Here is a 51,729-nt window from a genome sequence, read left to right as displayed (position 1 = left end):
CTTGCAACGCTTCTGCATATGCATGGTGTTTTGATCATCTTCATTGCGTTGCAGCGATTACAGTAGCTGCAGAAAAAATGGTCCCTATGATCGCGCTGGATATGGCGATTTTTTTCTTTTTGGATAATGATTTTTTCATATTTTCTCCCCCAATTACTTTATATAATTATATTATATTGTTATAAATTCCATGTATTTATTCCGGTTTGGGAATAATAAAAAGCCCTTCCTGGGCTTTTTAAATTCTTTTTTTGATTAAAATTATTTTTTCGTTTTACCAAAATAAAATTAACGTTTTGTAAATTGAGGTGCTCTACGTGCTCCGTATAAACCGAATTTCTTACGTTCTTTTACACGCGCATCACGAGTTACTAAACCCGCTTGTCTTAAATCAGATTTGTAATCCGCTTTGACCTCGATTAAAGCTCTTGCTAAACCTAAACGAATAGCTCCAGCTTGGCCATTAAAACCCCCGCCAATAACATTAACTTCAACATCAAATTGATCTTCAAGTTTTAATAAAGTTAATGGTTGCATCATATCTTGAATAACTAATTTATTTGGAAAGAATTTTTCGGGCGTAGTTTTATTTACTAAAAATTTTCCTGTCCCTGGCGTTAAACGCACACGAGCAACAGATGATTTACGTCTTCCTAAACCTTTATATTGAGTCATAATTATTTACCTTGCGCTTTCTTCAAATCTAAAACTACTGGCGTCTGCGCTTCGTGAGGATGATTAGCAGTTTTGTAAATGTGTAATTTATTAATGATTTGACGAGATAAACGGTTTTTAGGTAACATACCTTTAACACTACGACGTAATAATTCATCTGCGTATTTTGTTAACATTTCTTTACCAGAACGAGTTCTTAATCCACCAATATAATGAGAGTGGTTGTATCAATTTTCGTTTTTTTCTTTGTTCCCTGTTAATACCATATTATTGACATTAACAACGATTACGTGATCTCCGCCATCCACATTGGGTGTGAAGTCTGGTTTGTTTTTTCCACGTAAAATATCAGCAATAGCAACTGATAGACGACCTAAAACTAGATCAGTAGCATCGATTACATATCAAATACGACGATCATTAGCTGCTTCTTTTTTTAGCATTGTTGATTTTTGCATCAAAATCTCCTTGTGTTTATATTTAAAATATACAATTAAAAATTGCGGGTTGGATGTAACTTGTAATATTATACTAAATTCCAGTTATTTTTCAATACTTTTCAAAAATTGCTTAACTCTTTGTAAGACTTTAAAACCGTCTGCTTGACCAGTAATAATTGAGTATATATTTTGGTTATTAATCCCTGTATCATAAAAACAACAGTCACCAATTGCGTAAACTCTTTTTAAACTTGTTTCGTTTACACTATTGACTAGAATGCGGTTCCGTGTATTTAGTTCTAATGATTTTCAATTTGCAAAAGCAATTTCTTGGTTTATACATGAACCATATTGAACCAAGATATAATCAAAATTAGCAACGACTTCACTTTTTGTATTTTCATCTATAACTTGTTCTAAAAAAATTTTGTTAGGCTCAATTTTATCAATTTTGGTTTTCTTAAAAATTTGAATATTTTGACTAATTAGTTCTTCTTCACCAAAAGAATTACCTTTAATGTCATTACGTACCACAATCGTGATTTCCGTATTTTCGTAGTTTTTTTTCAAATACACACTATTGTCTAATGCGCTGTCTCCACCACCCAACACAACGATTTTTTTATTATTGAAATCAATTTCGTTTTTATGAGCTGAATATAAAATATTTTTTGTTTTTATTTTTTGTTCATTAATAATATTTTCAAGTTTAATGGGAATATAATCGCCTTTTCCAAAAGCTAAAATCATGAATTTAGCTTCGCATATTAATTGCTCTTTTTCATCAAACAATAAAAAGGTTTCATTCGCAGTTTCTTTATAACTAAACACACTTGTTCCTGTTTTAACTTCAACAATTGGTTCATATGCTTTAATTTGTCTAATTAATGCTTGCACGTAATCCTTCCCAATGATTTTGGGGTACCCGGGCACATCGTATATTTCCTTGTTTTCATATAAATAACTGATTTGACCACCTAAAGTATCACTAGCTTCTAATACTAATGTTTTTAATTGGAAATACCCGCTCATAGCTCCAGTAAATAAGCCAATGGGTCCTGCACCAATAATTACTACATCATATATCATATTTATTCATTCGCTTCAATCATAATCGCAAAATTGTTAATACCCACATGCGCATAAATGCATCCAGGTAAATAAGATTTAATTACCTCAACATTTTGTTCTAATTTTTCAGTAACTATTTTTCTAAGAGTTTCAATTTGTTCATTATTCTCTAAATCAGTTAATAAAGCAATACGTTTTATTCCCCTTGATTTTCACGCGTTTTCTTTATCGATAATAGTTAAAGCTTTATCTATGGCGTTAGCAAAACTTAGTGATTTGTCTGCGTATTCTAGTTTGTAATTTCATTTAATAATCAGTTTTAATTTTAATGTCGAAGCAATCAATCCTTTAATTTTTGATAATCGACCCCCACTAATTAATTGTGTTAGGTCTGACACAATCACCGAACCGACTATTCTTTGTGTTTGTGATTCGATAAAATTCGTAATTGTTTCATTGTTTAAATTTTCATTAGCTTCTAATAATTTTAATAATTCTTCGACCAATCAAAGAATTCCAACACTCACAGCCTTTGAATCAACAACTAATAAATTCTTGTTTTCAAAATGTTTTTTTGTTGCATGAAATGATGCGAAAAAACCTGACAGACCAGATGATAAAGTCAATACAATTACTCGCTCATACTCCAAAAACAAGGTTTCTAGTTTGTTAATTACTTTACCAGTAGATGGATAGTTCGTCTTAATATCATGTTTAGCGATTAGGGCACTGCGCATTTGATCCTGACTAACATCTAAGACATCATCATAAGCATTTTCTTCGCCAGTGTTTCGATTGCGAATCGTTAGTCCAATAGGAATAAAATAAACATCGGGGTGCTCTAAATCTAAAACGTTAGCACCTGAGTCAATTAATATTGCGGTTCTCATAACACACAACCTTTCTTGAAAATATTAATTATATTGTATATGAAACAAACTCAACACGAAAAATAAAAATTCAGCTAATTTATTAAAACAGATTAAAAAGGGCAATTTCTCACTTTTTTTAATTCCTTATTTTTTCAAACTATATGTTATTTATAATATATATAAAGGAAGAAAGAATTAATATGTACATTATTTATAATAATCAAACCTTAAACGATAGCTTAATAATAAGTTTTAATAATCAAATAGTAACAGAACAACAAAACATTAATGACGATGTTGTCGTCTTAAAAGCAAATGATCAACTTGTAGGAATCAACATTTTCCGTGCTAGTCAATATTTTAGCGGATTGGTTGAAGGTTTTTTAAAACCAACCGAAGAATTCATTAGTCAATTGCAAAAAATTACCAATTTAATTTTAGAGAATGAAAATGTTAAGTATTTTAAAGTGGGCAAAATAATTAGCTTTGAACCTATTCCCAATACTCATCTAAACATTTGTCAGGTGTTAATTGATGATCAAACCTTACAAATTGTTTGTGGTGCTAAGAATGTTCGAGTAGACATGTTAACTGTTGTAGCACAAATTAACCAAATGATGCCTAATGGAACATATATTGTAGCATCAAAATTAATGGGTGTAGCTTCTAGTGGTATGTTGTGTTCACAAAAAGAATTAAATGTTCATGGTTTCAATGAAGAGGGAATCATTGATTTAGATCCTCAAGCATACCACTTAAATGAAGTGTGTGATTTTGTTTATGCTAATGCAAAGGAGAATGCTCATGCCTAAAACAACTAATACGAAAAAATGTTCAAGTATAGAGCAGGATGTTTTAATTTTTGCTCTTTCAAATTCAAAAGAGTTGGGTGAAAAAATTGCCACTATTTTAAATACTGAATTATCACCGATTGATATAGCCTGTTTCGCTGATGGTGAAGTCTTGATTAAGCCAAAGATTTCTGTTCGTCACCGTCGTGTGGTTTTAATTCAATCAACATCAAAACCAGTCAACGATGCGTTAATGGAGCTTTTAATAGCTATTGACGCCATGCGCCGGGCTTCAGCTAAAAGTGTAAACGTCATCATCCCTTACTTTGGTTATGCACGTCAAGACCGTAAGGCTAGTCCCCGAGAACCAATTTCAGCACGTTTAGTAGCTAAGTTAATCGAAGCCGCAGGGGCAAATAGCGTTTTAACTTACGATATCCATTCTAACCAACAGCAAGGTTTTTATGACATCCCCTTTGATACATTACAAGGCGCTTGATCATTATTCAAACAATATTCAAGAGATAACCATGACGACTTATCAAACGTTGTTGTTGTAGCTCCTGATTATGGTTCAGTTAAACGTAGTCGTGAAATTTCCATGGCAACTAACACAGGATTGGCTATTGTTGACAAACGTCGATGTGGAATGAATCAAATACAAATCAATAATATTTTAGGTGAAGTAAAAGGGAAGGATTGTGTTTTAATAGACGACATGATTGATACTGGAGGAACCATTTTAGGTGCAGCTCAATTAGTTCATGATAAAGGCGCAGCATCAGTTACTATTATGGCTACACACGGGTTATTCAACAATAACGCTTTACAGCGTATTCAAAAGGCTATTGAAAACAAGGTTATTAATGCTGTATACATTACTGATACTATTAAAAACCCAACTTACCCGTGATTAAAAGTTGTGAGTGTTGCTAATTCGTTAAGTGAGTGTATTCGAATTTACTCACAAAACGATGGTTCTATGTCAATGATTCACGATTTAAATTCGAAACTACTATTCGAAGACATTGTAGAAACTGTATGTTTGAACGCCCAAAAATACGACCAGTAATAGTTGTTGAGGGGAAAACTGATCAACAAAAACTCTCTTCGTTAGTTAATGCTGAATTTATTTTAACTAACGGTTCACAAATTAGTCAGCAAACCCTTGATTTAATAAAAGAGGTTCAGCAAACTAAAGGTGTTATTTTGTTTTTAGACCCCGATTACCAAGGTGAGCGAATTCGCAAAATTATAACTAATTATGTCCAAGCTCCCGTTTATCATTGTTTTATTAAAAAAACTGATATGCAATCGGAAAATTCTAAAAAAATTGGTATTGCTGAAGCAGATAATAAAATTTTATTAGAATGTTTGCAAAAATATTGTTTGCCATTTAATACACCTGATGATCAGCGAATGCAATGAGTAGAGTATTTAAAACTAGAATTAAACAATAAAGCTAAACGTTCATGATTATGTGATCAGTTGCACATCAGTTATGCCAATCATAAACAATTATATAAACGCTTGGTAATGATGAACTTGCATTTTCAAGAAATCAAAGAATTATTATCAAAAAGAAAGGGGTAGTTATGCTTTTAAAAGATATTCAATGTCAATTAAGTGTTATTGCCACACCCATCGGTAATTTAAACGAAATGAGTCCCCGAGCCATCCAAGCTTTAGATGAAGCTTATGTTATTTTGTGTGAAGACACCCGTATTACCAAAAAACTTTTACACGCTTTTAACATTATAGATTACAAAAAAATAATTCGTTTTGATAATTTCAAGGAGCAAGTCAAAATTGACGAAGCATTAGGTTATATTAAAAATTATAAAACTGTCCTGGTCAGTGATGCTGGATATCCAACCGTGGCCGATCCAGGATATAACCTCATTAATGCTTGTCATGCGAACAACATTGGCGTGCAAGTAATTAATGGTCCTTCAGCATGTATGCACGCCTTAGTTGCTAGCGGGCTTTTATCGTCTACATTTATGTTTCTTGGTTTTCTTGGTAAAACTCAAAAACAACGTCTCCAAGTTTTAAATAAATATGCTAACGTACAAACAACGTTTGTTATATATGAAGCTGTGCATCGAATCAAAAAAACCTTAGCGGATTTGCAATCAGTTTTTGGTGATGTACATGTTTTTGTTGGTCGTGAACTAACTAAACTAAATGAATCATTTTACTATGGGAAAATCTCAACAATAGCCGAACAAATTACAGAATTAGGTGAGTTTGTCATTGTTGTTGATAACAATGAACAACAAGCCCAGCACGAACAAGAAACTAATTCTGAAATAATTGTTAAAAGCATCCTGGATTTAACACGTACTGGAATGCGTTTAAAAGATGCATGTAAACAAGTTGCCAAAACTTATGAACTAAATGCTAGTGAGCTTTACAAAATTATGTTAAATTATGCTTAAAAAAGTTATAGAACAATTAAAATCTCCTCAGAGTTTAACTGATTTAGTCGGGCAGGAGCACCTTTTGGGACCAAACGGTTTGTTAACTCGCATGGCTGATAAAAAACACGCATCCAACTTAATCATGCACGGGCCACCTGGTGTTGGTAAATCTAGTTTTGCTCGCGTTTTAGCGAATGCACTAAATATTCCTTTTCAATTTTTTAATCCTGTCTTGGATACTAAAAAAGATTTATTAAACATAATAGAAGTTGCTAAATTATCCCAACAATACATTATCGTGGTTGATGAAATTCATCGTTTAAACAAGGATAAACAAGATATTCTTTTGCCATTAATTGAAACGAATAAAATTATCATTTTTGCCACTACTACCGAGAATCCTTTTTTTGCTATTAATCCGGCTTTACGCTCACGTTGTCAATTATTATCTTTCGAGCCTATTAAACACGCAAGCATTGAACAACGATTAACTAATTTATTTAACCCCGATTCTTTTTTTGAACCAAATGCCTTTGCTTTTTTAATTCAACACACTAATGGTGATTTACGCGCAATCATTAACATCTTAGAAATTATTAGTGTTTTATATAATGAGCCAACCCCTATTAAACTTGATTTGTTAACACAAATTATGGGTGGATCTTATAGTTTGAGCCATAAGGATGGTAATGAAATTCATGATTTAAAATCAGCTTTTCACAAATCCCTACGCGGATCTGATGTTGATGCTGGTTTATACTATCTAGCACGTTTGGTTCGTATTGGTGATTTCGATGCTATTTATCGTCGTATGCTAGTTTGCGTTTATGAAGATGTGGGTTTAGCTAATATTAATTTATGTGCGCGCGTGGATCAGGGAATTAGTTCATGTCGTTATCTAGGATATCCCGAAAACGAAAAAATCCTTGCTAATTTGGTGATTCAAATTTGCCTTTCCCCTAAATCTAACGCTTCGTATTTAGCTTATAATAATGTTCAGACTGAATTAGACAAATCGGGTGAACATAATGTGCCTAACCACCTGCGAGACGCCCATTATGCTAGTGCAGCTAAGTTAGGTGTGCAAGGTTATTTATACCCACATGATTTTCCTAATCATCACGTGCAGCAAGACTATTTACCTAAACCCATTAAAAATCAACAATATTATTTCAGTCAAAACAATGATTTAGAGCACAAGCTAAATATTATTCATCAAAACTTTACAAAAAGAAAAAAATAGGAGGATGACAATGTCTCAAAAATTCTTTATATCCACACCCATTTATTACCCTTCTGGTAAGCCACATATTGGGCACGCTTATTCAACCATTATTGCTGATGTCTTAGCAAAATATAAAAAGTTGTTTGGTTATGAAACCTTTTTTGTAACGGGGGTCGATGAACACGGCCAAAAAATCCAAACCAAGGCTCGAGAAGCTAATATGAGTGAGCAAGGTTATGTTGATTTCATGCAACAACATTTTGTTGATTTATGAACGCGTTTACAAATCAATTACGACTGTTTCATTCGTACGACGAATCGTGACCACATCCAAAGTGTACAAAAGATTTTTTCCCAATTATATAAGCAAAATAAAATTTATCTAGGTGAATGAGTTGGAAATTATTGTGTTTCATGCGAAGAAAACATCAATGATGCTGACGTTTTAATCAATCATAAACAACAAAAAACATGCCGGTTCGGTCATGTTTTAGAAGAAAAAAAAGAAGCTTCTTATTTTTATAAAATGAAGGAGGGTGCTCCATTCCTAGTAAATTATTATGCGCAACACCCTGATTTTATTATTCCTAAAGAACGTGTAAATGAATTAGTCAACAACTTCTTACAAGATTTAAATGACCTTTCTATTTCGCGAACGAGTTTTAATTGAGGAATACCTATTCTTGAAAATCCACAACATGTGATTTATGTTTGGTTAGACGCTTTAATGAACTATGTTACAGCTACGGGTTTTCTAAGTTCTAACGATCAACTTTTTCAAAAATTCTGAAATGACGAAAAAACAGAAATCGTGCATTTGTTATCCAAAGAAATTACACGTTTCCACTGCATTTATTGACCTATATTCTTACATGATTTAGGGATTCGCTTACCATCTAGAATTCTTTCTCATGGTTGAATAATTACCAAAGAAGGCAAAATGTCTAAATCATTGGGAAACGTTGTAGATCCTCATGACTTAATTGATCGTTTTGGCCCAGATGTAACCCGTTATTATTTATTAGCAGATTTATCTATGTACAAAGATAGTGTTTTTAGTTATGATAATTTAATTGAAACCTACAACACTCATTTAGCTAATAATTTTGGGAATATGGTTTCTCGCACACTTGGTATGTTAAAAAAATACAGTAATAATGTTGTTCGCCCTGCTGTTCTATCACCAATTTTAACAAACCAGTTAAACCAATTTATTGATCAGTTTGTTAAACAAATTAATTTTTACCAAATTGATAAGGCATTGATAGTTTTACAAAACTTACTGGATTTTGCTAACAAATATATTGAAGAAAAAAAACCGTGGGAGTTATTTAAAAATAATGATTCAGCTACCTTAGATGAACTTTTATATTTATTAGTAAAAGTTGTTCACATCTGTACAATCCTATATCAACCTATTCTGCAAACATCAACCCAAACCGTTGCTCAACAAATGTTATTTACCACAGAGATCTTGTCCTTTGATAAACTTAAGGATTATCAATTATTTGATAATCATGAAGTGGGATCTGCATCTCCTATCTTCCAGCGGATTAATATAGAAAAATAAAAAAGGATCCTGGTCCTTTTTTATTTTTGTTTGTTTGCGTTATATTCGTTAGCAAAAGTATCAAAGAGCTCATAAACAAAATCAATCGCAAATATTTCCTTGCGCACCTTTTGGGCTTCTGGGGTCAACATCACTGTTAATTCTTGTTCATTATCGACTAATAAAGCTAAAAAATTATTTATCTTATCTGCTTGTCATCCTTCACCTGGGTTTTCAACATTAATAATCAACTGGTTACCTTTTTTGTTTTCGCGAATCTTATCTGAAGACACACTAATTGTTTGATCTTCTGGAATATAATTAATTATAATCATTGTTTTAACCTTCTTTCTTCTGAATTTTTTTGTTTAAAATAGCCCGGCGTTGTTCAAGTGCTTGCATTGTTCCTTCTAAATAAATAGACTGGGCATTGTCATATCCCACAAGCATTTCAACGTTTTTAAATTTAAAGGCCATATTAGGATGATGAATATCGGTTTCAATCACCTTGCCATCTAATAAGATCCCTAAGTTAGGGTTGTGCGTTACAATAAAAATTTGTTTATTTTCCTGTTTTAGAGTTTTTAAGATTGGTAGAATTTGATCAAAAACAGTTTTCGAATCAAGATTGTCTTCAATTTGATCTAAAAGGAAATAATTGGCATGCAAAGCATTGGATGTGCGTGCTGCTTCGATTCCGTATAAAACACCAAAAAGGGTTTTTTGTCCGTTTGATAATGTTGAATATTCCTGGTTGTTAGCATATAAAACAATACGCTTTTCATCGTTATCGGTCTTCTTTAATAAGTCAACTATGATTTTTTCTTGGTTTTTTGCTGATTTATCTAGTTTTAACTTGTCTAATCGGATGTTACCATTTCCTGGCGTTCCAATATATTTTTTAATAATATCCTTTTTCTCTTCGTTTGATAAGTTAAAAGGTTTGAAGCGAAATTCTAAACCTGGGCAGCCGTCGAGTTCTTTTTTTAATGTTCAATTAATCGGGATAATTGTCTCGTCGTTCACAATTTTTTGATATTGCTCTTGAATATTAATTAAAATACGGGGCAGACGTTTAAAATATTCTAGCACTTGGGTATATTTTTCAAACATGTTTTGTTCCTGTGTATTTCGCATTTTATTTTCATTAATTTTATTACGAAAAATTTTAGCAAATAGGGCGAATGTGGTTTTATATCGTTGAATATGTTGTTTTAGTAAAACATGTTTTTCAATTTGCGATCGAATAAGATCCATCATTTGTTTATGATTTTCTTTCAGCGCTATCAATGCCTGATCAACCTGTTTGGAATTAGGGAATAAATAATTCATTTCTTCAAAAATCTTTTCAACGTTTTTTTCGGAATTTATCAGCATATTCAAACGTTCAATATAATTTAATTGCAGCTGTTTTTCTAATTCTTCACATCGGTCAATTGGTTGTTTTGGATCGTATTTTAAATTGTGGGTAAAATTCGTCTTCTTGTTTTTTAATTCAGCAAGACTCTTGGCACTTTTAATAAAAACAGTGTAATCTAGAGTTTGGTTTTGTAAATTATAATATTCATCCACATAATTATATAGTTCAGTAAATAATTTTAATTCTTTTTCAAAAGGTCGCTTGTTAGCAATAATATCTATAAATTCATTTGTAACCTTCTTTTTTGTTTTTTCGATTTCTGTAATTTCGTCAAGCGAAATTTTTCGATTATCGTTTTGAACAATATAACCAGGTAAAAACATTTGTAGTTCAGCGGGGATTTTTTCCCATTTAGCATCGATTTTTAATTCCTTGTGATTAATTTGATCAATTCTATTTGTTTGATCGTAACAAATTGTTTTCACAACCCAATCGCCAAGAAAGCGATCCTTAAAATCATTAAGACTCGGATTGTTAATCGTTTTCTCTGCTATAATCTCAGCAATCATTAATAATAAACTGCTCTTTCCAGATCCTTTGCAGCCAAGAATAATATTGCAATGAGGATCAAAATCTAAGCGGTATATTTCATCTGTTTTTTTGTTGGCAAATTCAATATATGAAATCATAAATGCCTCCTATTCGTTTAATATCAATATTATAAGCTTAAAAACAATAAAAAGAGCGTTAATCACGCTCTTTTTTATCATGTTTTAAACACATTTTTTTAAGTCAATTTGTTTATTTAAAATAGCTTGTTTGACGTCATTAAAAGTTAATGAATTCGTTGTTAATCATGTCCAATAATAACTATGTTGTGGGTAGTTATCTCAATCGTGTGTATCACTAAAACAAACAACTGGTGCTTGTATGTTATGCTTGCGCATTTTTTGAACATTTTTATGATCTGGTTTAATACTATCCAAACCATCAACTCTTTGGTCTTTAATATCCTGAGGAAAAACAACATCTGCTCCTTTTCCTACATGGGGAAAGATTAAAAAATCATATTGTTTATCGGTTAATAAATTAACTAATTCAGCATAAGAATATTTATCAAAATTCAAGGGATTAAAATCCGGGTTAAAATGTTCTTGACAAAAGTCTTCTAATTCCTCTAAATTGTGATCGGGATTAAAAACTACAATCACTTGCGCTCGTGTATTCTTGTGGTGCAGGTAAATATCAATTTCGATCCCCGGCCAAACAATAATTTGTGGTTTAAACTCTAAACCTAAATTTACCCTTTTCAAATATTGATTTTTATCAAAATTCAAGTGGTCAGAAAAACAAACAATTTTTACGTTGTTTGTTTTTAGTTTGTAAAAAATATCCTCGTCTGAATTTTTACTTACATTTGATCCGTATTTATTAGAATCAGATGTATGTGTATGCAAATCGATTTTAATCTTCAACATATTAGAGATTACTCTTTATTAGCGTTCTTCATCTTATAACCCCGAATCCGGTGAGCGTTCATTTTTTTCTCAATGTGAGCACGTTTGTTTTTTTGTTGGATTTTACTAATTGTTTGTTTTAGTTTTTTCTTATATCCAGGCTTCACTTTTTTATCAGCTAATAAAACAGCTTTTTTAATTTCTAAATTCGTTTTAAAATCAACTGGTGCTTTATTTGTTTTTCAAGTGTATTTGTAATTCACTAATTCGTTGTTACGGATTCTTTTATGTCAAAAAACAATACCTTTTTTAACTAATTTCAATAGTTCTGTTGATTTTTGACGATTATCATATAACACATATGATTCACCTGTATATTTACCACGCCCTGCACGCCCTGCACGGTGAACATAAAATTCGCTTTCAGTTGGTAAATCATAGCTAATAATATGACTCGCTCCGTCAATATCTAAACCACGGCTAGCTAAATCAGAACAAACAACATATTGAAAGTCTAAATTTTTCATTTTTTTATAAGCATTATGTCGTTCGCGTTTTTGCAAATCACCGTGAAACATTCCTACATTATATTTTTGATCTAATAATTGTTTGTAGATTTTTTCTACTTGTTTTTTTGTGTTACAAAAAATTAAACATAAATATGGATCAATTGTACGCATAATAGTCGCTAAAGAGTGGTCTTTATCGTGATTGTGCACAATGTAGTGTTTAATATTTTCGTTTGTGTAAATATTTGTCGCACTATTAACAATTTTTGTATCACCAAAATATTTTTTAATTTGGATAGATAACATTTCATTTAATGTTGCTGAAAAGCTAACTTTTTGTACATTTAGTTTGCTAATGCGTTGCATCACCGCATCTAAATCATCCGCAAAACCGTGTTCCATTAACATATCAGCTTCATCAAAAACAAGAGTTTTTAAATCTCGTAAATCTAAATAATTATTTTCTAAAAAATATTTTAATCGATTCGGTGTGGCAATAATGATTTGGTTTTTATTTCAATCTTTATTAACTTGTTTCTCTAAATCAACACCACCGACTAGAGCTTTAATAAATAAATGTTTGTTGTGATTGGCAAACGGATTTAACGCCGCATTAATTTGCATGGCTAGTTCTTTAGTTGGGACAATAATTAAAGCCTGTAGTTGTTTTTGAAAATCTATATTGTTTAAAATCGGTAAGCAAAAAGCTAAGGTTTTTCCTGTTCCAGTTTCAGCGATACCGACTAAATTTTTGTGTTTGTTTAAATATCCAAAAGTATCCTTTTGAATTTGTGTTGGTTTAATAATATTTAAATGATTTAAAACCTCAATGATTCAGGGTTGTAAACTTTTAAATTTGTTTATTTGTTGTGTTTTCATCTAATTCCTTTTCTGCATGAATAACCGTTTTGTTTCACTTCGTTTTGCTAAATATAATTCATCCCAATGTGATTTTGAAAATATTTTCGGCATACATAATGAAAAATAGGAGGTAAATGTTATATTTGTTATTTGGGTCAACATTCACATTTGTCATAAGTCCAATAATAACCATTCAAATTACAACTGATAAAATATCCATTGTTAATAAGAATTTACTTCCTCCACTCTTAATGGCTGAGTACATAAAAGCAAACGGGAATTCAAACATAACGCGTACTAAAAGCACATATTCTAAATATGTTGCCGTTTTCACAATCGCTTCCGCTCTCTCTTTAGCAGCTAATGAGTCATCGGTTGGGGGGTTCAATAAATTATTAACAAAAGTTGAAAGGATTAAAATAATAATGCTTAAAATTGTAGCAGCAATAAAACTTCAATTAATTAATCGACGCGCATTTTCTTTGGCTAAGTCATTTCTTTGGGCACCTAATTCAGCAGTTACTACTACAGCTGTAACCGCAGCTGATCCCGGTCACATTAATGCAATGAATTGAATTAATAAAGATACGGTCGCAATTGAGTCACGTTTATCACTATAATAGTTCAACATAAATCCTAAAATAACAGTTGTCCCCAAGGCAAATAAAAATTCATTAATCACAATTTGTCAACCAACTTTTACCACCTGTTTAAACACTAGTTTGCTAATTCGCAAATGATTAAAAATATAAAATGGTCGTGTTTTTTTAAATAATGATAGGATTACTAAAAATAATGCGTTTGTAAACCGTGCAATCAATGTGCATCCTGCAACGGCCATTGTTGCCTTATAATAGTCGTGTTCAAAAACCTTTACTAATATCGCTGCTAAAATAATGTTAATTCCTAAAGCTATTGATGATGATACTAACGGTCAATATGTAGCTTTATCTTGACGGAAAGCAGTCGCAAATGTAAAACTAATAATGAACGGAATCAGTGAGGCAATAATAATCCGTAAATAACTGGCAGCTAATTCGTTTGTTAGTTTAAATGATGCAATTTGTTCAGGTGTAGCACTATCTTTTAAATGAGAACCACTGAATAATCCGATTAGTTTATGTGGGATACTCATAGCCAGAATTGTAATAGCCACAGCTATAATTAATCCTACAAAAATTGAGAAGTTCATGGTTTCCTTAAAACGCATGAAATCCTTCCGTCCATAATATTGAGCACCTAATGTTGCCCCCATTGAAGTTATAGCTGTCATTAAAATTACAGGTAAAAACATAACCTCGATAGCTAAAATAGCGGCTGTTTTAGCTTCAGTCCCATGATTACCGACATTAAAAGCAGCTAATAAAAAAGATCCCACCATCGGGATAATAGTTAGGATAATAAAGTTAATAACTGTTGGGAAAAACAATTTGCAAATGATTTTTACAAACTCTTTGGTCCCAAAGTGTTTCGTTCAAAAATTTTGTTTTGATGTATTTTGCATTAATAATCACTTTCACCAATCTTTGCGTTTTTTAAAATTTTAATGGCGGATGATGTACCAATTCGCGTTGCTCCGTGTTTAATAAAAGCATCTAAATCGTCAAAGTTTTTAACGCCACCGGCTGCTTTAATTTCTTTTTGATTATTCAAAATTTCTTTTCACAAAATAACATCTTCTAAAACTGCACCAGATGATGCAAATCCCGTTGATGTTTTAATAAAATCAGCATTCGAGGCTAAAATTAAATTAGCTGCAAAAACTTTTGTATCGTGATCTAAAAGCGCTGTTTCAACAATCACTTTTAGAACATGTTCGCCAATTGCTTGTTTTACTTGATTAATTTCTGATAAACAATATTCAAGGTTTTGGCTGCGCAATTCATTAATATTAATTACCATATCAATTTCATCGGCTCCATCTTGTATGGCTTGTTTAGCCTCAAAAACCTTAGTTGCTGTGGTGTTCATTCCTAGCGGGAAGCCAATTACTGTTGTAATCTTAACTTTCTCGTCTAACAACAAGTGTTTTGCGTATTTGACAAAAAACGGTTGGATACAAACACTGTAAAAATTGTATTCAATCGCTTCGTTAACTAAATCATTAATGTCATCAAATGTGGCTTCGTTTTTTAAAAGAGTATGATCGATATACTTACTATATTTATTCATTTTTTTCACCTTCTATTATATAATTGTAATACATTTTAAAACTTTAAAACAGACACGTTTTTTAAGGTGTCCGTTTAAAGTTATAATCAAATTGAAAATTTTGTTTCTTTAAAACGTTTTTTTGAACACATTGACCCGACTTAATTAATAAGGGAGCAATCATTAAAGATAAGACCATAATTCCAGTATATTTAATTAAATTAAACGGAATATACAAATAAATGTGGCCTAATAAATAAGTTGGCGCATTTAATAAGTATGGGGTTGGTTTGTAAGAAATTATTAACTCATAAAAACTAATTGTTGAAGTAACCTTAAATATATATCAAAACAGCGGAGTAAACAATATAGCATTCATGAAGGTACTAATAATTGTGGTTATTACACAACTACAAAAAAGCGTAAACAATAAATAGCGTTTTAAATGTTGTTTATTTTTGAAAACAATGTGTGCGAACAATCAAACCGATGAAATAAAAATTACATTATTAAATAAGGCAATTAGTACACCAATAAAACTAGCACTAGAGTAAAAGAAATTAAACATACTCCCCAAAATCGTAGCAACATAAACAAAAGGAGTGCGAACTTTATAAACCAGCACCACTAAAGCTAAACAAGCAAAGTCTAATACTAAAAAATGAAACTTTAAAAACGAAGATAAGTAATTGATAACCAAAAAGACTGCTAACATAATAGCACTTAATGCAAAGTCAAAAAGGCTTTTGTTAACAGTAATATATTTCGTTTTTTTATTTCTTCCAAAATTCGTTTTCAATGATTTTAACATCCATTTCTAACGCTTTGGCTTTTTTTGTTCCCGGATTTTTACCACATAATAAATAATCTGTTTTTTTAGAAATATTATTAACTACTTTGACTTTATAAACAGTTTCTAAGATCTCTTTAATAGCTGGACGGCTAATGCTAAAAGTTCCCGTAATCACAATGGTTTTATGAGCATACTCATCAAACGGTACGTAAGCATCCACATCTAAATTAGAGATGTATAAAGTGTTAATCCCATATTGAATTAATTTACCAATTAATGTTTGGTTGTCGTGGTTCAAAAAGAAATTAATAATGGAAGCAGCTGCTTTCTCGCCACATAAATCAACTTTGATTAAATCGTCATAACTCGCTTTCATCAAGTTATCTAAACTACTAAAGTGTTGAGCTAGTTTTTTTGCTAATGTACTACCCACGTGCCGAATGCCCAGGCCTGTTAATAAACATTCTAATGAATTCTTTTTAGAAGCTTCAATGCTTTGGATTAGATTATTAAAAGCCTTCTGTTTAATTTTTAAATCTAACTCATAAATACGATCTTCGTAGAACTTTAATAAGTATAGGTCTGTAATATCACTAATTAATTTATGTTCATAAAGTTTCGTAATGATTTTATCACGCAACCCATCTATGTTCATAGCGTTACGCGAAACAAAATAAATAATTTTGGCTATTTGTACTTGCATACATGTCTCAGGGTGCGAGCAGTATCAATCGGTTTCGTCTGGATTGTTAATTAATGTTGACTGGCACGAAGGACATCGTTTGGGTTGCACAAAAAGTGAAACAGATTGGTCACGACGTTCTAAGACAACATGATCAACGTAAGGAATGACATCACCAGCCTTATAAATCGTAATGAAGTCGTTAATTCGAATATCTTTTTCAACAATAAAATCGTAATTGTGCAACGCAACATGTTGGATGATAGAACCATCCAATTCAACAGGTTCAAGTAAACCCGTATATGTAATTTTCCCCGTTCGACCCACATCAATTAAAACATCTTTGATTCGTGTCATCTTGATTATAGCCGGGAATTTATAAGCAATTGCTCATTTAGGAAATTTAACAGTATAGCCTATGTCATCATAAACTTTATAATTGTTTACTTTTAAAACCATTCCATCAATTTGATATTTTAATGTATGGCGAATTTTGTATACATTATTAATCGTATTCATAATTCCTTTTAAGGAATTAGTTTTCTCGACTAGCTCATTAACATGAAATTTTTGCTCTCTTAATCACTCCAAGGTATCGTATTGGGTCTGCAAACCCAGTTCGCTAGCTTGAACAACATAATACATATAGGATTGTAGATTTCGGTTGCTAACCACTTTATTGTCTAAACTTCGTAATGTACCGCTGGCCGCATTTCGTGGATTAGCAAAACGTTTTGATGTAAGCTCTAAATTCTCATTCAATCGTACAAAATCCTCATTATCCATAAAGACCTCGCCTCGCACCTCGATTCGTTGATTTTTATATTTGTCACTAATAAATCAAGGGATATCTTTAATGGTTTTAATATTGTGAGTTACATCCTCGCCAACTTGCCCATCACCACGAGTGACCGCTTGTGTTAAAGTTGCGTTTTCATAAATCAGACTAATTGATAAGCCATCAATCTTGGGTTCTACAACAAAACCATTCAAATCAGAGCTTCATTCCTCTAGATCAGAAATGAATTTTTGTAAATCTTCCTGGCTAAAGGCGTTAGCTAAAGATAACATCGGAGTTTGGTGTTTAACTTTTGTAAATTTATCTAAGATAAAACCCCCAACTCGTACACTTGGCGAATCGATTGATTTAAATTCTGGATAAGCATTTTCTAAAGCGATTAATTCCAACATTTTTTGGTCATAAACATGATCGGGAACACTAGGATTATTTAAAGCATAATATTCATAATTTCATTGTTGTAATTGTTTTCTTAATTCATTAATCACACGTTCGATATCTTTATTCATAATTCACCCTATCGCTTAATTGGTTTTCTTAAATTTCAAACCACTTGTTTGTTTTTCTTTTGGAAGTCATCAACTAAACCTTTTAATAGTTTAGGGTGACGGCGAGAAGTTCGTTGTTTATGCAAAATAATTGTTTCTTGATTTTTAACATTCGCATCTTCTTCATTTTGCTCATCATTATTTTTATACTTTTTAAACTCTTCAATAATCTTAATTGAAAAGTCGTTTAATAAGCGTTCGTTTTCAGATTGGAACTGTAATAATTTAGTGTTTGTTCGTGCTCGCGCTGATTCGTTTAACACAGAGATAATTCCAGAAGCAAATAACGAAGTTAAGAAACCATAATAAGTTACACCAATGATCCCCATAATCGATGCAAAGAAACGCCCTTGTTCACTTACTGGTGCTAAATCACCATAAGCAATTGTGGTGATTGTTCCTACAGCAAACCATAAAGAATCACCAAGTGATTTAAATTTATATTTATCACTATCATACGCTATATTTTTTAAATGGTAATAATCTTGTTCGCATCGTAAAATAATAAAACTTAAGACAAAGGCAAAAACTAAAATAACAATGATTGAAGATAATAAAATTCTTCAACGACGTTTAATAACTTCTCCAAAAACATTAATATCTGAAGCTAAAACTGTGTTGTTGATAATTTTTTTATGAAGCCCTAATATCTTGAACAAAATTGCTGCAGGGAAAACATCCATATAGACAGGATTGTTGACAAAATCACTAAAAATCTGATCATCAGTTAAGAATTCATTACTAAATAGTGTTTGTGCAAGGCCTGAATGATAAATAATGATGATAATAAGGAATGATCCAAAATCCAGAAAGCTTGTAAATCGAAACGGAAATAATAAGAAAGCTTTTAGTCGACTTCATTTATATTGTGAGTAGTCTGCATAGAACCATCGTAAAAAATAATCAAATAAAAATACATAATTGATTACATAAAAAATTAAAAAGTATTGTTTAATAAATCTATGATGATTCATTTCTTGAATCGGATCAGAAGTGTTGTTTAAATTAGCTTGATTATAAATGATTATGGTTGATGAAGCCACAACCATAATCATTAAACACAATTGATAAAAAAACGCTATGATTGATTTCATATTCATTATTTTTGAATATGCTTGCATATCGGTAAATTCGAATAAGACGAAACGAAAACGATTAAAGTACAATAATTGGTTTTCTTTTCTAAATAATTTTATTTCTTCTTTAGTCATGTGTTTTTCCTTTTAAATTGTTTCATTTACTATTTCATATTCCCCATCGATGAATCGATAATAAAGATGCTTGTCATAACACACAATAATCAAATTAGCAATTTGGTCGTTATATGCGTGTTCTAAGCATTGTTCTAATTCATCAATAAAAGTTATTTCTTTATTATGACAAATGACTTTTACAAAAATATCTTCATCTTGGTTATTTTTGTAAACAGCATCATATTTATCAACTAATGAATCATCTAATTCGAATTCAGTGCAATTGCGTAAAACTAACAGATTATGTAAAGATTTCAGTTGATCATTTAAATCATAAGTCGCGTTGACTGCATCTTCCCCATATCTTTCAAAATCAACGAAAACATTTTTATGCATATCTTCAATAAAGTAATCACTCATATTTAAAATAAAACCAATGTTTTTATATAGCGAAACATTTCTGTTCAAAATATCATCTAGTTTTAGTTGTAAATAATAACGTGAATTCCGGACAGCTTCTCGAGGGCGACCGTATATTAAAATATCTGAAAGCATTACTTCAAAGTCAACCGGTTCTAAGGCTTTTAAAATTAGCAAGTGGAAAAAATCAACAAAATAGAATTGAGCTAGTTTGCTCAAGGTATTCGATGGGTCGCGTTGAGCAAATTCTTTAACATCTAATAGTAAGGATAAAATTTGTTTATTATTTGTTGAATAATCAATAAATCGATAAATACTATTTGCAAAATAATGAAACATAGTTGTCATTTTTCTTAAATTTAAGTTTGAGATTGTTGATAATTGGTAAGACAAGAAATTCATAATTCTTCGTGAACTTGCCTTTGTTTTGTATTTATCTAGGCGAATGATTAACCGTTTATCTTCTGGGATTTGGTTTTGAAAAACTTTGCGCTCATCTAAATATTTAAAGAATGAGGCGTTAAAGATTACTGTGTTATTGAATAAATTTAATGTCTTAAAGTATTTTAAAAGACGTGTGTAATTTGTACTATTTGGATCAATTGTGTCATAAAAAAAGGTATACCTTTTTGTAATAATCATCTTGGACGATTGCATAAACCTGTCATAAATACTGCTCGGGTCGTATTCTACACCTGCAGCCTGTTCATCAAAATAATATTTTTTGTAAATATTATTTAATGTTTTATCAATGTTATAAATTAATAAATCACGGCGATTAGCTCTTAGGTTATTAAATAACGAAATTAAGTTCGATAAAATAATGGCACTAATTAAAGTAAATAAGGCTGTTACAATCCCGATAAAACCATCACGTGATCAAACCTCAATAATTTCTCTTGTTCGTAAAAAAACAATTGAAATTAACGGTACAGCAATTGTTGCTCCAATAGTACTAAAAGTAGTAATAATGGGTAGAAAGTAAACACGTGAACGAGACTGAACTTCTTTTTTGTTAACTGCGTTATCAATTTCGTCAATTTGACGTACTACTTTAGCAATTTTTCGTTTCTTTCACCACAAAGTTAAACGAGTATCTTTATTTGAATACTTGAAATTTTCAAGAGTAGTGTTGGCCAACAAAAAACCTTTAATGTCTTCGACCAAACATTCCTCATTGGCGGTCGAAATAGATGATCATTCAGGCAGTTGTGGGTCTGCTAAAATAATCATGTCATTTAGTATTTGGTACACCTTTTCGTCGACTTCGCCATATAAGGCAACGACTTTTTTATCTTTACTATGAATTGATTTGTAAAGTTTTTCGATTTCTAATTCGATTGAATTTCTTACAGTTGACATCTTTTTTTATTCCTTATACATCTATATATTATAAATAAAAAGCATTATAAGAAAAAATTATGGTTAGCTTTTTGCTACCATAATTCTAAAAAACTTAGATTTTGCAAGATTCGCACTGATAATCATCATAATTTTCTGATCCCTCAAGCACATCTTGTCTTATACGTACATAATAAATTGAAGCACATTTTTTACTAAATGCTCGAATGTATGCTTTATTCAAATCACGTGTAGTTGCCTTATCGGTCATAAACAATGTTAAGCTAATCGCTTGATCGATGTGTTCTTGAGCAACGGCTGCTAAATCAATAATTGGATTAGGCCCTAATTCGTATGCTCCTTGAGCATAGAATTGGTAATTGTCATTGTTAATTTCGTAAGCTGGAACATAAACCCGCCCAACTTGTCCTTCTTTACGTACTTCTACAGGTGCAACTACTGGTTGTAGACTTGGTGTACATGAAGATAAATAAGAAATTGAACCGGTTGGCGCAATTGCCAATAAATGCGAATTAGCTAGACCTTTATTTTTTATATTTTGTACTAACACTTTTCATTCTTCTTGTGTAGGAATATGAATTTGGTTGTTAGTAAAAATTTCTTTGATTTTTTCTGTTTTAGGGACAAAAGTATCCGCTGGTACTTGTGTGTATTTATCAAATTGCGAGCCATCAGCGTATTTTGATGATGCAAACGAGGCGCACGGTCCAAATTCGTCAACTAATTCGTTGCTAGCTTTAAATGCATAATAGGCTACCGTGTAAAAGAAGATGTTAGTAAAATCTAAAGCTTCTTGTGAATCGTAGTAAATCCCATTTGTAGCCAAGAAACCATGCATATTCATTGCTCCTAAACCCAAAGCGTGATTCATGTCGTTATTATATTGAATCGTGGGAGCACAATCTAATTTACAAACACGCGAAACAGTGTTTAAAGCTTGGATTGCTCGCTTGACTACATGACCAAAATCTTCACCAGACTGCATCATTTTAGCGATATTTAAAGAACCTAAATTACACGAAATATCTGTTCCTAGCTCGTCAATGGATAAATCATCATTGAAGGTAGTCATTTTTGAAGGTTGGGCAATTTCTGAACACAAGTTACTCATTACTATTCTTTCGTTTGGGTATGCTGATCGGTTGTTCACCGTATCATCAAATAAAAGATAAGGGTAACCACTTTCGAAGTGTAATTCAGAAATTGTTTGGAATAATTTACGTGCTTCGATATAATATTTTTTAATATTTTTATTGTTAACTAGATTTTCGTATTCCTCAGTAATTGATATATCACTTAATGGTTTGTTATATTCACGTTGAACATCATAAGGTGAAAATAGAGCCATTTGTTTGTTTGCTTTTGCTAACTCAAATGTAATATCGGGAACAATTAAACCCAATGATAGGGATTTTATTCGGACTTTTTCATCTGCATTTTCTCTCTTAGTGTCTAAAAAAGCTAATACGTCTGGGTGGTGTACATTTAAATAAACAACCCCTGCCCCAGGTCGTTGCCCTAATTGATTAGCATAAGAAAAACTATCTTCCAAAATTTTCATAACAGGAATTACCCCTGATGATTTGTTAGCTAGTTGTTTAATTGGTGCCCCAGCTTCACGTAAATTAGTTAAACATAAAGCTACCCCTCCTGCACGTTTGGATAATTGAAGGCTAGTGGCAATAGCACGCGCGATTGATTCCATGTTATCTTCTACTCTTAATAAATAACACGAAACGTATTCTCCACGTTGTTTTTTACCAGCATTTAAAAAAGTTGGTGTTGCTGGTTGAAATTTATATGTGATGATATCTTGAATTAAAGCACGAGCCAATCCTACATCACCATTAGCTAATACTAGTGCATTCATAACTATTCGTTGTGCAAAATTTTCTAAGAAGGTTTGGTGGTCGAAGGTTTTTAAGCAATAAGTACTATAGAATTTTAAAGCTCCCATAAAATTTGGGAATGTATGATTGAAACTATCAGCAAATTCTTCTAGTTCAACAATGGTGTCTAAATCGTATTTGTCTATAACATCAACATCATAGTAATCATTGTTAATTAATCACATTAGACGTTGTTTTTTAGATTCAAACACTTTAGTGTGAGGTTTGATTTGTGTTTCTATATATTTTTGCACAGCAATTTTATCTTGTTGAAAATCAATTTTAAATTGAGATGATTTAATCCCGATTAAGGCATTATGTGCAATATATTCATCATCATTAATTAAACGATTAGTTTTATTTTCTTTATTCATCTTTCCCCCAGAATTTATTTAGTATTGAAATAACATTTTCTACATCATATTTTGTACCTAATAATTCATATTGATAAAGAATTGGTACATTTAACTTTTGTGAAATAACCGGTCCTGCTAAACAATAAGTGTCATTGAAGTTTGTATTTCCGCTAGGAATTACTCCATAACAATGTTCACGATTTTGGCGATTATTTAAAAATTTAATAACTTGTTTTGGAACAGCACCATCCGTTTCTGATCCGCCCCCTGAATAAGTCGGACAAAAAAGAACGTAATCCTCATTCACTAATAACTCTTCGCCTAAATCAATAGGAATACGTAATGCCCGTAAACCAGTTTTTAAAACAAAACGGTGAGTATTGTTAGAATATGACGAAAAATAAACGACTAAAATTTCGCCACTTGGTTTCTTAATCTCTTCGTGGTTTATTAATTTATATACTTCGTGACTCATATTTAAAAATCCCAATCATCATCTTCGGTTTCTTCAGAAACTCCCATAACATAACTTGATCCATTACCTGAGAAAAAATCATGGTTTTCATCTGCTCGCGCAGATAATTGTGCAAATACATCTGGTGCAACTGCTGTTTCTTCTTCAGTAAAAGGTGAATCATAGCCTAAATTTTGCAAGAATTTACCTGCATTATATAAACAGAATTTAACTGCGTCTTCGGCGATATCAAAACCTTTATATAAATCGTATAAGTAATCTTTTTCTAAATCTATTAAACGGTACATTAAATCAAAAACAAATTCCTTCATTTCTTTTTGTTTTTCAGCACTCATCTTTTCTAGTTTACGTTGATATTTGTAGCCTGAATAATAGTTATGAATAACTTTATCACGTAAAATCAAGCGAATAATGTCACTTGTGTTCGGCAATTTTTGACGCGCTGCTAAATAAAAAGGTAAGTAAAAGCCACCATATAATAAAAAACCGGGCATTAAAGCAGCGGCTACTTTGGACTTTAATGGATCCTCGTTCATATAGTAAGGAATTAATTCCTTGGCACGAGCTTGTAATTTATCGTTACTAATCACTCATTCGTGAGCTTCTTCTATTTGTTCGCTTGTACAAAGTGTGGAAAAAATAGACCCATATGATCTGGCATGAACCCCTACCATGAATGCGAAGTTAGCATAAATTACTTGTTCATGATCTGTTAAAGAGTTGCGAATTTGTTCCACATCACACACAGTGGCTTGGATTGTATCTAATAATGTTAATCCTGTAAATGTTCGCGTAATTAACTGTTGTCAGTCTTCATTTAGTGTTTTTCATGAAGGGATATCACTCGCTAATGGAATTTTTTCTGGCAATCAGAAGTTTTGCGTGATCCGATTTCAAACTTCTAAATCTTTTTCATCATTCATTCAGTTTCAATTAACAGAACGCAATCTCCCTTTGAATCCGTTTTTGTAATATTCAATGGGTGATACTGATTCATAAAAATAATTATTTTTTCTTTTTTGTTTTTTTGAACTCATATTTTAAAAACCTCCTGGTTAAATAATTATAAGAACAAAAGGCACGTTTTTTTAGCAAAAAATATTTATTTTTTTGCCTTTTTTTATGGTATTTTAATCCGTTTTTCGTCTTGTATATACAGAATAATATTTTTATTTTATAATTAATGAAAAAGGGGTAAAAAAAATGAAAACATTAGTCATTGGTGCTGTCACTGTCGATATTATTGCAGTCCCTAATAAAACTATTATTTACGGCGACTCTAATCCAGGTAAAATATATAAAACTTTTGGGGGTGTAGCAAAGAATATTGTAGAAAATTTAGCTCGTTTAGGTTTTGATGTTGATTTTGTTTTTAATGTTGGTAATGATTCCAAAGGGCAAGAAGCTGTTGCTTATTTGCGTTCAATCAATGTTAACACGATCTATAAAAGCTACAATCAATCAACTGATACATATTTGTCAGTTTTTGATGAAAATAAGGAATTAATGGTCGCTTTTAATGATATGTCATGCGTGCAGTACATTGATGCTAGTTATTTAAAATCTCTAAATTTAAATCCAGACGATTATAGTTTAGTTGTTTGTGATATGAATATGACCACTGAAACGTTATCATATATTTTAAATAGTTTTAAAAATGTTTATATCGAAGGTGTGTCTGCCAATAAGATTGTTAAATTAAAACCTATTCTGGGACAAGTACAATCTTTAAAAGCCAATTTTCTAGAAGCATCCACACTTTTTGACGTTCAAACATTACAAGAGATTATTGCCAAAGTACAATCTTTTAATATTCAAGAGGTAATTATTACTTTAGGCAAACAAGGTTCGTTAGTTATTTTGAAAGATCGGGTTTTTCAGATTTCGTCGCAACCAACAAATGTTGTTAATGTTTCGGGGGCCGGAGACGCTTTTTTAGCAGGTTATTTGTATGCAAAATTCTTCCAGAAGAATGCTAATCCCTATGATCAATTAATCAGTGGTAGTTGTGCTTCGTTAATCACTTTACACTCCCCTTTAACAAATAGTTTAGATTTGAATCCAGTAAACTTAAATAAGGAGATATTATTATGAAAATCGAAATCTTAGAAGAAATCAAACAAGCCTTAGCTAACAATCAACCAGTTGTTAGTTTAGAGTCTACGATTATCTCTCATGGTATGCCATACCCGCAAAATATCGAAATGGCTCAAACTTGTGAAAGTATAGTTCGTCAAAACAACGCCGTCCCTGCTACTATTGCCATTATTAACGGAGTAATTAAAGTTGGTTTAAGTGAAGTAGACTTACATTATTTAGCTACCAATAAAGAAGTTTATAAAACAAGTAGCCGGGATTTAGGGTATGTAATCGCCAATAAACTAACTGGCGCGACTACGGTGGCTACAACAGCCTTAATTAGTGAAAAAGTTGGTATTAAAGTTTTTGCTACAGGGGGCATTGGTGGTGTTCACCGAAACGCACAAACAACTTTTGATATATCTAATGATTTAGAAGTTTTATCAAAAACTTCTGTCTTGGTTGTTTGCGCTGGCCCAAAATCAATATTAGACTTACCATTAACTCTCGAATATTTAGAAACGAAAGGTGTCGAAGTCTTGGGATATCAAACAAGTAAGTTACCTGCTTTTTATTGTGACACCTCTGATTATGATGTCACATATCAGGTAAACAGCGTTCAAGAGGTAGCTAAGGTTATGAAAGCTAAATGAGCATTACAAAATTCGGGAATCATTTTAGCTAATCCTATCCCAAAGACGCAAAGTTTAGATGCTACTTACATTAACCAAATTATTCAAGACGCTTTATTAGAAAGCCAAGTCAAAAATATTGTAGGCAAAGATACTACACCATTTTTACTACAAGCAATTACAAATAAAACAGCAAATAAAAGCTTAGAAGCCAATATCGCTTTAGTTTATAATAATGCGACTGTAGCAGCACAAATCGCAAGTGCGTATGCTGATATTTTTAAAAAATAAAAATGCTCAAACAAAGCAGAGGCGTGTAAATTTTTTTATAATAAAATTAGCTTTAATAAGCAAAATTATTTTAGCAATGTTGCCAATGGAATTTGTTCTTTGATTCCTTTCTTATTCCTTTTGTAATGATTGCCTCACGAAGGTAAGAGCTTTAAAAATGTATAATTTATTTGATACTTTTCTTAATCAACATTTAAATGAAAAATTTAATTTTTTTCAATCTCTCAAATCAAATCAAAAATATAATTCCGTTTTGTAACAGAATAAAAAAACAAAGTAGGTCGTAGTACTTTGTTTTTTATTTATTCTCTTCTTCGTATACTATTTCATCAAACATTAATTTAATTTTACGATTAAAATGATTTAAACCCGATTTACTAATGCTTATGTGATGATCCTCTTGTAGTTTCTCAACTATTTCATTAAGTGAACCAACAAAATTATCACGACGTAGTTGACAATATTTTTGAAAAGCCGGGGAAGCTTGGGCCAACCTGACAGGTCGTTTGCTCATAATATAATCGATTTTTACTTTTAATTCACCAGCTAATTTTGCTAATTTTTGTGTGTTGGAATGATTGATATTTTCAAGTCGCGTTAAATTATTTGTATAATCTTTAACTACACGAATATCTTCAAAACGCAAATAACTAAAATTAGTTTTTAGAATTTTTAAAAAATCACTAATAGCTTCGCGTTTTTTTAAATACAGGATCGTTTTTTTTGTTGATTTCAAATATTTGAACTCTAAACCAAATGATTTTGTCGCCGCTAAGAATATATCAGCAAACAAATCATTATAAACCCTGATTTGTAAATTTGATACTTTACTAGGGTCATTTAAATAACCATAACCTAAAAAAGCACCAATGATAAAGTTTTGCGCCTTAATGCGATTTTTATTTTTTTCGTCAGTTAAGTCATCAAAAACAAAATCTTTAACTTTTAATTTATTTCATTTTAGTTTACTACTTAATTTATCCACGCCGTGGTAAATAACCACTTGTTGAACTTCGTTTTTTTTATTATAACCTAGCGAATATTGCATTTCATCAAATTCCTTATGAAATGAATTTTTTAAATCTGCAATAGAATTTACAAGAAAATCTAAAATTGATTGATTATGAAAATTAAAAACTCAAGTATCTTGCAAATGTGTATTAAAGTTTAACGTAATCGCATAAATAATATCGGATAGATCTTTAATGCTGTGTTTGTTCGAAATGATTTCATCACGCACAATGTAGTTAAAAGATGCCTTATTTTCACTCATGTTGGTTTATGTACTCGCTAATGTGTAATACAGCTTGAGCACCATCAGATACTGCTGTAGCAATTTGACGTATACTTTTTTTAATAATGTCACCCGCAGCAAAAATACCCGGGATTTTTGACATATAATTTGAATCTACTAAAATAAAGTTATTGTTTGGATCATATAAAAGTTCATCGCTATCCTGAATTTTTGTAGGTAGTAATCCGATGAAAATAAAGCACGCAGCAATATCTAATTGTTTTTTTTGACCTGATTTTTGGTCCAAAAGTGTTATTGATTCTAGTATTTCTTTACCGTCAAAACCTAATGTATCATGATTATAAAATATTTTAATATTCTCGTGTTGATACAATAGATCAACATTTTTTTGTTCGGCTTTAAATTCATTTTTATTAGATATTAAATAAACTTGTTTACAAATAGTTGATAAGTATAACGCTTCATCTACTGCAGAGCGCCCTGAACCAACCACAGCAACTTTTCGGTTTTTATAAAGTGGCCCATCACAAATTGCACAAAAAGAAATACCTTTATTGAAAAAATGTTTCTCGTTTCGAACATTTAATTGACGATTAATTGTTCCTGTTGCTATTAAAATAGTTTTTGCTCAGTAAATTTCTTCAGCTGTTTTTACGCACACATAATCATCAACTTTGCGAATATTTAAAACTTCATCAAAAACAAAATTAACATTAATGTTTTGAGCATGCTCATACATTTTATAAGCTAAATCAGGCCCATCAATTTTATCAAAACCTAAATAGTTTTCAATTGTAGCTGTAGAAATAATTTTTCCGCCTGGCATCGTTTTTTCGATAACCAATAAATCAAGTCCACTCCGTTGTCCATAAACAGCAGCTGATAGTCCAGCTGGACCTGCTCCAATGATGATGCAATCATAAATTTTTGCCATGTTAAACCCCTTTATTTGTTGCAATAATATAATTTTTCGCCTTCTTGTCGAATGTCTTTAAAAGAATATACACGACGGTTTTTTGATGGATTCATTCATCAAAACATAGCCTCTAAAACAAAACGATTGCGCGTGAATCTAGTAACAAATTGTACATATAAAATACCAATTATGCCCGCAACTAGTAATAAACTATTGATAATGTAAGTGCCCGCAAATCGATATTGTGCGGCACGGGCCGTCTCTGTAATGAATCTAATAATACCGTAAACCACAAAATATGAACAGGCCACAACCCCAATTCGTAATTGTTTAATATATGATAAACCAAAATAAATGATTGTAAAAAAGATTACATTAAAGAATGATTCATATAAAAATAAAGGATGGTAAATAGTGAATAGTGAGCCATTGCCAATTGGGTGTTTCATACCTTCGAAAACCGCCGGCATACTATTTTCTAACCACTTTAACGCTTCGGGTGTTGTTTCTGAACCATAGATCTCTCCATTAATAAAATTACCTCAACGACCTAATGCTTGACCTACTAGAATTGTGGGAATAATAGCATCCGCATATACCCAAACACTCACTTGTCGAACATATACTTCGCCATCCGCATTAACATCACGCACATGGTATTTTGGTTTACGTAAAATTAAAGGAAACCAGATTAACGCCACAATCACTCCACCGATAACACCACCTTGGACAGCTAAACCACCTGATCTAAAATCAAAGAAACCCGTTGACCCTATTTTAGCATCTCCGATCGCAAATGACCAAATTCGTGCCCCTAATAAAATAACAGGCACCGCAATAAAAACATAATAAAATCCTGGGTCAAAAGGTACTTTATAGTGAAATTTTAATCTTAGCGAATAAATCAAAATAGCTAGAACAAAACCAGCCATAAAAGTCAAACCATAACCGTAGACATCAAAGTTTTTGCCTATTGAAAAAGCTACATTATGGCCTTCACCAACTATCGCATTGGCTAAATTGTTCGTCGGATTGATAAAATCCAATACATAATTCATTGTTTAATCCTCCTTGTTGTTAATTTGTTGTTTAATAAACTGATCAGCAGAATTGTACCCTGCTTTTTTTAATTTATAATCAGTAACCGCTGTTTCAATAATATCGGCGATTGATCGACCTTGAATAACCGGAATCATATAATGAACAACGTTTACCCCTTCGAAGTTTTTATAGTGTAAATTACGACCGAAACGTTCGAAATGGTATTTTTGATCTTTTTTAACCATTACTAATTCAATTACAATTTCGATTTTAGTGGAGTCTATCATTCTCTCAATTCCAAAGGATCTTGAAAAGTTGATAATTCCTAACCCTCGAATTTCAATAAAATCTTTTGTTTTATCATCCGCTCGACCATAAACACTATAACCAATCCTGTTTACAATAATTGCGTCATCAGCTACAAAGATATGGCCTTTTTTAATTAATTCGATTGCTATTTCTGATTTACCAATTCCCGAAACACCGCGCAAAACAACACCTACACCATAAATATTTAACAATGTTCCATGAACTAATGATTGGTGTGATAATTTTTGACTAATATATGAGTTGATTGTGAAATTTAATTCATAGAAACTATATTTTGTTTTCACAATCGGTACACATGCTTCTTTTGCAATATCTAAGACGATATCAGCATACCAAAAATGTTTTCCCAATAAAATTAAAGGTGGTTTTAAATCAATAATTGTTTGTAATTTTTTACGAATGATTGAAGCCGAAAATTTAGATAAATAACGTGATTCTTTTGATCCAAAATAAACAATTGATATAATTTCTTTAAATAGTACCTCTCCTGTTAATTCTATCCCTACTCGACTAATTCCGGTTGTAGAAATCGGATTGTTTAAATAGTCTTGGTTCATGACAACATCTAATCCAAAACGTTTCACTAGTTGTGAAACCAATAACTTCGATTTAGTTTCCATAAAACTCACCTTTTTTATACTATATCTTATTAATTTTAAAGAAAAAAGCAGAAAAATAAATTAATTAATCTTTTAAAGGAACTTTTGAGATCCTAAAATATTACTCTGCACGTATATTTTTTTGTAAATATTTGATTATCAAAATAAAAAAGTTAGCAATCTGTTTGCTAACTTTATTAGGTTATTTTTAAAAAATTTTATTTGCTTGCGCACTTTTTGATCGTTGATTTTCAAATTTAATTAGCATACCACTATCTATCATCAATCACAAAAAATTTACCATAAATAAAATACAGAAGATTGTATCATAGATATGAGTTATTCATTTACCGCCACCAATTCTGCTAGCCACATATGCAGTTAGAGCGACTAACAAAAAGAATGTTAGAATAGTAACGGCTGTAACAAAGCATTTTTTTCCTTGAACTTCACTTTTAATACGATTAATAAAAAAGATAGGAAAAAGAGCTATATATCATTTGTTCTTAGCCATCATTAGTCAGAAAAATTGCGATAAATAAATTAGTGGACCCACACAAGAGACAAAAGACACATATATTAATCAATGATACAATTGCGAACTAAGCCCTGAATGAAAATGATGAGTTTCCCAAGAATAATCACTCGTGCAAACTATTATCGATCCTAATGCTGCACCCACGCATACAATGATGATAAAAGTGTTAAAAACGAGCATTCATTGTTTTTTAACGTTCATTTTATAGTTTTGTGCATCTGCTAAATGTTTAATGTTTGTTTGCATAAATTAATTTTTCCACTTTTTTCTATAAACGCTATGGTTGCATCATGCTCTTGTTTTGTTTCAACGCGTTGAAAAGCCGTCGCTATTAATATAGCGGTTAGGCCAAATATGGTCGAACTTGCAATTACTGCTATTTTTTTAAATTTCATAAGTTATACTTTCTGATAAAAATTCCTCATTTGAGAACTATTTATCTTTTATTTTTGATTAACTAAATTATAGTTGTTTATCTATCGAAATACTTTTTTAATGCAACTATTAAAACAAAAAATTGTATGAGAGGAATACAAAAAGTAACCGCAGGGGTTACTTTTTGTATCATTATTTATTAACGTTATCGTTTTGACGTTGTCATAAAACATAGTCAATTTTTTCTGGGTTGTTGTTAGGTGATAATGATTCTTTAATACGTGAAATAATTTTGTGTTTATCAATGTATCATTCATATTCTTTAATTCGGTATGTTGAATATCCACGATCTTCTAAAAAGAATTGTCGGTCAATATCTTCTAGCATAATTTGCACACTACGGTTGTCTTTTCAGTTTTCTAAAATAATCGTTTTTAGAACCTCTTTTGTGTCCTTATGTAAAATAACGATATCAATCTTTTTCGTACCAATGTTTCAGTTAGGGAAAACTAGATATTTATTCGAAAGTTTCTTTGTTAATTCTGAATAAATTTCTTTAACTAAATCGCTCTTGAATTCAAAATATAATTGGTTGTTAACATCTTCAAGAGATTCATTAATTGATTTTGATGTCGAAATGTTATCAATAAACTCAATGAAACGTTTGAATGTTAATGCATTCACATTGTTCATGTTTGATACTTGGATTTCATTACCATAAAGCGATTTAACCACGATCATTTTCTTACGTGCCCGAGTAATAGCTACGTTTAGACGGTTAGCTCCACCCTTCATATTTAATGGTCCAAAGTTATTTCTTAGAACACCTTCTTTATTATGACCATAAGCAATTGATAAGATAACTAAATCACCTTCATTACCTTGGACATTTTCTAGATTACTAATAACGATTTCGTTATTTTCAATTTTGTCACTTAAAGCTTGTGGGAAACTATTCATTTTGTCTAAGATCAAGTTTTCAACCATTAAAGCTTGAACCGCATTGAAAGTTACAATTAAAATTCGTTTGTAGTTTTCGTAGTTTTGTTCTAAGACTTCAACCACTTTGTGTGCTTCAATCGGGTTGCCTTTATCTCAAATACCATTAACATTAATGACTTCAATCCCTTTTTCAAATGCTCCTTGTTTTGTTGCAATTTCTAGTTTATTATCATAAATATATTTATTAGAGAATTCAATTAATTCCTTCGAATCTGAACGGTAGTGGTTTCGTAAATGGAATTCATTTCATCAGGCCGTTTTAGCTCTCTCTAAAAGTGAATCCACTCGGTCAAAGTCATCAATTTCAAAGTCACTATAGGCTAATTTATTAACAAAGAATGATGTTGGTTTTAATTGTTTGTCATCTCCGGAAACGACTTTGATATTACAACGGTAAACAATTGGATAACTTCTTTCAATAGTCATTTGACTAGCTTCATCAAAAATCCCGTAATCAAATTCGTTTTCATTCAGCGGAATCAGTGCAGCAACATTATCGGGACGTGCCACTCAAATCGGGAACAGAATTTTTAAAACACTGTAGTATTCTTTAATATAACGAGAAATTGATGGTCAGCTACGGCTTGACGCAATTCGTAAAGCATTTGTAATTTGTTGTTTAGTTTCTTTTGGTAATTTACTTAAATAAGTTCGTAAGTTATTGATGTATTGTTTAAAGACAATTTCACCAATGAATGAAGCACTTCGTAAAGCTTCTTTTCTAATTTGCGTTAAGATGTCCTGTAACAATAACCCCTTTGTCTCACTAAAGATGCTGATATTTGATTTAATGCCATCTCATAAAACAATAGTTTTTAACTTTCTAAACTGGTTGTGATTAATAAAGGTTGTAACCTGACTCATAATCGGGGCAACTTTTTCTAAATCAAAAATCACAATTGGTTCTAAATAAAGTTTCTTTAAATAAGGTAGCGAAAGTCATGATCACTCTTTAATAATTTCTTGCATTAATGGTGTGTAAATATTACTCAATGAATCTAATTTAGCTAAATAATCCAAATCATAATCAACAAATTCTTCGTATTGAATAATTTCAGCAATCCGTGGTTTAGCTAAAAAGTCTTGATTAATCAAGAAGTCGTCAAATAAACCAATCACTGCATCAATTTCTTTAGCACGTGATTTAACTTCTTTTAGTGTTAGTGACGATTCTTCTCCAGGATCAGCACTGTTGATTACACGCGCATTATTTACAAATTCTGCAAAAATAATTTTTCTATCTTCTTCATTATTATGTTTTTTAAAAACATTCATGAAGTCGGCAATTTTTTCACTTTGACTAATTAAGAATTCGTGGTATGTGTAATTACTATTAGCATTCATGCCCAAGATTTTTTTGTGGTTAGTAAAGAATTCTTTACACAAATGAACAACTTCTTTGATTTGTTGACTGTTTTTATTTGATAGTGTGTAATCACGTGCGATCACATCACGTCGGAAACTTAGATAATCTGCAATCTTATCAATAAAGATTTTCTTTTCCCGTGTTGTTTTATTTAAAAAGTTTTTGTGGTTTGGGTCTTCTAAAACTGTTGTATCAGAGCTAAAGTCTTGGAAAGCTTGGATTTCTTTGGTAATCACATTGGCATGCATTAAGAATTTAGTTACTAGTTCTTGGTTTGTTTTAATCTTGTTAGAGATTGTTTGCAGATGCTTAATGATTTCACCTTGTGAATAGATATCTAATAGTTTATGACGTTTGATAAACTTGGTAAAAGTAAAATATGCTTGGAATAAATCTGAAATATCCAACATCGTATAATCATTGAAAATATCTGTAATTGCTTCAAATAAATTTTGTTTTTTAATTCCAAAATCATCAAAATTACGCGAACCTAATCATTCGTTAATGATTTCCTCACCTAATTCATTTTTAATCGCTACATAATCTGCGTAATCGATGTTATAGATACCATCATTATAGTCTTCAATTGTTCAGTGTTTTTTTACTAAATCAAGAAGTTCTGAATTATAGTCTTGGTAGTTTTTAAAAAACATTGATTCTTCTTGCGTAAAAACCACTGAGGGGAACTCTTTAACTTTACCCCGTCGATTATCTTCACGGAATCATTGTGGACCTAATAAATCATTTAGATTATCAATTTTATTAAAGAAAACCTCTTTGTTTGTTAGATCATAAATATATAAAGCAAAAATTGACAATGGTCCAATTCGGTCTGTTAAAACATCTAAAGCAGCCCTTTTTTCAGAGACTAATAAACTTGTTTTACCTTTTAATAAAGTATTAAAAATAATATTAGCAATAACTTCTGATTTCCCCGTTCCAGGCGGACCATAAATTAAGGTATTTTGAGCAAGCGACGAGGCTACTGCATATTTTTGATAAATATTTAGCGGATGGTCAATTTCATATACTGTATTTTTTTTAATAACCTCATTTTGGTAATATTCAGTCGATTTATTACGAGCATCATCATCCTTTTCAAAAGGATCAATTTCTTGATCGATTAATTTTTGTAAGTCTTCTTTTAAAGCTCCACCATCAGGCTCAAAGACACCTAATAAAGCGCATGGTAAAATGTTAAACCCCGAAACACTTGACAATACATCGGCTTCACTTTCGTTATCAAAAGGGACAAATTCATCTACAGGGATTTGCACATCATATCCTGATATCTCTTGGATGTTTTCAACGATGGTATTAATGTTATATGTTGACACTAATTCACTCGCTGATAACTTATAGTCCTTATATGCATTTTTTAAAAATATTTGTAATTTTTCATTTACCACTGGTTCATCTTGCAATTTAGCAATAAACACACGATTTTTCTCTTCCCGAATTTCAACTTTAAACAACGTTAGTGGTGATTTAAACACACTCGCACTTAAAACACGCCCCCGAATGAAGTTAAACGCTAAATATAATGGTCAAACAGTTGTGTCTTCAAAATAATTTTTAGCTAATCTGTTTAGCGTAATAAAACGTTTTTTGAAAGACAATAATTGTTCAATAGCTAATTGAATTGTTTTGGATTTATTTTTGTGGAAATCTTTGCGTAACAAATGAGTTTTATGGTCACTCAAAGTAACATTATTTTCGTTTAAGATTAATGTAAATTCTTCAAATGATCCGCTGTTTTTTAATTTTTGTTCAAAAAGATCAACGTTCTTGTTTGCATCTAATTCTAAAATACTGATTTTATTATTAATAAAATCATAAAGATCTTCCTTATTAACATATTTAAATAGATCGATGCTTTTTGTGTTGTTGGTTTTAGCGAAAATAACTGAGTCATTCGGTGATAAACCAACTAGATTCATTAGTTTCTCTTTAATTGCATTTTTCATTTTTACCTCTTCTTTTATACGCGACAATATGATTATATTTTATAAAATATAAAGCCTTTATGGTCCTTTATTTATAAAGTTTTTTTGAATAAAAAAATAAAATAGCCAAAGGCTATTTTATCTATTTATCTTTTAAAGCTAGCAAAATTGCTTGATGAAGTTTTATATTCGATTTAATTTGCATTTTCTTTTTATCATCTTCACACACATTATAGTCTTTTTCCTCTTGGATTAATTGTTGTTCAATTTCCTCAGCGTTAACTTCTGATAAAGGTTTAAAGTAATCAGTAAAGACTCTAATTTGGTGTTCTTCCACATAGATCACACCTTCAAGAATCACATACGGAATTCGTGCTGCACTTGGTGTAGGACGCACGTATGCAATATGGTTTTCAATTGGTGCCATTAAAGGGTTGTGGTTTGGGAGCACTGCAATTCTTCCTGTGGTTGTTTTTAACTCCACACTATAAACTGCTTGTGTTAAAGTCTGTGCATATGGTGAGACAATTTTTAATTGCGTACTAATCATTATATTTGTTTGTTTGCTTTGGCAAACACATCATCAATTTTACCAACATATAAGAAATGTTGTTCGTGAATATCGTCACATTCACCATCTAGGATTTTTCTAAATCCTTCAATAGTGTCTTCTAATCGCACAGATAAACCTGGTTGACCAGAGAACTTTTCCGCAACGTGTGATGGTTGTGATAGATAATTACGTACCTTACGCGCACGAGTTACTAATTGACGGTCTTCTTCACTTAATTCATCCATCCCTAAGATGGCAATAATATCTTGTAATTCCATAAATCTTTGTAGAATTTCAATTACTCGACGAGCGACTGAATAGTGTTTTACACCAACTACAAGTGGGTCTAAAAGACGTGATGTTGATTGTAATGGAGAAATTGCTGGATATAGCCCTAAAGAAGCAATTGCACGGTCTAATACAACCTTCGCATCTAAGTGTGAGAATGTTGTCGCTGGAGCCGGGTCAGTTAAGTCATCGGCTGGTACATAAACAGCTTGTACTGATGTAATTGATCCTTTTTTAGTTGATGTAATCCGTTCTTGTAATTGCCCCATTTCAAAAGCTAACGTTGGTTGGTACCCTACAGCTGAAGGCATACGACCTAAAAGTGCAGACACCTCTGAACCCGCTTGAGTAAAACGGAAGATGTTGTCAATAAATAACAATACGTCTTGCCCGAATGTATCACGGAATTCTTCAGCCATAGTTAAACCACTTAAAGCTACACGCATACGTGCCCCTGGTGGTTCGTTCATTTGTCCAAAAACTAGTGCTGTTTTATCTAAAACACCAGCCTCTTCCATTTCGTAGTAAAGGTCATTCCCTTCACGTGTACGTTCCCCAACACCTGAGAAGACTGATAGCCCCCCGTGGTTTTTAGCAACGTTATGGATTAATTCTTGCATTAATACGGTTTTACCAACCCCTGCACCACCGAATAACCCAATTTTTCCCCCTTTAGCAAAAGGGACTAGCAAGTCAACAACTTTAATTCCTGTTTCTAAAATTTCAATTCGGTCAGCTTGTTCAGCAAATGATGGTGCTGGACGGTGAATTGGCATACGTTTCCCAGTTGGTGCTGGTTGATTATCAATTGGATCACCTGTAACATTGAACATACGTCCCAAGACTTGCATCCCTACTGGCATGCTAATTGGAGCGTTTGTGTTAATTACTTCTAACCCACGCACTAGACCGTCTGTAGTATCCATTGCAATACAACGTGCAATGTTATCCCCTACTAATTGCGAAACTTCAAGGACTAATTTCTTACCATTGTTGTTTAGTTCTAAAGCATCGTTAATCTTGGGCAATGTTTTAGGACTAAACAAAACATCGACAACCGGACCTAGGACTTGTTGAATTTTTCCTATTTGTTTCATAAATAAACTCCTTTATCAAATATTTTATTCATCATCAGAACCTGCCACAATTTCAGTAATTTCGTTAGTAATCTTACTTTGACGAAGTGTGTTGTAGATTTGTTTGTAATGATCTGCAAGTTGTTTAGCATTTTTTGTAGATGCATCCATAGCATTTCGACGCGAAGCATTTTCTGAAATTTTTGATTCTAATAAACAACCATATAAAATTGTTGCAATATAACTTGGCAAAATTGTTCTAATAATTGCTAACTTATCTGGTTGGAAAATGATGTTATCCTTTTCAAGGTCCCCGACATTGATGTAATCTGATAAACTGTTTTTATCAAACGGTAAAACATCAATACATTTCACTTCAAAAGTAATCGCATTAATAAATTTCGTATAAATAATCCGAATTTGTTTAACTTCTCTAGATTCATATAATTCTAAAGCCTCACGTGCAATTTGCATTGCTGTGTCGAATGTTAAATCATTATCGTTTAAATTTAAAAATTTGTTAATCACGTGTTCTTTGCGAACATCACGCAAATGATCTTTTCCTTTTTTACCAATTGTAAAAGTGATATCTTGATCACGAACATATTGATCAACCACCTTATTAACATTAAAGTTATAAGAACCAGCTAGTCCCATTGTTGAGTTAATGTTAATATACAATACAGCATCTTTGGCACCATCGTTGACTAGGAATTCAACATCATCGACCACAGATAATAGCAAACCAATTACATCATAGTAGTCATAAGCATAATCCTTAATCGCCATCAAACGATCTCGTTGACGTTTAAGTTTTGCTGTAGCTACTAATTTCATGGCATTAGTAATTTTAGCTGTGGTGTTAATTGAACCTATTTTTCTTTTAATGGTATCTAAAGACATTTTATAAAGCTCCAGCAGTTATTGTTGAAGATTGTTTTTTTAATTTCTTTTGTGCTTTTTGTTGTGCTTTTTGTAATTTGTATTGTTCTTTTTGTTCTGGTGTTAACTTTGGTTTTAAAACTGTTGATAATTTCACAACAATAATAATTAAAGTTATCATATTTGGCATCATAAAGATGATGAATACTCAGTAGAAAGCGTGGTAATTCATTCCTTGAGTTTCAGAAGAATATTGTTGAATTAATGAAAGACGTTCTGTTCATTCTACAGAATCGTGCGGGTCATTAACTCTTAAGTAATCTAATCATTGAGAGAATCAAGAATTAGTTGGATTTGAAAGCACTTTAATTACGAACCCTCATGTTAAGTTATGGTTAATAACTTTTGAGTGTAATCCGTGATGCATATAATGCAGTACTTCAGTTAATGTTTTTTCGTGCATTAATAAATCTTTTTCTTCTAATAGAGTGTGTAATTGTGCATCTGTCAAGTGTTCTAATTGATGGAATGTAATACCATGGGCATTAACATCCTTCACAGCACGTAATCATTCCTGATAATCAGCATGTGGGTCATATAGAACATATGACATTAATGAATCTTCTGAACCACTAACATTAGCTAAATGGTCTCCTAAAACTGGTCCTGCTTGTGTTGCTAAAACAACCGTTCGTGCTTGTGTAAACGGAACATTTAAAAGTCCTAACATTGTAAAAGCAATAGTAGCAAAAACAATAAAGATAACTAGCGCAGAAATAAATCAGGGAGTGAAAATTTGCTTAACTTTTGGCAATTTGCAAAATTCATCATAACTTAAATTTTTATTTTTTTTCATATTATTTTAAATAAGTGAATCCACTTGGCCCTTTCTTAATATCATATTTATCCAATGTTTTTGGATTTGAATATTTATAGATTGCACTCGCAATAATCACGTGTGCTTCAGAATGATTTGCAAAATATGCGTTAAATTCTTTCGCAGTTTTGATTACTGAGTTAGCTCCATAAGTTCTTCACGCAGTTCGAGGATTTAAGATTTTGATATCTTCTAAATCAAATTCCCCAACTACTTTTTTCACAGGCGCAGTTGCATAAACAATCACACGTTCAACTGGTTGAACAGGTGTTACTTTAAAGAATAACACTGGTTTTTCATGGTCAAATAAAGCTTCAGCTTCCTCTGCACTAATAGAAACCATAATTGTTTGTTTTTCTTTATCAGCTACAGCATCATCAGAACGCACTAAAACTTGTTCTTCACGTGCTTTAATTGCTTCTTGTGAAGCTTTACAAGCTGGTTTAACACACACTTCTTGTTCATCTGTTGTTTCTTCAGTATTAGCTAAAGACTCTGAGTTATCAACTTCTACAGATTCTTGCACTTTTGGTGCTGGTTGTTCTACTTGTGATGTGACAACTGGTTTCACAACTTTTGGTGTATTAGCAGCTTTTAAGGCATCTTCTTGTTCTCATTGTTTAATTTGGCTATCAATGTTAGCAAAATAAACATCACGAGCTTCTTTTAATTCACGATCTTCTGGAATCAATGATTCATCGTTGTGTAAGAATAAGCTCATAGCTTTTCAAATTTCGTATTTGAAAGCGGGAGTGTTTTCTTTACTAAATGCTTTATTACGATCTAAATCACGACGTAAAGGTGATTTTTTGAAGTAATCGATTAAGTAAAGTTTGAAGTCAGCAATTTTTTCAACAGGGATTGTTGGAATCATTTTTTCTTTTACAGTGAATAAAATAATTGCTTCATCCGTTTGTGAGTATGGTTTGTTTGGATCTTGTTTAATCACAGCCATAACTGACTTACCAAGACGTAGAATGTTTTTTGTTTCTTCATCTAAATCAGAACCAAATTGCGAGAAAGCTTCTAATTCACGGTAGTTTGCTAATTCTAATTTTAAAGCAGCCCCTGTTTGTTTAACAGACTTAATTTGTGCAGCTGAACCTACCCGTGATACTGATTGCCCAGCATCAATTGCCGGTCTTTGTCCAGCATTGAATAAGTTAGTTTGCATGAAAATTTGGCCGTCCGTAATTGAAATTACGTTGGTTGGAATATATGCAGAAATATCCCCTGCTTGTGTTTCAATAATTGGTAATGCTGTAATTGAACCAGCACCTAGTTCGTCAGATAATTTACATGCTCGTTCAAGTAAACGAGAGTGTAGATAAAAGACATCCCCTGGATAAGCTTCACGCCCTGGCGGTCTTCTTAATAATAATGAAAGTGTTCTATACGCAATCGCGTGTTTTGACAAGTCATCAAATACAATAAGAACATCTTTTCCTTCGTGCATTCATTCTTCAGCAATAGTCATTCCAGTAAATGGAGCAAGATATTGTAAAGCCGGTAATTCAGAAGCATTTGCAGCAACTACAGTAGTAAATTCCATAGCGTTGTTTTCTTCTAAAGTACGCACGATGTTTGCTACTGTTGAGTTTTTTTGACCAACAGCAACATATACACAGTTAACATTTTTACCTTTTTGATTGATGATTGCATCAATTGCAATGGTTGTTTTTCCAGTTTGACGGTCACCAATAATTAATTCCCGTTGACCTTTTCCAATTGGAAACATTGCATCAATAGATAAAATTCCTGTTTCAAGAGGTTGGTGAACTGATTTACGTTCCATAACCCCTGGTGCAATTTTTTCAACTACACCAAATTTTGTGGCAACAATTTCTTGTTTACCATCAACTGCTTTACCCAGTGCATTAACTACACGTCCAAGCATTACATCCCCAACTGGCACTTGCACAATTCGGTGTGTTCGATAAACTCGTTCGTTTTCTTGGATATCATCGTAGTCACCCATTAAAACGACCCCGACAGCATCTTCTTCTAAGTTTAAAGCAATTCCTTCAACCCCAGATTCAAAACGAACAATTTCGTTTAACATAACGCTTTCTAATCCATCAACCAAGGCAATTCCATCCCCTAGTGAGATAACATTACCAACTTCAAGAGTTTCGGTTTTCTTTGATAGATTTTGAATGTGATTTTTAATATCTGATAATAAAGAAGTTGTGTTTTTATTATTTACGCTCATTGATTGCACCTTCTTTTTCGTTTATATTGATGATTTTATTTAATTTAGTTTTTAATGATGAATCTATCACATCAGATTTAATTTTAACTTCTAACCCACCAATTAAATTTGGGTCAATTAAAACTCTAATGTGTGGTTTAAAACCATATTGTTTTTCTATAACAGAACCCAAACGAGTGATTTGTAAATTTGATAATTCAAATGGTGAATAAATATCTACTTTTGTTGCGTCGTTTGTATAGTTTGCTAAGCGGTTCATAATTGTTTTCGAAAATCTTTCTAATTTGCTTTTCATATAACAACCTTACCTTCTAAATGTTTTTATCAAATACAATATGATCTAATTTTGTTCTCAGCGATGAGTCAATTTCGTTAGCTTCAAAATTCACTCGGATACCACCAATCATCTGATGATCGATTCTTTGTTCAGCTTCGATTGTACAGTCAAGTTTTTTAGTTAAAGCATGAACTAAACGATTCATTTGTTCATGACTTAATTCAAAAGCAGTATGAATAATTACTTTACGAATGTTCAAATCATTATCAATGAATTTCAATGTTTTTTTCAAAATTGAACGTAAATAATTGATTTTTTCACGATCAATTAATAATTCAAGGAAGTGGATAATATTCATATTCATTTCCTTTTGAAAAACTTCATGTAAAGTTATTTTTCTTAGTTTTTTATCTAAAATACTTGATGCTAGTGTATTGTAAAATGCAGGGTAGTCCCGAATAATTTCGTAAATAACTTCTAACTGTTCTTTGTATTCAGTTAGTTTGTTTTCTTCGCGAGCTAACGCTAATAAAGCGTATGCATATTTTTGAACAGATCTAATTGATTTCATAAAAACTATTTACTAGATTCTTCTAAATCCTTAATAAATTCATCAACTAATTTGTCATTATCTGCACGAGATAATTCTTTTTTCATCAATGCTTCAGCAGCAACATAAGCAGCTTCTTTAGCTTCTTGTTTCATTACGTTCAACATATTTAAACGTTCATTTTCTGCATTAGCACGAGCGGTAGCAACAATTTTGTCAGCAGCTTCACGCGCTTCACGTTCAAGATTTTCACGATATGACATTGTTTCTGCTTTCGCATCAGTTACAATTTTTACCGCTTCAGTTTGAGCTTCTAATTTTTGTTGTTTAGCAGATTCTAAATAAACAAGCGCTTCTTTTCTTGTTTCTTCTGCTTCTTTAATTTCGTTAGCCATAAACGCACGGCGTTTGTCTAACATTTTATTTGTTGGTTTTCACACTAATCATAAAATGATACTGAAAACAACTAACATCGCTCCTACTTGTGCAACAAACACTCACAAGTTAGGGAATAATGTATTAATAATTTCAGTTGGTTGTAATTCAGGAATGTCTCCAGAACAACTTGCTAATAAAGGTACAAAGAAAGCAGCAAGAGCAACAACTGATAAGCTTGCTATCAAGCCTTTTTTGTTTAATTTGTTTTTCATGTTTTGGTTTCCTTTCCTTAGTTTATTTTCTTAATAAAATTGCAGTAAATACTATGCAACGAAAATAAGTAAGATAGAAACGATCAATGCATAAATCGCAACGGCTTCAGCTAACGCTAACCCTACGATCATTGTTGAAAGAATTTTTGGTTGTGCTTCTGGATTACGAGCTACGGCTTGTACAGCGTTTGCAGTTGAGAACCCTTGCATAACCCCTACTGCCCCTGCAGCTAACATAGTAATAGCAGTACCAATATATTTACCTAAATAAGCAACCCCAGCACCTGAACTAAAAGCTTCAGCTTCTTTTCCTACTGGCAATGCATCTAAGTGAGATGTAATAACATTTGATAAATCGATAAATGACATAATAATTTATAACTCCTTGTTGATTTTGTTTTTAATTACGCAACGTTGGTTTGTGTTGCTATTTGTTGTTCTACGGGTTGATTAGCACTTGCTTCTAACGCACGTTTGGCAGCTTCTTTTTCTGCTTTTTTGTGAGCTAGGTGTTCGAAGTGTTCTTCCCCTTCTTTAATTTCTAATCCTCATGTTACTGATGTTAATAATGTGAATACGAATGCTTGAATCGTTCCAGCAAACATTGTAAAGTAACCAATTAGGATTGGAAGGATTGTAACAGCGGCAATTATTGATAGCCCAATGAATGGGAAAGCATCAGTAAATCCAGCAAAAGCTCAGAATGTGATGTTTAATAAAATTGCAGCTGCAGTAATGTTACCTCATAGACGGAATGTTAATGAGATGATTGGTGAAAATTTTGAAACGATTTCTAAGGGGTTGATCATCACTGGGATGCCCTTGATTTTGAAAGCGAATTTCAAGAAGAAAGATGCTTTTTGGTAACGCAATGCAACTATCTGTCCACCAAAGACAGATGCGATGGCCATTCCTAACGGAACAGATAAAGCTGTTGTTGCTTCTTTAAAACCAAATAATGAAACCATGTTTGCAGTGAAAATATAAACAAAAGTAAATAAAATTCACGGTGCTAGCTTAACGTGTTTTGGTCCCATTGTATCGACAACAATTCCTTTGAAGAAGTTAACAATTGCTTGAATAATTAACACAAAACGATTAGGAACGTCGTGAACCTTAAGTTTACGAACATTAAAGTAGTAAACAAGAGAAATGGTTAGAATTATTAAGGTTACCATGATCACAGCTCCGATATGCGGAATTGCGACTAATACATCAAGTGGTTTATAGTTTTCCATTTGATACCTCCATAATTTTTTGTTTAGGAACATATTTTTTGTTTTTTTTAAATTGAGAAACGATCTGACTAATAACACCTACGATTATTAGTGAAATATTGATAACAAGTAAAAAAGGTAAATTAAAAATAGCCCCCTCGCCTGTTTGGTAAAATGCATTAACGAGAACTCCGATTAAAATCGGAATCACTAATAAAGTTTGAAAAAACATAAAAACCATTGCGAATTCAAAGGTACTTAGTAATTTCTCTTTTTTAGAGATGGGTCGGGTGGTTTTTCGTAAAGATAAATTCTTCTTTTTCCACATCCGATCGATTACGAACATACGTAATGTCATTAAACCTAACATTAATATGACCGACAAAATATAAGTGTAAAAAAAACTTGCAAAATTACTTGAAAGGGGTATAGCAATCAGACAAACTAAAAGTCCAATTGTTATATCCCATAAATATCATGTCAAGTAATTATGTCAAGTTTGTTTAAAATTCACATTTCATCAATCTCTTATTTATTTTTAGTCAAAATTCATTTGACTTATTTATATTATAAATAATTAAGAGTTAATTGCAAAGTTATTCGTAAAAAAACCATTTTTTTTAAAGTATTTGATAACAAACCAGATAGTTTATCTGTTTCTTATCTTTTTTGTCAGCTTATTTGCTACTAATATGCACGTTACCAAAATTTTGTAAGATGTTAATCGCATGATCAATATTTCTTTCGATATGTCGATACATTAGGATTAATTTCACACGCGAATTCATTTCCTCATCGGTTAAGTTATCATCTATATAAACAGTACGCATTTGTTTCTTATTTGTATCATTTAGGTATTGATCTCGAACGCGTTTAATTTCATCTACTAATTCAGAGTTAAAGTTGTTTTTTAAAAAGTGTCGATAAAAATCTAAAAGGATTTTGTTACTTACTTCAAACGCCGATAGAAAGTGTTTGATTTCCTCATCGCTAAAGTTATACTCTTCAAAATATTCACTAATAATTTCGTTGTGATCTGAGATTCTTTCCAAATCTTTAACTGAGTTAATCACAGAGATAAAAAAACGTAAGTGACCAGCGCGCGGTTGATCTTTTTGTATTGTTCAGACACATTCATCTATCATGTCAGAGTAAATTAAGTTAACTTGTTCTTCCTTAAAAAAAGCATCGTTATAAATCTCTTTATAAGTTAATTCTCGCTTTTGGAGTTTATCACACAAATCAACTGTGTTATCTAAAACACGCTTATAAAACTTCTTAAAACTATCTAATAATTCCGTTTGTGATTCTTTCATCATTGAATAATTTGTTGCCATATTTTTAACCAATCTTTCCTGAAACATAATCTTTTGTTTTCTTATTTTTCGGTCGTGTAAAGATGTTTCTTGTTTTATCTTGTTCAATTACACTCCCTTGGTAAAAAACAATTGTTTCATCACTTATTCGTTGCGCTTGTGCCATTGAGTGGGTCACGATAATAATTGAATATTTTTGTTTTAATTCTAATATTAATTTTTCAATATTTGCTGTTGCAATTGGATCTAATGCTGATGTTGGTTCGTCCATTAATAAGACTTCGGGTTCTAAAGCGATTGCACGCGCTATACACAATCGTTGTTGTTGTCCCCCTGATAAAGCGGACCCTGGTTTGTCTAAAATGTCTTTTACTTCATCATATAATGAGGCATTAATTAACGCTTTTTCAACTATTTTTTGTAATGTTTTATAATCGTTAATTCCGTTTTGGCGAGGTCCGTAGGCCACATTTTCAAAAATACTTTTTTCAAAAGGTGTTGGTTTTTGAAAAACCATTCCTACCCTTGTCCTTAATTCTAAAGTACTAATTTTTTTAGAGCGTGTATTAATCCCATCAAAATAAATTTCTCCACTATAAACTGTGCCATCAATTAAATCATTTAACTGATTTAGGTTGCGCAAAAAAGTCGATTTCCCACAACCACTCGGCCCAATTAAAGCGGTTACTTTATAACGTTTAATTTCAACATTAATATCTTTAAGAGCATGTTTAGCTCCTTTTTGGTACCAAAAATTAAAATTTTCAACTTCAAAAACGTTATCAAAATTGAAATTTTCTTTGTTTTTATTTATCAGTTCTTTTTTGTTTTTTTGATATTCTTTTAGTGCTTTTTTTTGATCATTGCTTAATTGTCGATACAGCCACCAACGCTTAAAAATATTTTGTTCATTCAAGAAAATAACAATATTTTCTATGGACTGGTGCTTTCAATCTTTATGTTTTTCTAGTAAGTAAACTTTAATTTTTTTAGCCATTGTATCAACCTAAATTAACTGCTCCATAGCTTTTTCATCAATGTATCTAATTTCATAAATACGATTTCTTATTTTGGCATATTTAACTAATTTTATATTATAATTCATCAATGCTGCTTGCTCATAAGTGATTAGCAGGAATTTTTTATAAATTTGTGATTGAAAAATTTCTAAATGATCTACTTGCGTAGAATGATAATATCCTATTTGTTTTTTAAATCATTGTTTTAAATGACTTTTGACATCTTTTAAATAGGGGACAAAAATGTATCCCATAATAATTAAAAACAAAACAATTCACAAAGTAACAAAGGCGGCCTCATACTGAACATAACGAGCTTGTTTTAAATCTGTAGCCATAATCGCATTTGCATAAATTCTAGTGGTTAGAGTTTGGCCCGAAGACAACAATCCAATGTGTTTTGAAGATGTTAACCCTGCTGTCAAATAAAGGGGCGCAGTTTCTGCGATAATTCGTCCCATGGATAAAAATATGCCAGAGATAATGTTATTCATGGCCTGAGGTAAAACTAATTTACGAATTGTTTGTCATTTAGAACTACCTAATCCATACGCGTTTATTCGTACTTCTTTCGGCACTGCTTGCAGCGCTTGTTGAATAGAACGGATTAACATAGGTAATATGACCAATGCAATAGTTAAAGCTCCCACTAATAGCGATGTTCCTTTTGCACCAGATGCTGTTCAACCAAATCATTCAATAAAGATAACCAACCCAAACATACCAAACAAAATTGAAGGAGTGGACCCAAAACTATCAATAAAGAAATATATAACTTTTTTAAATCGTTTATTTTTTGCGTACTCGTTTAAATAAATAGCCGAAAACAAAGCAATTGGAAAGGCGATTAACAGTGCTAAAAAAATAATCAATAGCGTGTTAATAACAGCTTGACCTGTGGTATTTTTTGTATATTTAAAAACTGTTGATTCAAAAGTTGGATCAACAAATGTAATCACTCCGTTGACTATGATATCTAGAGATATTCAAAACAGAAACCCAAAGGCTATAATACTAGCTATTACTTCACAAAATATTTTGTAATAATCATAAACTTTGATTAGTTTATGATGCTGAATTCGGTAGGTAACATAAGCATTCACATTTTCAATATTTTCAGGTGATACTTTATATTTATTTTTATAACTAAGGCGTTCGAAAAGTGATTTAATGTAATTTGGGATAATATTTAAACAATTATTAATTCTTTTTGTAAAACGAATTCATAAAACATGTCTTGATTTATTACTATTTTGACTTGTTAAATATAAAACAATAGCGTTTAAAATCATTACTACTATAAACAAAACGATTCCAAAGACGTATAACAATCCTTTTAGGTTTTCGCCCACATTTTCACCAAACATGTTAGTCGAAATCAACGCACCTAAAGGTCGTAGAGATGAATTAAGGAAATGTTTTAAACCTTGACTCATGACATTATTATAGCCTTCATCACTTAAAATCATACTCACAGCCATAGTTTCACCAATTGCACGTCCTAAAGCTAAAATTAAACCTATCGTAATATTAGCTTTGGCTTCGGCTTTAAAAGTTTTGTACAAAGAACGTGTGTAAGACGAACCCATCCCTATACCATTTTCAATTAATTGAGGATCCACAGCATCGTATGCGTTCAGTGTTGTTGCTATAATAGTTGGTAAAATAATGAACGACAACATCACAAATGTTGTAAAAATATTCATTACAGTTTGGGTGTGAAAAATAACTTTTAAAACCGGTCCTAAGCTATTGATAGTAAATAAACCAAAAATTACTGAAGGAATCCCAGATAAAGATAAAATAATAACTTTTAATACTTTGCGAGTTACTTCTGATTTTAAACGGAATTTAATAAAAGTAGCAGTTTTAATCCCAATCGGTGCAGCAATGAGAAGTGCACCAAACGATACCATTAAAGTTACTGCTAATGGCAACCAAACAGAAACACCTGTTTGTTTCTTAGTGTTGTGTAAGTTGAAATCATTACTAAATAAAATTCTTTTTAACCCATAATGTTGGAAACCTGGAATAGCTTTTGCAATAATAAAGGCCAAAATAGCAATAAAGAGGATGATAAAGAAAAGAATGAATAAAAAAGAAAAGTGTTTGAAAACATTATCCGTAATTCGTTTATTTTTTAAACGTGATCGATGAATCATTATTTGTTAACCTTTTCCTTCTGATAAAAACTCATAAAGTCAATTTCTTCATTGTTCTTAATTTTAAATGTTTTTTCGTCAGAAACAAAAAAGTTTTGTTTTTTTGTAGGATCATTTAATCAATTCTCATTTTTCTCTTCCCCAGAAAACATAACTAATTTTTGTTCACGACTTAAATTAATGCCGCCAACTTTTTCAATTACTTTGGATGCTGCTTGACTTATTAATAATCAATACAAAAAGTTTTTAGTTTTTAACGAACAATGTGATACGCTAAATAAAATGTTTAAGGGTCTATATCATTTGTATCCATTTGCTACATTGATGTTCTGAATGAAAATTTTATTATCAACAAGTATATAATCAAAGGGTTTTATAAACTTCTGATTATACTGAATACTAGCCACACGAAAGCCTTTTTTATATAAGTATTCAAAGTTATTTTTTACAAAACCAGCCGATAAATAAATCATTGAACCAACAATTTGATCACTATCAATTCGTTGAAAAGCTTGTGAGTTAGCTTCTGATGTTACCTTTACGAATTTTCCATAATTTCCAAATTCTAGTGCTTGAAGAATATTGTTATCAATTTTTTTTACATTGGTTATTTGCGTATTGTATAGAAACGCTTCAGCTGTCCCTGAGGCAGTTGCTCCTCCTGAACGAGCAAAAGGTGTGATGTTAATGTTAGCATATTTTTGTGGTATGTGTTTATCTAGGTTTGCTAATTTTATTTGATCATAGCCAGCAAAGGCTTTGTAAAGTTGTGATAATCCTTGCTCATCAATGTTTAAATTTTCAAGACCCGGCACATAATACAATATAGCAATCCCATCTCAAGCAAAAGTAAATGTTTTCATATCGTGTGCAAATCATTCGTTATTAATTTCATCTTCTGTTGCAAAACGCGAAGCGACACCGAGATCTTTTTTTAAATCACGAGCCTCTTTAATACCACTTCCCGAACCGCTTGGTGTGGCAATTATGTCAATGCTTGGATCTACATTTACATAAGTATCTGACAGGGCAGATATAAAGGGATAGACAGTGGATGAACCCGCAACATTAACAATATTATCAACTTCTTGCTTACAGGATGTCAAAAGCACTGATGGTGAAATTAGTGCTAGCGCTATGGCTGCAATTAAAAATTTCAATTTCTTTTTTTTCATTGTCTAATATTTTTGTTTTCTCTTATTTTTTTAATATTCTTTTTATATATTATTAATTAATAATATTCAAAGATCTTTTTTTGGCTTGAAATTTCTTATTTTATTGTTTTGATGTGATAATCTATGAGTATAAAATTTTAAAAAAGGAGGAAAAAAATGCCAGTAATTACACCTAAGGTGGCACAAATCCGAACAATTTTTCAAGAGTATAAAAAGGCTCGTCATCAATTAAAAGCTTTAGATATCATCAATGAATACTCTCCAAGTATTGCTACCAATGTTACCCAATCTATTAAGTGATCAAAAACACTAGTTGAATACACACAAATAATTCTTAATAATATGTCACGTGAGGGTTCTGAAATTCTGACGCACTTATACATCAATGAATTTCAAGCCAAGCAGTTAAATTATTCACCATCTAGTTTTTATGTCAAACACAAAAAAGCTGTTGATGAATTTATCTCATTGCTTAATATTTACCCGAGTTTTGCTGAAAAATTATTTCCCAATACGCCGATAATTTTTTAAATAAAATTGATTGTATTCTGTTTCAGATACTAATTCAAAATTTTTAAAATCTAAATTCATATAGCGGTCGCAGTGATAAAAGTTTTTTAACTCATAGACCACTAGTTCCTCAACTAAATCAATAAAAATATTAAAAATCTTAATTCCACCAATAATATAAACATCTCGTTGTTCAGCTATTGTTTGAATATGTTTTTGTTGATTCGTTACTTGAAATGAACCATCCTGAGGTTCTTGTACAGTTGAAGAATACATAATGTTGTCAACATCTTTAATAACTTTATTATTCAAAAAATTATTAAATAAGTATTGTCCATAGACAACTACTTGTCCTTTAATTTGTTGTAAGAAATGTTGTTGTTGTTCCTCAACGTATCACGGCAGACGTGCATCTTTTGCTATGCCGCCGTTTGATGTTTGGCATCAAATGAATTTTAACATTTTAAAACCTCGAAATTTGTCTATATACTTTAATTTTACTATAAATATCAGTTTTCTTAGGTTATATTAACAATAAGACAAAAAAAGGAACTCTTTTGAGTTCCTTTTTTTACTTTGCGTGGCGATGACCTATTTTGTTTTAACTATCGTCGGCTCTAAAGTGCTTGACTTCCGTGTTCGAGATGGGAACGGGTATTTCCACTTTGATATCTTCACCACACCTTGATCGATG

General features: G+C 31.6%; 49 protein-coding genes and 1 rRNA gene. 9 read left to right on the top strand and 41 right to left on the bottom strand.

Features of this window, described 5'->3' with window-relative positions:
* Positions 1-288 precede the first annotated feature (288 nt).
* The 4 genes from rpsI to OF365_RS02750 form a co-directional block, all read right to left on the bottom strand.
* Positions 289-675 (bottom strand): 30S ribosomal protein S9, encoded by a 387-nt coding sequence (gene rpsI / locus OF365_RS02765; protein ID WP_263818089.1) that lies wholly within the window; start codon positions 673-675, stop codon positions 289-291.
* A 2-nt stretch (positions 676-677) separates the two neighbouring features.
* The gene (gene rplM, locus OF365_RS02760; protein ID WP_263818088.1) at positions 678-1,133 is read right to left on the bottom strand and encodes a 50S ribosomal protein L13; all 456 of its coding nucleotides are present in this window, start codon (positions 1,131-1,133) and stop codon (positions 678-680) included.
* Between the two features lie 84 nt (positions 1,134-1,217).
* Positions 1,218-2,204, bottom strand: a complete 987-nt coding sequence (locus OF365_RS02755) for an NAD(P)/FAD-dependent oxidoreductase (RefSeq protein ID WP_263818087.1) — start codon at positions 2,202-2,204, stop codon at positions 1,218-1,220.
* Positions 2,205-2,206: 2 nt separating this feature from the next.
* A complete protein-coding gene (locus OF365_RS02750) occupies positions 2,207-3,076 on the bottom strand; it encodes a DegV family protein (RefSeq protein ID WP_263818086.1) in 870 nt (289 codons plus the stop codon).
* Positions 3,077-3,258: 182 nt separating this feature from the next.
* Between OF365_RS02750 and ytpR the strand changes: the two genes are divergently transcribed.
* From ytpR to metG, 6 genes are read left to right on the top strand one after another with little or no spacing between them, the layout of a single operon-like run.
* Complete coding sequence (gene ytpR, locus OF365_RS02745; RefSeq protein ID WP_263818085.1) at positions 3,259-3,870, top strand: YtpR family tRNA-binding protein; 612 nt, start codon at positions 3,259-3,261, stop codon at positions 3,868-3,870.
* Positions 3,863-4,921, top strand: coding sequence for a ribose-phosphate diphosphokinase (locus tag OF365_RS02740; protein WP_263818084.1), 1,059 nt, complete (start codon positions 3,863-3,865; stop codon positions 4,919-4,921). The genes ytpR and OF365_RS02740 overlap by 8 nt, the downstream gene beginning before the upstream one ends.
* The gene (gene rnmV, locus OF365_RS02735; RefSeq protein WP_263818083.1) at positions 4,891-5,442 is read left to right on the top strand and encodes a ribonuclease M5; all 552 of its coding nucleotides are present in this window, start codon (positions 4,891-4,893) and stop codon (positions 5,440-5,442) included. Before OF365_RS02740 ends, rnmV begins: the two co-directional genes overlap by 31 nt.
* A 2-nt stretch (positions 5,443-5,444) precedes the next feature.
* Positions 5,445-6,290: a 16S rRNA (cytidine(1402)-2'-O)-methyltransferase gene (gene rsmI / locus OF365_RS02730; protein ID WP_263818082.1), complete on the top strand. Its 846-nt coding sequence runs from the start codon at positions 5,445-5,447 to the stop codon at positions 6,288-6,290.
* Positions 6,283-7,515, top strand: a complete 1,233-nt coding sequence (locus tag OF365_RS02725) for a replication-associated recombination protein A (RefSeq protein WP_263818081.1) — start codon at positions 6,283-6,285, stop codon at positions 7,513-7,515. Before rsmI ends, OF365_RS02725 begins: the two co-directional genes overlap by 8 nt.
* A gap of 10 nt (positions 7,516-7,525) precedes the next feature.
* The gene (gene metG / locus OF365_RS02720; protein WP_263818080.1) at positions 7,526-9,067 is read left to right on the top strand and encodes a methionine--tRNA ligase; all 1,542 of its coding nucleotides are present in this window, start codon (positions 7,526-7,528) and stop codon (positions 9,065-9,067) included.
* Between the two features lie 20 nt (positions 9,068-9,087).
* Here metG and OF365_RS02715 read toward each other — a convergent pair whose 3' ends face one another.
* The 13 genes from OF365_RS02715 to nrdF form a co-directional block, all read right to left on the bottom strand.
* Positions 9,088-9,381: a hypothetical protein gene (locus tag OF365_RS02715; protein WP_263818079.1), complete on the bottom strand. Its 294-nt coding sequence runs from the start codon at positions 9,379-9,381 to the stop codon at positions 9,088-9,090.
* Positions 9,382-9,385: 4 nt separating this feature from the next.
* Positions 9,386-11,095 (bottom strand): ATP-binding protein, encoded by a 1,710-nt coding sequence (locus OF365_RS02710; protein WP_263818078.1) that lies wholly within the window; start codon positions 11,093-11,095, stop codon positions 9,386-9,388.
* Between the two features lie 84 nt (positions 11,096-11,179).
* Positions 11,180-11,884, bottom strand: coding sequence for a PHP domain-containing protein (locus OF365_RS02705; RefSeq protein WP_263818077.1), 705 nt, complete (start codon positions 11,882-11,884; stop codon positions 11,180-11,182).
* A gap of 8 nt (positions 11,885-11,892) precedes the next feature.
* Complete coding sequence (locus OF365_RS02700; RefSeq protein ID WP_263818076.1) at positions 11,893-13,251, bottom strand: DEAD/DEAH box helicase; 1,359 nt, start codon at positions 13,249-13,251, stop codon at positions 11,893-11,895.
* Positions 13,223-14,737 carry an MATE family efflux transporter gene (locus OF365_RS02695; RefSeq protein WP_263818075.1) on the bottom strand — a complete coding sequence of 505 codons (1,515 nt, stop codon included), beginning with the start codon at positions 14,735-14,737 and terminating at the stop codon, positions 13,223-13,225. Before OF365_RS02695 ends, OF365_RS02700 begins: the two co-directional genes overlap by 29 nt.
* Complete coding sequence (gene deoC, locus OF365_RS02690) at positions 14,737-15,405, bottom strand: deoxyribose-phosphate aldolase (RefSeq protein WP_263818074.1); 669 nt, start codon at positions 15,403-15,405, stop codon at positions 14,737-14,739. Before deoC ends, OF365_RS02695 begins: the two co-directional genes overlap by 1 nt.
* A 61-nt stretch (positions 15,406-15,466) precedes the next feature.
* Positions 15,467-16,195, bottom strand: coding sequence for an MPN527 family putative ECF transporter permease subunit (locus OF365_RS02685; RefSeq protein WP_263818073.1), 729 nt, complete (start codon positions 16,193-16,195; stop codon positions 15,467-15,469).
* Complete coding sequence (gene ligA / locus OF365_RS02680; protein ID WP_263818072.1) at positions 16,158-18,167, bottom strand: NAD-dependent DNA ligase LigA; 2,010 nt, start codon at positions 18,165-18,167, stop codon at positions 16,158-16,160. Before ligA ends, OF365_RS02685 begins: the two co-directional genes overlap by 38 nt.
* 8 nt (positions 18,168-18,175) lie before the next feature.
* Entirely contained in the window at positions 18,176-19,417 is a 1,242-nt protein-coding gene (locus OF365_RS02675; RefSeq protein ID WP_263818071.1) for a potassium channel family protein, read from the bottom strand.
* 12 nt (positions 19,418-19,429) lie between these two features.
* Positions 19,430-21,181, bottom strand: a complete 1,752-nt coding sequence (locus OF365_RS02670; RefSeq protein ID WP_263818070.1) for a hypothetical protein — start codon at positions 21,179-21,181, stop codon at positions 19,430-19,432.
* A 94-nt stretch (positions 21,182-21,275) separates the two neighbouring features.
* On the bottom strand, positions 21,276-23,444 hold the full coding sequence (gene nrdE, locus OF365_RS02665) for a class 1b ribonucleoside-diphosphate reductase subunit alpha (RefSeq protein ID WP_263818069.1): 2,169 nt from the start codon (positions 23,442-23,444) through the stop codon (positions 21,276-21,278).
* Entirely contained in the window at positions 23,437-23,901 is a 465-nt protein-coding gene (nrdI, locus tag OF365_RS02660) for a class Ib ribonucleoside-diphosphate reductase assembly flavoprotein NrdI (RefSeq protein ID WP_263818068.1), read from the bottom strand. Before nrdI ends, nrdE begins: the two co-directional genes overlap by 8 nt.
* A 2-nt stretch (positions 23,902-23,903) precedes the next feature.
* Positions 23,904-24,938 carry a class 1b ribonucleoside-diphosphate reductase subunit beta gene (nrdF, locus tag OF365_RS02655; RefSeq protein WP_263818067.1) on the bottom strand — a complete coding sequence of 345 codons (1,035 nt, stop codon included), beginning with the start codon at positions 24,936-24,938 and terminating at the stop codon, positions 23,904-23,906.
* A gap of 166 nt (positions 24,939-25,104) precedes the next feature.
* On the opposite strand from nrdF, the gene OF365_RS02650 reads away from it, so the two are divergent.
* Entirely contained in the window at positions 25,105-26,010 is a 906-nt protein-coding gene (locus tag OF365_RS02650) for a PfkB family carbohydrate kinase (protein WP_263818066.1), read from the top strand.
* Positions 25,992-26,903 (top strand): pseudouridine-5'-phosphate glycosidase, encoded by a 912-nt coding sequence (locus OF365_RS02645; protein ID WP_263818065.1) that lies wholly within the window; start codon positions 25,992-25,994, stop codon positions 26,901-26,903. The genes OF365_RS02650 and OF365_RS02645 overlap by 19 nt, the downstream gene beginning before the upstream one ends.
* Positions 26,904-27,201: 298 nt before the next feature.
* Here OF365_RS02645 and whiA read toward each other — a convergent pair whose 3' ends face one another.
* The 22 genes from whiA to OF365_RS02535 form a co-directional block, all read right to left on the bottom strand.
* Entirely contained in the window at positions 27,202-28,176 is a 975-nt protein-coding gene (gene whiA, locus OF365_RS02640) for a DNA-binding protein WhiA (protein WP_263818064.1), read from the bottom strand.
* Positions 28,163-29,092 (bottom strand): NAD(P)/FAD-dependent oxidoreductase, encoded by a 930-nt coding sequence (locus OF365_RS02635; RefSeq protein WP_263818063.1) that lies wholly within the window; start codon positions 29,090-29,092, stop codon positions 28,163-28,165. Before OF365_RS02635 ends, whiA begins: the two co-directional genes overlap by 14 nt.
* Before the next feature lie 11 nt (positions 29,093-29,103).
* On the bottom strand, positions 29,104-30,132 hold the full coding sequence (gene lgt / locus OF365_RS02630; RefSeq protein ID WP_263818062.1) for a prolipoprotein diacylglyceryl transferase: 1,029 nt from the start codon (positions 30,130-30,132) through the stop codon (positions 29,104-29,106).
* A 3-nt stretch (positions 30,133-30,135) separates the two neighbouring features.
* A complete protein-coding gene (gene hprK / locus OF365_RS02625; protein ID WP_263818061.1) occupies positions 30,136-31,065 on the bottom strand; it encodes an HPr(Ser) kinase/phosphatase in 930 nt (309 codons plus the stop codon).
* Positions 31,066-31,252: 187 nt separating this feature from the next.
* Positions 31,253-31,828, bottom strand: coding sequence for a hypothetical protein (locus tag OF365_RS02620; RefSeq protein WP_263818060.1), 576 nt, complete (start codon positions 31,826-31,828; stop codon positions 31,253-31,255).
* A complete protein-coding gene (locus OF365_RS02615) occupies positions 31,804-31,977 on the bottom strand; it encodes a hypothetical protein (RefSeq protein ID WP_263818059.1) in 174 nt (57 codons plus the stop codon). The genes OF365_RS02620 and OF365_RS02615 overlap by 25 nt, the downstream gene beginning before the upstream one ends.
* 172 nt (positions 31,978-32,149) lie before the next feature.
* Complete coding sequence (locus OF365_RS02610; protein WP_263818058.1) at positions 32,150-36,292, bottom strand: AAA domain-containing protein; 4,143 nt, start codon at positions 36,290-36,292, stop codon at positions 32,150-32,152.
* Between the two features lie 121 nt (positions 36,293-36,413).
* Entirely contained in the window at positions 36,414-36,821 is a 408-nt protein-coding gene (atpC, locus tag OF365_RS02605; protein ID WP_263818057.1) for an ATP synthase F1 subunit epsilon, read from the bottom strand.
* On the bottom strand, positions 36,821-38,209 hold the full coding sequence (atpD, locus tag OF365_RS02600) for a F0F1 ATP synthase subunit beta (protein WP_263818056.1): 1,389 nt from the start codon (positions 38,207-38,209) through the stop codon (positions 36,821-36,823). The genes atpC and atpD overlap by 1 nt, the downstream gene beginning before the upstream one ends.
* A gap of 24 nt (positions 38,210-38,233) precedes the next feature.
* Complete coding sequence (atpG, locus tag OF365_RS02595; protein WP_263818055.1) at positions 38,234-39,091, bottom strand: ATP synthase F1 subunit gamma; 858 nt, start codon at positions 39,089-39,091, stop codon at positions 38,234-38,236.
* A 1-nt stretch (position 39,092) separates the two neighbouring features.
* Complete coding sequence (locus OF365_RS02590) at positions 39,093-39,926, bottom strand: hypothetical protein (RefSeq protein ID WP_263818054.1); 834 nt, start codon at positions 39,924-39,926, stop codon at positions 39,093-39,095.
* Position 39,927: 1 nt separating this feature from the next.
* Positions 39,928-42,159, bottom strand: a complete 2,232-nt coding sequence (atpA, locus tag OF365_RS02585; RefSeq protein ID WP_263818053.1) for a F0F1 ATP synthase subunit alpha — start codon at positions 42,157-42,159, stop codon at positions 39,928-39,930.
* Entirely contained in the window at positions 42,146-42,454 is a 309-nt protein-coding gene (locus OF365_RS02580; RefSeq protein ID WP_263818052.1) for a F0F1 ATP synthase subunit delta, read from the bottom strand. Before OF365_RS02580 ends, atpA begins: the two co-directional genes overlap by 14 nt.
* 16 nt (positions 42,455-42,470) lie before the next feature.
* Complete coding sequence (atpH, locus tag OF365_RS02575) at positions 42,471-43,007, bottom strand: ATP synthase F1 subunit delta (RefSeq protein WP_263818051.1); 537 nt, start codon at positions 43,005-43,007, stop codon at positions 42,471-42,473.
* A 5-nt stretch (positions 43,008-43,012) separates the two neighbouring features.
* Positions 43,013-43,636: a F0F1 ATP synthase subunit B family protein gene (locus OF365_RS02570; protein WP_263818050.1), complete on the bottom strand. Its 624-nt coding sequence runs from the start codon at positions 43,634-43,636 to the stop codon at positions 43,013-43,015.
* A 51-nt stretch (positions 43,637-43,687) separates the two neighbouring features.
* Positions 43,688-44,008 (bottom strand): F0F1 ATP synthase subunit C, encoded by a 321-nt coding sequence (locus OF365_RS02565; RefSeq protein WP_263818091.1) that lies wholly within the window; start codon positions 44,006-44,008, stop codon positions 43,688-43,690.
* A gap of 32 nt (positions 44,009-44,040) precedes the next feature.
* Complete coding sequence (locus OF365_RS02560) at positions 44,041-44,874, bottom strand: F0F1 ATP synthase subunit A (RefSeq protein WP_263818049.1); 834 nt, start codon at positions 44,872-44,874, stop codon at positions 44,041-44,043.
* Positions 44,861-45,223: a hypothetical protein gene (locus OF365_RS02555; RefSeq protein WP_263818048.1), complete on the bottom strand. Its 363-nt coding sequence runs from the start codon at positions 45,221-45,223 to the stop codon at positions 44,861-44,863. The genes OF365_RS02560 and OF365_RS02555 overlap by 14 nt, the downstream gene beginning before the upstream one ends.
* A 307-nt stretch (positions 45,224-45,530) precedes the next feature.
* On the bottom strand, positions 45,531-46,190 hold the full coding sequence (locus OF365_RS02550; protein ID WP_263818047.1) for a PhoU domain-containing protein: 660 nt from the start codon (positions 46,188-46,190) through the stop codon (positions 45,531-45,533).
* A gap of 4 nt (positions 46,191-46,194) precedes the next feature.
* Positions 46,195-47,052 carry a phosphate ABC transporter ATP-binding protein PstB gene (gene pstB, locus OF365_RS02545; protein WP_416906744.1) on the bottom strand — a complete coding sequence of 286 codons (858 nt, stop codon included), beginning with the start codon at positions 47,050-47,052 and terminating at the stop codon, positions 46,195-46,197.
* A gap of 123 nt (positions 47,053-47,175) precedes the next feature.
* Positions 47,176-49,350 (bottom strand): phosphate ABC transporter permease PstA, encoded by a 2,175-nt coding sequence (gene pstA, locus OF365_RS02540; protein ID WP_263818046.1) that lies wholly within the window; start codon positions 49,348-49,350, stop codon positions 47,176-47,178.
* A complete protein-coding gene (locus OF365_RS02535; RefSeq protein ID WP_263818045.1) occupies positions 49,350-50,525 on the bottom strand; it encodes a PstS family phosphate ABC transporter substrate-binding protein in 1,176 nt (391 codons plus the stop codon). Before OF365_RS02535 ends, pstA begins: the two co-directional genes overlap by 1 nt.
* Positions 50,526-50,681: 156 nt before the next feature.
* On the opposite strand from OF365_RS02535, the gene OF365_RS02530 reads away from it, so the two are divergent.
* Positions 50,682-51,056: an MG284/MPN403 family protein gene (locus OF365_RS02530; protein WP_263818044.1), complete on the top strand. Its 375-nt coding sequence runs from the start codon at positions 50,682-50,684 to the stop codon at positions 51,054-51,056.
* Here the strand turns inward: OF365_RS02530 and OF365_RS02525 are convergent.
* Together OF365_RS02525 and rrf are read right to left on the bottom strand one after the other, a co-directional pair.
* A complete protein-coding gene (locus OF365_RS02525) occupies positions 51,027-51,497 on the bottom strand; it encodes a dihydrofolate reductase (RefSeq protein WP_263818043.1) in 471 nt (156 codons plus the stop codon). The two genes, OF365_RS02530 and OF365_RS02525, sit on opposite strands and share 30 nt — an antisense overlap.
* A gap of 116 nt (positions 51,498-51,613) precedes the next feature.
* Positions 51,614-51,717: ribosomal RNA gene (rrf, locus tag OF365_RS02520) — 5S ribosomal RNA — on the bottom strand.
* Positions 51,718-51,729 lie beyond the last annotated feature (12 nt).

This window comes from Ureaplasma zalophigenitalium (assembly GCF_025780055.1).
Taxonomy (GTDB): Bacteria; Bacillota_I; Bacilli_A; order Mycoplasmatales; family Mycoplasmoidaceae; genus Ureaplasma; species Ureaplasma zalophigenitalium.
The sequence above is the reverse complement of the archived record's forward strand: the minus strand, read 5'-3'. Positions and strand labels throughout refer to the sequence as shown.